Source organism: Microbacterium californiense, from assembly GCF_047246625.1.
In the GTDB taxonomy this organism is placed as follows: domain Bacteria; phylum Actinomycetota; class Actinomycetes; order Actinomycetales; family Microbacteriaceae; genus Microbacterium.
Genome location: NZ_JBFOKQ010000001.1, coordinates 2,290,465 through 2,341,771, shown reverse-complemented (window position 1 = coordinate 2,341,771; position 51,307 = coordinate 2,290,465). Strand labels below are relative to the sequence as shown.

The 51,307-nt window shown below is 70.5% G+C and carries 47 protein-coding genes, 2 tRNA genes and 1 other RNA gene (1 of these 50 cut by a window edge); 8 read left to right on the top strand and 42 right to left on the bottom strand.

The annotated features are described in order from the left end of the window. From AB3M82_RS11245 to ffs, 8 genes are all read right to left on the bottom strand, one after another. Positions 1-1,241: DNA polymerase III subunit gamma and tau (locus tag AB3M82_RS11245; protein ID WP_412957970.1), on the bottom strand; the 1,241-nt coding region annotated here is incomplete at its 3' end. A 70-nt stretch (positions 1,242-1,311) separates the two neighbouring features. After that, complete coding sequence (locus AB3M82_RS11240) at positions 1,312-3,816, bottom strand: glycoside hydrolase family 65 protein (protein ID WP_412957969.1); 2,505 nt, start codon at positions 3,814-3,816, stop codon at positions 1,312-1,314. Next, a complete protein-coding gene (locus AB3M82_RS11235; protein ID WP_412957968.1) occupies positions 3,813-4,574 on the bottom strand; it encodes an HAD family hydrolase in 762 nt (253 codons plus the stop codon). Before AB3M82_RS11235 ends, AB3M82_RS11240 begins: the two co-directional genes overlap by 4 nt. Before the next feature lie 103 nt (positions 4,575-4,677). Beyond that, complete coding sequence (locus tag AB3M82_RS11230; protein WP_412957967.1) at positions 4,678-5,898, bottom strand: acetate/propionate family kinase; 1,221 nt, start codon at positions 5,896-5,898, stop codon at positions 4,678-4,680. Beyond that, positions 5,895-8,012, bottom strand: coding sequence for a phosphate acetyltransferase (gene pta, locus AB3M82_RS11225; protein ID WP_412957966.1), 2,118 nt, complete (start codon positions 8,010-8,012; stop codon positions 5,895-5,897). The genes AB3M82_RS11230 and pta overlap by 4 nt, the downstream gene beginning before the upstream one ends. 39 nt (positions 8,013-8,051) lie before the next feature. Continuing rightward, the gene (locus AB3M82_RS11220) at positions 8,052-8,618 is read right to left on the bottom strand and encodes a hypothetical protein (protein ID WP_412957965.1); all 567 of its coding nucleotides are present in this window, start codon (positions 8,616-8,618) and stop codon (positions 8,052-8,054) included. Between the two features lie 113 nt (positions 8,619-8,731). Then, entirely contained in the window at positions 8,732-9,328 is a 597-nt protein-coding gene (locus AB3M82_RS11215) for a rhomboid family intramembrane serine protease (RefSeq protein ID WP_412957964.1), read from the bottom strand. A 39-nt stretch (positions 9,329-9,367) separates the two neighbouring features. After that, positions 9,368-9,464: signal recognition particle sRNA small type (gene ffs, locus AB3M82_RS11210), an RNA gene on the bottom strand. A 147-nt stretch (positions 9,465-9,611) separates the two neighbouring features. Between ffs and AB3M82_RS11205 the strand changes: the two genes are divergently transcribed. The 3 genes from AB3M82_RS11205 to AB3M82_RS11195 all read left to right on the top strand — a co-directional run bounded on the left by AB3M82_RS11205 (position 9,612) and on the right by AB3M82_RS11195 (position 14,047). Next, positions 9,612-10,589, top strand: coding sequence for an AAA family ATPase (locus AB3M82_RS11205; protein ID WP_412957963.1), 978 nt, complete (start codon positions 9,612-9,614; stop codon positions 10,587-10,589). A 13-nt stretch (positions 10,590-10,602) separates the two neighbouring features. Further along, positions 10,603-11,793, top strand: coding sequence for a DUF58 domain-containing protein (locus tag AB3M82_RS11200; RefSeq protein ID WP_412957962.1), 1,191 nt, complete (start codon positions 10,603-10,605; stop codon positions 11,791-11,793). A 70-nt stretch (positions 11,794-11,863) separates the two neighbouring features. Beyond that, positions 11,864-14,047, top strand: a complete 2,184-nt coding sequence (locus AB3M82_RS11195) for a transglutaminase TgpA family protein (RefSeq protein WP_412957961.1) — start codon at positions 11,864-11,866, stop codon at positions 14,045-14,047. Positions 14,048-14,056: 9 nt separating this feature from the next. On the opposite strand, the gene trhO is transcribed toward AB3M82_RS11195, so the two are convergent. Next, a complete protein-coding gene (gene trhO / locus AB3M82_RS11190; RefSeq protein WP_412957960.1) occupies positions 14,057-14,950 on the bottom strand; it encodes an oxygen-dependent tRNA uridine(34) hydroxylase TrhO in 894 nt (297 codons plus the stop codon). Between the two features lie 95 nt (positions 14,951-15,045). On the opposite strand from trhO, the gene AB3M82_RS11185 reads away from it, so the two are divergent. After that, positions 15,046-15,133, top strand: a tRNA-Ser gene (locus AB3M82_RS11185). A gap of 60 nt (positions 15,134-15,193) precedes the next feature. Here AB3M82_RS11185 and AB3M82_RS11180 read toward each other — a convergent pair. The 8 genes from AB3M82_RS11180 to AB3M82_RS11145 all read right to left on the bottom strand — a co-directional run bounded on the left by AB3M82_RS11180 (position 15,194) and on the right by AB3M82_RS11145 (position 24,383). After that, the gene (locus tag AB3M82_RS11180) at positions 15,194-15,796 is read right to left on the bottom strand and encodes a GNAT family N-acetyltransferase (RefSeq protein WP_412957959.1); all 603 of its coding nucleotides are present in this window, start codon (positions 15,794-15,796) and stop codon (positions 15,194-15,196) included. An 8-nt stretch (positions 15,797-15,804) separates the two neighbouring features. Next, entirely contained in the window at positions 15,805-16,452 is a 648-nt protein-coding gene (locus AB3M82_RS11175) for a phosphatase PAP2 family protein (protein ID WP_412957958.1), read from the bottom strand. Between the two features lie 31 nt (positions 16,453-16,483). Beyond that, positions 16,484-17,839 carry a multidrug effflux MFS transporter gene (locus AB3M82_RS11170; RefSeq protein WP_412957957.1) on the bottom strand — a complete coding sequence of 452 codons (1,356 nt, stop codon included), beginning with the start codon at positions 17,837-17,839 and terminating at the stop codon, positions 16,484-16,486. A 92-nt stretch (positions 17,840-17,931) separates the two neighbouring features. Beyond that, positions 17,932-19,086: a cystathionine gamma-synthase gene (locus AB3M82_RS11165; RefSeq protein ID WP_412957956.1), complete on the bottom strand. Its 1,155-nt coding sequence runs from the start codon at positions 19,084-19,086 to the stop codon at positions 17,932-17,934. A 78-nt stretch (positions 19,087-19,164) separates the two neighbouring features. Next, complete coding sequence (locus AB3M82_RS11160) at positions 19,165-20,538, bottom strand: cystathionine beta-synthase (protein WP_412957955.1); 1,374 nt, start codon at positions 20,536-20,538, stop codon at positions 19,165-19,167. Positions 20,539-20,636: 98 nt separating this feature from the next. Beyond that, the gene (locus AB3M82_RS11155) at positions 20,637-21,605 is read right to left on the bottom strand and encodes a carbohydrate ABC transporter permease (protein ID WP_412957954.1); all 969 of its coding nucleotides are present in this window, start codon (positions 21,603-21,605) and stop codon (positions 20,637-20,639) included. Further along, a complete protein-coding gene (locus AB3M82_RS11150) occupies positions 21,605-22,948 on the bottom strand; it encodes a carbohydrate ABC transporter permease (protein ID WP_412957953.1) in 1,344 nt (447 codons plus the stop codon). Before AB3M82_RS11150 ends, AB3M82_RS11155 begins: the two co-directional genes overlap by 1 nt. Before the next feature lie 109 nt (positions 22,949-23,057). Next, the gene (locus tag AB3M82_RS11145) at positions 23,058-24,383 is read right to left on the bottom strand and encodes an ABC transporter substrate-binding protein (RefSeq protein ID WP_412957952.1); all 1,326 of its coding nucleotides are present in this window, start codon (positions 24,381-24,383) and stop codon (positions 23,058-23,060) included. A 285-nt stretch (positions 24,384-24,668) separates the two neighbouring features. Between AB3M82_RS11145 and AB3M82_RS11140 the strand changes: the two genes are divergently transcribed. Beyond that, positions 24,669-25,673: a LacI family DNA-binding transcriptional regulator gene (locus tag AB3M82_RS11140; RefSeq protein WP_412957951.1), complete on the top strand. Its 1,005-nt coding sequence runs from the start codon at positions 24,669-24,671 to the stop codon at positions 25,671-25,673. A gap of 104 nt (positions 25,674-25,777) precedes the next feature. On the opposite strand, the gene rplL is transcribed toward AB3M82_RS11140, so the two are convergent. From rplL to AB3M82_RS11125, 3 genes are all read right to left on the bottom strand, one after another. Next, positions 25,778-26,161: a 50S ribosomal protein L7/L12 gene (rplL, locus tag AB3M82_RS11135; protein WP_412957950.1), complete on the bottom strand. Its 384-nt coding sequence runs from the start codon at positions 26,159-26,161 to the stop codon at positions 25,778-25,780. Between the two features lie 48 nt (positions 26,162-26,209). Further along, entirely contained in the window at positions 26,210-26,698 is a 489-nt protein-coding gene (rplJ, locus tag AB3M82_RS11130) for a 50S ribosomal protein L10 (RefSeq protein WP_412957949.1), read from the bottom strand. 313 nt (positions 26,699-27,011) lie between these two features. Next, positions 27,012-28,028, bottom strand: coding sequence for a hypothetical protein (locus tag AB3M82_RS11125; RefSeq protein ID WP_412957948.1), 1,017 nt, complete (start codon positions 28,026-28,028; stop codon positions 27,012-27,014). A gap of 255 nt (positions 28,029-28,283) precedes the next feature. Between AB3M82_RS11125 and AB3M82_RS11120 the strand changes: the two genes are divergently transcribed. Then, positions 28,284-28,964 (top strand): YqaJ viral recombinase family protein, encoded by a 681-nt coding sequence (locus AB3M82_RS11120; protein ID WP_412957947.1) that lies wholly within the window; start codon positions 28,284-28,286, stop codon positions 28,962-28,964. A 10-nt stretch (positions 28,965-28,974) separates the two neighbouring features. Here AB3M82_RS11120 and AB3M82_RS11115 read toward each other — a convergent pair whose 3' ends face one another. The 6 genes from AB3M82_RS11115 to AB3M82_RS11090 form a co-directional block, all read right to left on the bottom strand. After that, positions 28,975-29,466 (bottom strand): hypothetical protein, encoded by a 492-nt coding sequence (locus tag AB3M82_RS11115; RefSeq protein WP_412957946.1) that lies wholly within the window; start codon positions 29,464-29,466, stop codon positions 28,975-28,977. 77 nt (positions 29,467-29,543) lie between these two features. After that, complete coding sequence (locus AB3M82_RS11110) at positions 29,544-30,275, bottom strand: LPXTG cell wall anchor domain-containing protein (RefSeq protein WP_412957945.1); 732 nt, start codon at positions 30,273-30,275, stop codon at positions 29,544-29,546. Next, the gene (locus AB3M82_RS11105) at positions 30,272-30,874 is read right to left on the bottom strand and encodes a signal peptidase I (RefSeq protein WP_412957944.1); all 603 of its coding nucleotides are present in this window, start codon (positions 30,872-30,874) and stop codon (positions 30,272-30,274) included. The genes AB3M82_RS11110 and AB3M82_RS11105 overlap by 4 nt, the downstream gene beginning before the upstream one ends. Before the next feature lie 42 nt (positions 30,875-30,916). Continuing rightward, positions 30,917-31,537, bottom strand: a complete 621-nt coding sequence (locus AB3M82_RS11100; RefSeq protein ID WP_412957943.1) for a SipW-dependent-type signal peptide-containing protein — start codon at positions 31,535-31,537, stop codon at positions 30,917-30,919. 7 nt (positions 31,538-31,544) lie between these two features. Next, entirely contained in the window at positions 31,545-32,180 is a 636-nt protein-coding gene (locus AB3M82_RS11095) for a SipW-dependent-type signal peptide-containing protein (RefSeq protein WP_412957942.1), read from the bottom strand. A gap of 155 nt (positions 32,181-32,335) precedes the next feature. Beyond that, positions 32,336-33,214: a LysR family transcriptional regulator ArgP gene (locus AB3M82_RS11090; RefSeq protein WP_412957941.1), complete on the bottom strand. Its 879-nt coding sequence runs from the start codon at positions 33,212-33,214 to the stop codon at positions 32,336-32,338. Positions 33,215-33,284: 70 nt separating this feature from the next. Between AB3M82_RS11090 and lysE the strand changes: the two genes are divergently transcribed. Continuing rightward, positions 33,285-33,956, top strand: a complete 672-nt coding sequence (gene lysE, locus AB3M82_RS11085) for an L-lysine exporter (RefSeq protein WP_412957940.1) — start codon at positions 33,285-33,287, stop codon at positions 33,954-33,956. Between the two features lie 13 nt (positions 33,957-33,969). Here lysE and AB3M82_RS11080 read toward each other — a convergent pair whose 3' ends face one another. The 16 genes from AB3M82_RS11080 to gabT all read right to left on the bottom strand — a co-directional run bounded on the left by AB3M82_RS11080 (position 33,970) and on the right by gabT (position 50,702). Next, positions 33,970-34,773, bottom strand: coding sequence for an amino acid ABC transporter ATP-binding protein (locus AB3M82_RS11080; RefSeq protein ID WP_412957939.1), 804 nt, complete (start codon positions 34,771-34,773; stop codon positions 33,970-33,972). Further along, the gene (locus AB3M82_RS11075) at positions 34,760-35,425 is read right to left on the bottom strand and encodes an amino acid ABC transporter permease (protein WP_412957938.1); all 666 of its coding nucleotides are present in this window, start codon (positions 35,423-35,425) and stop codon (positions 34,760-34,762) included. Before AB3M82_RS11075 ends, AB3M82_RS11080 begins: the two co-directional genes overlap by 14 nt. Positions 35,426-35,428: 3 nt before the next feature. Further along, the gene (locus AB3M82_RS11070; protein ID WP_412957937.1) at positions 35,429-36,250 is read right to left on the bottom strand and encodes an amino acid ABC transporter substrate-binding protein; all 822 of its coding nucleotides are present in this window, start codon (positions 36,248-36,250) and stop codon (positions 35,429-35,431) included. A 189-nt stretch (positions 36,251-36,439) separates the two neighbouring features. Further along, positions 36,440-37,129: a 50S ribosomal protein L1 gene (rplA, locus tag AB3M82_RS11065; RefSeq protein WP_412957936.1), complete on the bottom strand. Its 690-nt coding sequence runs from the start codon at positions 37,127-37,129 to the stop codon at positions 36,440-36,442. Between the two features lie 11 nt (positions 37,130-37,140). Beyond that, positions 37,141-37,572 (bottom strand): 50S ribosomal protein L11, encoded by a 432-nt coding sequence (rplK, locus tag AB3M82_RS11060; protein WP_412957935.1) that lies wholly within the window; start codon positions 37,570-37,572, stop codon positions 37,141-37,143. Between the two features lie 356 nt (positions 37,573-37,928). Beyond that, a complete protein-coding gene (nusG, locus tag AB3M82_RS11055; RefSeq protein WP_412957934.1) occupies positions 37,929-38,948 on the bottom strand; it encodes a transcription termination/antitermination protein NusG in 1,020 nt (339 codons plus the stop codon). 44 nt (positions 38,949-38,992) lie between these two features. Then, positions 38,993-39,265, bottom strand: a complete 273-nt coding sequence (gene secE, locus AB3M82_RS11050) for a preprotein translocase subunit SecE (RefSeq protein ID WP_412957933.1) — start codon at positions 39,263-39,265, stop codon at positions 38,993-38,995. A 39-nt stretch (positions 39,266-39,304) separates the two neighbouring features. After that, positions 39,305-39,377 (bottom strand) — tRNA-Trp (locus tag AB3M82_RS11045). 152 nt (positions 39,378-39,529) lie between these two features. Beyond that, a complete protein-coding gene (poxB, locus tag AB3M82_RS11040; RefSeq protein WP_412957932.1) occupies positions 39,530-41,254 on the bottom strand; it encodes a ubiquinone-dependent pyruvate dehydrogenase in 1,725 nt (574 codons plus the stop codon). 130 nt (positions 41,255-41,384) lie between these two features. Beyond that, positions 41,385-42,200 carry an endonuclease domain-containing protein gene (locus AB3M82_RS11035; RefSeq protein ID WP_412957931.1) on the bottom strand — a complete coding sequence of 272 codons (816 nt, stop codon included), beginning with the start codon at positions 42,198-42,200 and terminating at the stop codon, positions 41,385-41,387. A gap of 361 nt (positions 42,201-42,561) precedes the next feature. Continuing rightward, positions 42,562-43,926 carry an NAD-dependent succinate-semialdehyde dehydrogenase gene (locus AB3M82_RS11030; protein ID WP_412957930.1) on the bottom strand — a complete coding sequence of 455 codons (1,365 nt, stop codon included), beginning with the start codon at positions 43,924-43,926 and terminating at the stop codon, positions 42,562-42,564. Positions 43,927-43,951: 25 nt separating this feature from the next. Next, positions 43,952-45,427 carry an NAD-dependent succinate-semialdehyde dehydrogenase gene (locus AB3M82_RS11025; RefSeq protein WP_412957929.1) on the bottom strand — a complete coding sequence of 492 codons (1,476 nt, stop codon included), beginning with the start codon at positions 45,425-45,427 and terminating at the stop codon, positions 43,952-43,954. Positions 45,428-45,451: 24 nt separating this feature from the next. Next, a complete protein-coding gene (locus tag AB3M82_RS11020; RefSeq protein WP_412957928.1) occupies positions 45,452-46,993 on the bottom strand; it encodes an APC family permease in 1,542 nt (513 codons plus the stop codon). Continuing rightward, on the bottom strand, positions 46,993-47,877 hold the full coding sequence (locus AB3M82_RS11015) for a universal stress protein (protein WP_412957927.1): 885 nt from the start codon (positions 47,875-47,877) through the stop codon (positions 46,993-46,995). Before AB3M82_RS11015 ends, AB3M82_RS11020 begins: the two co-directional genes overlap by 1 nt. Continuing rightward, positions 47,874-49,253 (bottom strand): flavin monoamine oxidase family protein, encoded by a 1,380-nt coding sequence (locus AB3M82_RS11010; RefSeq protein ID WP_412957926.1) that lies wholly within the window; start codon positions 49,251-49,253, stop codon positions 47,874-47,876. The genes AB3M82_RS11015 and AB3M82_RS11010 overlap by 4 nt, the downstream gene beginning before the upstream one ends. 87 nt (positions 49,254-49,340) lie before the next feature. After that, positions 49,341-50,702: a 4-aminobutyrate--2-oxoglutarate transaminase gene (gabT, locus tag AB3M82_RS11005; RefSeq protein WP_412957925.1), complete on the bottom strand. Its 1,362-nt coding sequence runs from the start codon at positions 50,700-50,702 to the stop codon at positions 49,341-49,343. 99 nt (positions 50,703-50,801) lie between these two features. On the opposite strand from gabT, the gene AB3M82_RS11000 reads away from it, so the two are divergent. Then, on the top strand, positions 50,802-51,307 hold the start of the coding sequence (locus AB3M82_RS11000) for a PucR family transcriptional regulator (RefSeq protein ID WP_412957924.1). The gene runs 1,006 nt beyond the window's last position; the window shows 506 of its 1,512 coding nt (coding positions 1-506); its start codon is at positions 50,802-50,804; its stop codon lies off the right edge, out of view.

Sequence of the window (51,307 nt, the reverse complement as noted above, 5' to 3'; positions counted from 1 at the left end):
GCGCCGGACTGCGCCGAGGCGGCGGCGGTCGCGCGCTGCACGTTCTGAGCGCGGTCGGCGGCCGACGCCGAGGCGCGGGGCTCGGAGGCGGCGACGGGCGCAGCGCCCGAGCCCGCGGCATCCGCTCCCCCGGCGAGCACGCGAGCCACCATGAGCTCGAGGTGCAGGCGCGGAGACGTGGCGCCCGTCATGTCGTCGAGCGCGGCGCTGACCACGTCGGCAGTGCGCGAGAGGCGGGCTGCGCCGAAGGCGGCGGCCTGGGTGCGCATGCGCTCGAGCTCGTCTTCGGCGATCCCGCGCAGCACCGCAGAGGCGCCGTTGCCGACGGCGGCGATCACGATCAGATCGCGCAGCCGTTCGAGCAGATCGTCGACGAAACGCCGCGGGTCCTGCCCGGTCTGCACGACGCGGTCGATGGCCGGGAAGGCGGTGGCGGCGTCGGCCACGGCGAGCGCGTCGACGATCTCGTCGAGGAGGGCCGCGTGGGTGTAGCCGAGCAGCGCGACCGCGCGCTCGTAGGCGACCGTGACGGTCTCGGAGCCCGCGGGCGAATCCGAGCCCGCGATCAGCTGGTCGAGCAGCGAGAGTGTGTCGCGCGGCGAGCCCCCGCCCGCGCGCACGACCAGCGGCAGCACGCCCTGCTCGACGACGACGCCCTCCTCGGCGCAGAGCTTCTCGACGTACTCGAGCATCGCGGCGGGCGGCACCAGCCGGAAGGGGTAGTGATGCGTGCGGCTGCGGATCGTGCCGAGCACCTTCTCGGGCTCGGTCGTCGCGAAGATGAACTTGACGTGCGGCGGCGGCTCCTCGACGAGCTTGAGCAGAGCGTTGAACCCCTGGGGCGTCACCATGTGCGCCTCGTCGAGGATGAAGATCTTGAACCGGTCGCGGCTCGGCGCGAAGGTCGCCCGCTCGCGCAGGTCGCGGGCGTCGTCGACGCCGTTGTGGCTGGCCGCGTCGATCTCGACGACGTCGAGCGAGCCGCCGCCGTTGCGCGACAGCTCGACGCAGCTCGGGCAGGTGCCGCACGGGACGTCGGTCGGACCCTCGGCGCAGTTGAGGCACCGGGCGAGGATGCGGGCCGAGGTGGTCTTGCCGCAGCCGCGCGGACCTGAGAAGAGGTACGCGTGGCCGACGCGGTCTCCGCGGAGCGCCGTCATCAGCGGGTCGGTCACCTGGGCCTGCCCGATCATCTCGCCGAAGGCCTCGGGTCGGTAGCGGCGGTAGAGGGCTGTGGTCACCAGAACAGCCTACGGCGTGCCACCGACGTTGCGGCAGGCGCACCCTCCCGGCGCACCTGCCGCTCGGTCGTCAGTCGATCCCCGTGATGACGGGGATCGACGTGGTGATCACGGGGACGGATGCCGAGAGGCGCGTGCCGTCCTCGCGGAGCGCGTCCGCGAACTGGCGCAGCGTCGGCCGTCCGGCGATCAGCGGCCCCTGGTCGGCGAGCGGCGCGAGGACCTCCTGGTCGCTCGTGGCGATGTAGGCCTCGCCGCGCACCGTGAACGGCACGGGGTCTCCCACGCGCACCTTCACCCGCAGCGCGTCCTTCGTGACCGTCACGGTGAGCGCCGAGTCCTTCCACAACAGCGGGAAGGTCAGCGAGGGCCAGGCGGCGGGCAGGCGCGGGTCGAAGCTGAGCTCTCCCTCGTAGTCGCGCATGCCGCCGAAGCCGTTGACGAGAGCCGTCCACACGCCGCCCGCGGAGGCGACGTGCACACCGTCCGCGGCGTTGTTGTGCAGGTCGTGCAGGTCGACGTAGATCGACTCCTCGAAGTACTGCAGCGCGAGGTCCTGGTACCCGACCTCGGCGGCGAGGATCGACTGCACGACCGCGGACAGCGTCGAGTCGCCCGTCGTCAGCGGGTCGTAATAGTCGAAGTCGGCGCGCTTCTCCTCGGGCGAGAAGTGGTTGCCCTGCAGGAACAGCGCCAGCACGACGTCGGCCTGCTTCAGCACCTGGAAGCGGTAGATCACGAGCGGGTGGAAGTGCAGCAGCAGCGGACGCTGCGATGCCGGCGTGTGCGCCAGGTCCCAGACCTCGCGCTCGAGGAACAGCGAGTCCTGCGGGTGGATGCCGAGGCTCTCGCTGTACGGGATGAACATCGCCTCCGCAGCGCGCTCCCACGCGTCGGCCTCGCCCTCGGACAGGCCGGTCCGCTCGACCAGCCGGGCGTAGTCCTCGGGGAACTGCTCGCGGATCTCCCGCACCACCGCGGCGGCGAACCGCAGGTTGTAGCGCGCCATCACGTTCGTGTAGAGGTTGTCGTTCACGACGGTCGTGTACTCGTCGGGACCGGTGACGCCGTGGATGTGGAAGGTCTGGATGCCGTCGGCATCCGCCGTGTCCTCCACCACCCGGGTGGACCGCCAGAAGCCGAGCGTCGCCCACAGGCGCGCGGTCTCGACCGCGACGTCGGCGCCCTCGCGGCGCAGGAACTCCTCGTCACCGGTCGCGCGCACGTACTTGCCGAGTGCGAAGCTCACGTCTGCGTTGATGTGGTACTGCGCGGTGCCGGCGGCGTAGTACGCCGAGGCCTCCTCGCCGTTGATCGTGCGCCACGGGAACAGCGCCCCGGCCTCGTTGAGCTGGCCCGCGCGTCGGCGGGCGGCCGGCAGCATGAGCACACGCGCGCGCAGCGCGTTGCGGGCCCACTGCGGCGAGGTGTAGGTGAGGAACGGGAGCACGTAGATCTCGGTGTCCCAGAAGTAGTGGCCGCTGTAGCCCGACCCCGAGACGCCCTTCGCGGGGACGCCCGTGCCGTCGGCCCGCGCCGACGCCTGCGCGAGCTGGAACAGGCACCAGCGGGTGGCCTGCTGCAGGTCGTCGTGCTCCCCGATCTGCACGTCGCTGCGCTCCCAGAACGCGGCGAGCCAGTCGCGCTGACGGCGGAACTGCGTCTCGACACCCTCCACCGCGACGCGGTCGAGGGAGCGGCGGCAGCGGTCGACGAGCTCCCGCGGGGGCACGCCGCGCGACGTGTGGTAGCTGACGAGCTTGGTGACCGTGATCGGCACCCCGGCCTTGGCCTGCACGCGGAAGACGTTCTTGGCGATGTCGGACTCGATCAGCGAGCGCGCGCTGTAGTCGTTCTCGGTCTCGACCACGTGGTCGGCGACCACGGCGACCGTCATCCCCGACTCGGCGACGCGGTACGACAGGGCGGAGCGCAGTCCGTCCTGCCAGTGCTCCCCGGGCTGGAGCACCCGCTCGGCGATCTTCTCGGCCTTGCGCGGGTCGAACGCCTTCTGGGCCGCCGCGGGAGTGCCGGCGTAGACGCCCGCTCCGTCCTGACGGTTCAGCATCTGGCAGCTGATGGTGACCGGCGCGTCGGAGTTCTCGACCACGACCTCGAGCCGCAGGATCGCGAGGTGCCGCTCCTCGAAGCTCACCAGGCGCTCGTCGCGCATGCGCACCCGCTTGCCCGACGGCGTCTCCCAGACGACCAGCCGCTCGAGCACGCCGGTGCGCATGTCGAGCGTGCGACGGTACTCGCGCACGTCGGCCTCGTCGAACGAGATGGGCTCGTCGTCGACGTACACGCGCATGACCTTGGCGTCGGGCGCGTTGACGATCGTCTGGCCGACCTCGGCGAAGCCGTACGCCTGCTCGGCGTGACGGATGGGCCACGTCTCGTGGAGGCCGTTGATGAAGGTGCCGTGCTCGTGTGCGCCGCGCCCCTCGATGTGGTTGCCCCGCAGGCCGAGATAGCCGTTGCCGACCGAGAAGAGGGTCTCGCCGACGCCTTCCTCGGAGTAGCGCGTCTCGATGAGGCGCCAGGGGTCGACGGGGAAGCGGTCGCGATCGATCATGCGGTCTCCGGTGCAGCGGTGTTCGGGTTCTCGGGAAGGAAGCGGGAGAGGTCGTCGACGACCACGGTGGCGCCCGCGGCACGCAGGGCATCGGCGCCCGTGCCCCGGTCGACGCCGACGACGTGCGCGTAGCCCGCCGCGGCCGCGGAGGCGGCACCCGACGTCGCGTCCTCGATCGCGACGCTGAGCGCCGGGTCGACGCCGAGCGCGACGGCGCCGGCGCGGAACATGTCGGGGGCGGGCTTGGAGGCGAGGTGCTCGCGCTCGGCGACCACCCCGTCGACGACGATACGGAAGAAGGAGCGGATGCCGGCGGCGCCGAGCACCTCCTCGGCGTTCTTGGAGCTCGACACCACGCCCATCGGCACGCCGGCGGCGCTCAGCCGTTCGACGAGCGCGAGCGAGCCCGGGTACGGCGCGATGCCCTCGCGGCGCAGCTCGGCGGCGAAGGCGGTGTTCTTGCGGTTGCCGATGCCGCAGATGGTCTCGGCCTCGGGCGGGTCGTCGACCGCTCCCCACGGCACCTCCGCATTCCGGCTGCGCAGCAGGCTCGCGACCCCGTCGTAGCGCTTCTTGCCGTCGACGTAGTCGAAGTAGTCGGCGTCGGTGTATGCGGGCGTGATCCCCCAGCGCGCGAAGACGTCGTCGAAGACGGCCTTCCAGGCGCGCATATGGACTTCGGCCGTCGGAGTGAGCACTCCGTCGAGGTCGAAGAGCACCCCTTCTGCGGCGAGCAGATCGGGCAGGTTTTCCGGCACAGAGACCTCCAGGAGAAGGACGAGGGTTTCGGCACTCCTCCGTGCCACCATGACAGCGTAGTGCCGGGAACCGGGAAAGCAAGCCTCGCTGGGGACGGCTGCGTCAGAGCATCTCGGCGGTCTGCCGGGCGATCTGCAGCTCCTCGTTCGTGGGCACCACGAGCACGGTCACGGCGGAGGCGTCGGAGGAGATCCGGCGGATGCCGCGACCCGGTGCCGTGTTGCGCTCGGGGTCGATCTCGACGCCCGCGAATCCGAGGGTCGCCAGAGCCTCGGCCCGCACCCGGGCGGCGTTCTCGCCGACCCCGGCCGTGAACGAGATGACGTCGACGCCGCCCAGCTGGGCGATGTAGGCGCCGGCATAGGCGCGGAGGCGGTGGATGTAGACGTCGAACGCGAGCATGGCCGCCTCGTCCCCGGCATCCACCCCGGCCAGGATGTCGCGCATGTCGCTGCGTCCGGCCAGGCCCTTGAGTCCGCTGCGGGTGTTGAGCAGCGCGTCGAGCTCGTTGATCGACAGGCCGGCCCGCCGCGACAGGTGCACGAGCGCGGCCGGATCGATGTCGCCCGAGCGGGTGCCCATCACGAGGCCCTCGAGGGGCGTGAGGCCCATCGAGGTCTCGACCGAGCGTCCGCCCTCGATCGCGGTGACCGAGGCGCCGTTGCCGAGGTGGAAGACGAGCTGGCGGAGTTCGCCGAGATCTCGCCCGAGGTGCGCGGCGGCGGCCTCGCTCACGAACTGGTGGCTGGTGCCGTGGAACCCGTAGCGGCGCACCCGGTGCTGCGCCGCGAGCTCCGCGTCGATCGCGTAGGTGTACGCGGCCGGCGGCAGGGTCTGGTGGAAGGCGGTGTCGAAGACGGCCACATGGGGGATGCCGCGGAACACGGTCCGGGCGGCGAGGATGCCCGCGAGGTTGGCCGGGTTGTGCAGCGGCGCGAGGACGGAGAGCTCCTCGATCTGCCGGTCGACGTCGTCGTCGATGAGGGTCGGCGCGAAGAACCGGGCCCCGCCGTGGACCACGCGGTGCCCGACCGCGACCGGCGCGTGCTCGTCGAGCGACGGCCCGTGCGCGGCGAACTGCTCGAGCATGACGGCGAACGCCTCGTGGTGATCGGCGATCGGCCGCTCGTCGCGGTACGTCGCGTCGAGCATCGTGGCCACGGCATCCGCCTGCGTGTCGGGGCGCACCGTGTGCGAGGCGACGGCGGACTCCTGCCCGATGCGCTCGATGAGGCCCGAGGCGAGCTCGTCCTCGCGTTCGATGTCGAGCAGGCTGTACTTCAGCGACGAGGATCCGCTGTTGATGACGAGGATCGCGCTCACGCCGCCCCTCCCTGCGCCTGGATCGCGGTGATGGCCACGGTGTTCACGATGTCCTCCACGAGCGCGCCGCGCGACAGGTCGTTGATCGGCTTGTTCAGGCCCTGCAGCACGGGGCCGATCGCGACCGCGCCCGCCGAGCGCTGCACGGCCTTGTAGGTGTTGTTGCCGGTGTTGAGATCGGGGAAGACGAACACGGTCGCCCGGCCGGCCACGGCGGACTCGGGCAGCTTCGCCTTCGCGACCGCGGCGTCGGCGGCGGCGTCGTACTGGATCGGGCCCTCCACCAGCAGCTCCGGCGCGCGCTCGCGCACGAGCGCGGTCGCCTCGCGCACCTTCTCGACGTCGGCCCCCGAGCCGGACTCGCCGGTCGAGTACGACAGCATCGCCACGCGCGGCTCGATCCCGAACTGCCGGGCGGTCGCCGCCGACGAGATCGCGATGTCGGCGAGCTGGGCGCTGGTCGGATCGGGGATCACCGCGCAGTCGCCGTAGACGAGCACCCGGTCGGCCAGCGCCATGAGGAACACGCTCGACACGACGTCCACCCCGGGCTTGGTCTTGATGATCTCGAAGGACGGCCGGATGGTGTGCGCGGTCGTGTGCGCCGCGCCGGACACCATGCCGTCGGCGAGGCCGAGGTGCACCATCATCGTGCCGAAGTACGAGACGTCGGTCACGGTGTCGGCGGCCTGCGCCCGGGTGATGCCCTTGTGGGCGCGCAGCCGGGCGTACTCCTCGGAGAACCGCTCGACGTGCTCGGGGTCGGTCGGGCTGATGATCTGCGCCCCGTCGATGTCGACGCCCAGTTCGACGGCGCGGGCGCGGATGCCGGCCTCGTCGCCGAGGATCGTGAGGTCGGCGACCTCGCGGGCCAGCAGGGTCGCGGCCGCGCGGAGGATGCGGTCGTCGTCGCCCTCGGGCAGCACGATGCGCCGGCGATCGGCGCGCGCCCGTTCGATGAGGCCGTACTCGAACATGAGCGGCGTGACGACGCGGGACTCGACGAGGCCGAGCTGCGTGCTGAGCTCGGCGACGTCGACGTGGTTCTGGAACAGGCCCAGGGCCCGGTCGTAGCGACGGCGCGAGTCGACGGCGATGCGCCCGCGGGTGCCCATGACCCGCACCGCGGTGTCGTAGGTGCCGAGGTCGGTCGCGATGATCGGCACGGTCGAGGAGAACCCGTCGAGGAGCTGCACGATCGGCTCGGGCAGCGGGAAGGGCCCGTTGAGGATGATGCCGCTGACGCGCGGGAAGGTGCCCGAGGCGTCGGCGAGCAGCGTGGCGAGCAGCACCTCCGTGCGGTCGGCCGGGATGACCACGACCGACTCCTCCGTGATGCGCGGCAGGACGTTGACCATCGACATGCCCGCCACGACGATCGACAGCGCCTCGCGCGCGAGCCTGCCCTCGTCGCCCTTGATGAGGCGGCCGTCGACGGCGGCGAGGATGCCGCGGATGGAGGGGGCCACGAGCGTGCGGTCCTCGGGGATCGCCCAGATCGGCGGAGTGCGGTCCGGCCGCACCGCGCGGACCGCGTCCACGATGCCCTCGAGGTCGGCGGGGTCGGCGCGGTTGACGATGATCGCGAACAGCGCGGCGCGCTCCTGGTCGAGCTCGGAGAGCGACAGGGCGGCGATCTGCCCGACCGCGGCCGGGGTGCGCGCCGTCGTGGTGCCCAGCTGCTCCGCCTGGCGCTGCTGGTCGCGCCCGCTGAGCACGAGCAGGACCGGTGCGCCGAGGTTGGCCGCGATTCGCGCGTTGACGCCGAGCTCGGCGGGACTCGCGACGTCGGTGTAGTCGCTGCCGACGATCACCACGGCGTCGCACTGTGCCTCGACCGCCTTGAACCGGGCGACGATCGTCGACAGCGCCCGCTCGGGGTCGTGGCGCACGTCGTCGTAGGTGACGCCGATGCAGTCCTCGTAGTCGAGCTGCACCCCGTCGTGGGCGAGCAGGAGCTCGAGGATCTCGTCGCGCTCGGAGACGGAGCGCGAGATCGGGCGGAACACCCCCACGCGCGGGGAGACCCGCATCAACGCGTCGAGCACGCCCAGCGCGATCGTCGACTTGCCGGTATGACCTTCGGCCGATGTGATGTAGATGCTCTGCGCCACGTCCCCAGCCTAGGCGCACGACACTGTGGCGTGCCTGGGTCAGCAGCCGGAGGAGAGCACGTCGACGACGGATGCCGCGTCCGCGGCGTACCGGGAGTAGTAGGCCGGATCCGTATTGATCTGCACGCGGTGGATGGCGAGCGACGGATCGAGCGCCGGCCAGTCCGGGATGCGGGCGAGCCGCTCGTAGAAGAGCGAGGCGGCGGTGGCGGGATCCATCCGCTGCTCGACGCTCCCCCACCACTCCTGCTGCTGGAACAGCCCGATGCTCGTGGTCCGGGAGCCGTCGGGGTTCGTGAAGCCGGTCGTCTCCCAGTCGCCGTAGTCGATGTTGCGAAGACTGCTCTCGCCCATCGCGGTCATCACGCCGAGGACCTGTCCCTCGCGACCGAACCCGAGCGCGGAGGCGGTGCGAATGATCGTCGCGGCGTTCTCGAGCTGCTCGCCGCGCCAGCCGTCGATCCCGGCCTCGGGGAACGTCCTCGGATCGTCGACGCAGATCGATGCCTCGGTCTCCCGCCCGAGACCGAGCGGAACGAGCACCGCCACCCCCACCACGACCGCGACGACGGCGGCGGTGATCGAGAACCGCCGCAACAGCAGCATCCGCCGCTTCCGTCGCGCGGCGCGCGCCCGCACGCCGAGGCGACGGCGGCGCGCCGCGGGGCGCCGTCTTCTCTCGCGCCTCTTCGCCGACGCGGTGCGCGACCGCGGGGCGCTCACGCTCGTGCGCCCCGGCGCCGGCCGACGACGGCGGCGAGCGCCCCGCCGACCGCGCCGAACAGGTGCGCCTGCCACGAGACGCCCTCGCCCGCGCCGAAGACGCCGACGAGCATGGTGCCCCCGTAGAGGAAGATCACGAGCAGCGCGATCACGGCGTAGAGCACGCGATGCGCGACGCGGCCGGGAGCGAAGACCCGCATCACCACGTAGCCGAAGTACCCGAACACCAGTCCGGAGGCGCCGATGGTGAGCGTGCCCGGTGTGTTGATCAGCCACGTGCCGATCCCGCCGATCACGGCGGCCATCGCGGTGACCGCCCAGAACCGACGGGTGCCCTCGACGGCGACCAGGCAGCCGAGCACGAGCAGCGGCACCGAGTTGGCGATCAGGTGCGACCACCCGGCGTGCAGGAACGGCCCGAGCAGGATGCCGGTGAGCCCCTCGGGGTCCCACGAGCGCAGACCGAACACCCAGAAGGTGCCCGGGAGCACGGCATCCGCGAGCTGGACCACCCACATGTCCGCCACGAGGAGCACCGGCGACGCGAATCGACCGAGAGTGCGCGCGCGCTGCGAGGGGGCGGGAGTGGTCACGACACGATCCTGGCAGGGCAGCCCCGGAGGAGCCTGAAAAGAAAAGACCCTCCGCGCACCCAGCAGAGCCCGGTTACCCTTGCTGCGTTTCCGCCCTGGGGGAATTGGCCTGGATGCCGCCACGCGGAGAGCCGTGGATCAGTCTAGCCGATCCTCGAGCCGTGCTCGTGACCGGGATCGTCGGACCGCGAGGCTGATGTTCACGCTTCTGTCAGCCCCGCCCCGCCTGGGCAGGGTTACGATCGAGGAACGCGCACTGCAGCGCCGACGCGAGAGGGATCGCATGACACACCACTCCCCCCGGATCACGGCCGAGCAGTTCGCCGCGCAGACCGATGCGATCCTCGGTTCGGTCGGCCAGGTCATCGACGGCAAGCCCGACGCCGTGCGCAGCGCCCTGATCTGCCTACTCGCCGAGGGGCATCTCCTCATCGAGGACGTGCCGGGGGTCGGCAAGACCATGCTGGCGCGGGCGCTCGCCGCGAGCGTCGACGCCACGGTGCGGCGCATCCAGTTCACCCCGGATCTGCTCCCCGGCGACGTCACGGGCGTGTCGGTGTACAACCCCGTCGAGCGGGAGTTCGAGTTCAAGCGCGGGGCGATCTTCGCGCAGATCGTGATCGCCGACGAGATCAACCGCTCCTCGCCCAAGACGCAGTCGGCGTTGCTCGAGGCGATGGAGGAGCGCCAGGTCACGGTCGACGGCTCGACGCATCCGCTCCCCGACCCCTTCCTGGTCGTCGCGACGCAGAACCCGCTCGAGATGGAGGGCACCTACGCCCTGCCCGAGGCGCAGCGCGACCGCTTCATGATGCGCATCTCGATGGGCTATCCGGATGCCGCGGCGGAGGCGCTCATGATCCGCCAGCGCGACGTCGTCAACCCGCTCGCCGCGGTCGCCGCGGTGGCGGACGCGAGCTCGATCCGTCACCTGATCGCCTGGGCTCGGAACGTCCACGTCGCGCCCGCGATCGAGGAATACGCGGTGGCGCTCGCCCAGGCGACGCGGAACGACCCGAACCTGCACCTCGGGGCGAGTCCTCGCGCCACGCTGCAGCTCGTCCGCGCCGCGAAGGTGCGCGCCGCGCTCGACGGCCGGGACTTCGTGATCCCGGACGACCTCACCGCGCTCCTGCTGCCCGTGCTCGCCCATCGCCTGCTCCCGGCGCGGGGTGCGCACCGCGCGGGCGCCCAGCCCGTCGAGGCCGCGCTCGCGCAGATCGTGGAGCGGGTGCGGGTGCCCGTCGCGACGCGGGTCTGAGGACCGGTCCATCATGCGACGCCGCCGATCCCTCACCCCGCGGGGCGTAGGCGCGCTCGTCGCGGCGCTGTGCTGCGTGATCGGCGCGAACCTCGCCGCGGCGCCGATCCTGCTGTACGCCGGTCTGCTGCTGGCGTTCCTCACGCTCCTGTCGTGCCTCTCGGTGTGGCTCCCCCGGAGGTCGGGAACCGTCAGCCGCCAGATCTCGACCGACCTCCTGACGGTGTCGCAGACCTCGCGGGTCACCGTGCGGTTCGCGCTGCGTTCGCTGCGCGTGCCGCACGCCCTCTGGCACGACGTCCTGCCTCCGGCGGTCACGGGCGACGCGGCCGGGGAGTACCCGCCCGAGAGCGGACGCCTGGAGTACCGCATCACGGGCGTGCGACGCGGCGTGTGGCCCGTCGGCCCGCTGCTGCTGCGCACGGTCGACCCGTTCGGCCTCGCGCAGCGCGTGCAGGAGTTCGGCGACACCCGCACCGTGACCGTCGTGCCCGAGGTCGTCGCCCTCGCACCGCTCGCCGTGCGGGTGGGAGCGGCCGGGGGGACGGCGCACACCTCGTCGAGCAGGCTGGGTCAGGGTGCCGACAACCTGTCTCCGCGCGCATATCTGCCCGGCGACTCGATGCGCCGCATCCACTGGCGGGCGACCGCGCACCGCGGTCAGCTGATGGTGCGTCAGGAGGAGGAGGAGTCGAGTCCGGACGCCCTCGTCATCCTCGACCGGAGCCGCAGCCGATGGACCCCCGACGATCCGGACGCCGAGGCGGCGTTCGAGGCGGCGGTGTCGCTGTGCGCCTCCGCGGCCATCCACCTCGCCGACGAGGGGTACGGCGTGGACGTGATCGACAGCTCCGGGGCGGTGCTCGGCATCCTGCGCGGGCACGAGGACGACCGCGACAGCCTGCTGGTGGCGCTGGCGCTCCTGTCACCGCGCGGCGAGGGCCGCGACGTCGCGACGCTGGTGGGCGGGTCCGCCCCCGGCCCGCTGATCTACATCACCGGGCGGATCGACGAGGACGACGCGTTGCGCCTGCGCACGGCGGGCGCGGCGGTGGCGATGCTGTTCGCCTCGGATGCGCAGCCCGGCGCCGAGGCCGCGGCCGTGCGCGGCGGGTGGTCGTTCGCGACGCTGGGCGCCGACCCGGGCGAGGCCTGGGCGGATGCCGTCCCGGAGCACCTCGGAGGACCCGATGTTCCGCGCTGAGCGCCTGCCGGCCCGGACGGACGTCCCGAGGACGACGCAAATCCCCTGGCACCGCGAGGACGAGAGGCCGATGCCCATCGCCGCTCCGGCCGCCGTGGCCGCCGCCGCCGGACTGGTCGCGATGTGGCCGTTCACCTCGGTCATCGAGCCGGGCGGCTGGTCGGTGGCGGTCGTCGGCGTGATCGTCGCCACCGCGCTCGGCGGTATGGCGACGCGGGCTCTGCTGCGACACCGGTCGGCTCTGCTCCGCGACGCCGCGACGCTGGCGGTGCAGCTGCTCCTCGCGGTGGCGCTCCTCACCCAGACCGTGTCCGGCAACACCGCGTTCTTCGGCATCCTCCCCACGCCCACGACGATCGAGGTGTTCCGCGACCGTCTGGCCGCGGCCTGGCAGGAGGTCGCCCAGGGGTCGGCGCCCCTGGCCGCCACCCCGGGGCTCACAGCGGCACTCGGGCTCGGCTTCGCTGTGGTGGCCGTCCTGCTCGACCAGGGCATCGCGCACCGCTCGGCCGTGCTCCCCTCCCTGCTCGTCGCCGTGATCGGCGCTGTGCCGATGATCGCCACCCAGGGCGACGCCAACGTGCCGTGGTTCGTGCTGCTGGCCGCCACGGTCCTGCTGATCTTCCGCTACACCGCCCGACGGCATCCGCTCGTCCCGGCCCGCTCGTCCTCCTCGCTCGCCGCAGGTGTCGGGATCGCGGCCGTCGTGGCCACGCTGGTCGTCGTCCCCGGCCTCCCGGTGGCTTCGGGCATCGCCGGCACGGGCACCGGCATCACGGTGGACGCGTCACTGCGGCTGGGCGACGACCTGCGCCAGCCGAATCCCGTCGAGGTGCTCACGGTGACGACGGCCGCCGACACCGCCCCGTACCTCCGGCTCACCACCCTGTCGGACTTCGACGGGCGCGTCTGGCAGCCGGACCGCGGCGACCTGCAATCGCAGACCGAGGGGTTCGGCGACCCCGAGTGGGGCGAGGACGTCGCGGTCGTCGAGGCGGCCACCTCCATCCGCGTGCTGCGGATGTCGAGCGCCTGGCTCCCCGTGCCCTACCCCGCGACGGGCATCCAAGGCGTCGCGGCGTCGTGGCGGGTCATGCCCGAGAACCGGACGGTCGTCGCGCGCGGCACGGATGCCGTGGGCGCCGACTACACCGTCGCGTCCCTGCGGATCATCCCGACGCTGGAGCAGATCCGTGCGGTGGAGGCCGCTCCCCCCGAGTTCGACCGCGATGCCGGCGACGCCGAGATCCCGGCGATCGTCGGACAGCTGGCACGCGAGGTCACCGACGGGCAGGACACCGACTACGACCGGCTCCTGACGCTGCAGGACTGGTTCCGCGCGGAGTTCACGTACTCGCTCGACACCCCGGTCGAGGAGGGCTTCGACGGCACGGGCGCCGAAGCGGTGGAGCGCTTCCTCGACATCCGCTCGGGCTACTGCGTGCACTTCGCCGGCGCGTTCGCCCTCATGGCCGAGAGCCTCGGCATGCAGACGCGGATCGTGGTCGGCTACCTCCCGGGCTCCCGCACCACCGAGAGACGCGGCGAGGAGACCGTCTTCTCGGTCACCAGCGACCGCCTGCACTCCTGGCCCGAGGTGCTGTTCCCCGGCATCGGCTGGGTGCCCTTCGAGCCCACCGCGTCGTTGGGCGTACCGACCGAATTCCGGGCGGCGACGGGCAGCGACGGCGGCTCGGGCGATCCGTCGGCGCCCACCCAGACGACCGGTCCCGAGAGCGAGCAGACGACCGCGCCGGAGCTGGAACGGGAGGATGCCGGCGACAACAGCGCCTCGTCGGCCGACCTGCGCCGCTTCGATCCCACCCCGCTCACCCTCGTGATCCTCGGGGCGCTCGTGGTGCTGCTGCTGCCAGCCATCCTCCGCCGGATCGTGCGCGCCCGACGCGTCGCCCGGGCGCGGAAGGGCGACGCCGGCGCGGCCTGGACCGAGCTCCGCGACACCCTGGTCGACCTCCGGCTGCCGGTGTCGGATGCCGACACGCCCCGGGTGCGCGCCGCCGATCTCGTGCGCGAGCGAGGGGTCGACGCCCAGGCCGTCGACCGGCTGACGGCTGCCGTCGAGCGCGCCAGCTATGCGCGGCCGGGGTCGGGCGAGGACGACCTGTCCGCGCCGCTCAGGGTCGTGCTCGCCGGGCTGGGGCGCAGCCTCGACCCGCCGCAGCGCCTGCACGCGCTGCTCCTCCCCCGCTCGCTGTTCGCGGCACGCGGGGCGGATGCCGCGGCGCCGCTGTAGTGCGCCGGGTCAGGCGGCGGCGTGCATCGGACAGCGGACCGTGTCGCACGTCTCGCACACCACGTCCTGTGTGCGGCAGGAGAGGTCGGGGCAGTTGGCGGTGCGATTGGTCGGCTGCCCGCATCCGACGCACTCGCCGATGACGGCCGCGTGGTCGGAGAAGTCGACGGACCCGCGCTTGTCGAACACGTAGAGGGAGCCGTCCCACAGGCCGTCGTCGCCGTACTTCTCGCCGTAGCGGACGATGCCGCCCTCGAGCTGGTAGACCTCGCCGAAGCCGCGAGCGGTCATCAGGCTCGACAGCACCTCGCAGCGGATGCCGCCCGTGCAGTAGGTCACGACGGGCTTGCCCTTGAGGTCGTCGTAGGCGCCCGAGTCGAGCAGGCCGACGAAGTCGCGCGTGGTCTCGACGTCGGGCACGATCGCGCCGCGAAACCGGCCGATCTGCGCCTCGAGCGCGTTGCGGCCGTCGAAGAACACGACGTCGTCGCCGCGCTCGGCGACCAGCGCGTGAAGCTCTTCCGGGCTCAGTCGGGTGCCGCCGCCGACCACACCGTTCTCGTCGACCCGCAGCTCGCCGGGGGCGCCGAACGACACGATCTCGTCGCGCACCTTCACGCTGAGCTTCGGGAAGTCCAGGCTCCGGCCGTCGTCATCGAGTCCGGTCCCCTCGCTCCATTTGATGTCCACGTCACGGAACGGCGTGTACGAGCGGAAGGAACGCACCCACGTCTTCAGGGCAGGGAGGTCTCCGCCGAGCGTGCCGTTGATGCCGTCCCCGGAGATGATGAGGCGACCGCGGAGTCCGAGCGCCTCGCCGAGGTCGCGCTGCCACACCCGGATCGCCTCGGGGTCGGCGAGCGGCGTGAAGGCGTAGAACAGGACGATCTTCGGGGTTGCCACCCCAGGATTCTAGTCGCGGCGCGGCACGCTCCTCCGGCGGCCGCTCGCGTCACCGACCGTTCCGCGGATCGGATAGGATGGTCAGGTTGTTCCCTGGTGACGTGTCCGAGCGGCCGAAGGAGCACGCTTGGAAAGCGTGTGTTGTGCAAGCAACCGCGGGTTCGAATCCCGCCGTCACCGCCACATGACGGAATCCCCCGATGAGCGCGAGCTCGCCGGGGGATTCTTTCTTCCCCCGATCCGTCAGTCGCCGAAGCGCACGCCGTAGCTCTTGCCGCCGGGCGCCGTCGGCAGCGACGTCATCCCGAGGCGCTCGTAGAACGCGGCGGCGCCGGTGTTGGCGGGATCCATCCCGAGGTGAAGGCCTCGCACGCCGCGGCGGGCGAGCTCATCGAAGAGGGTGCGGATGAGCTCCCGGCCGAGCCCCTGCCCCTGGGTCTCGGGGAGCAGGTCGATGTGCAGGTGCGCGGGGTACTCCGCCGCGTTCGGCTCGAGACCCGGCCCGCGCGTGTAGCCGTACTCGACCATGCGCTCCTCCCGCGTCTCCGCCACCGCCGGACGCGGATAGCGCTCGGCCAGCGCGGGCCACCACTCGTCGCGGAACCAGGTGAAGAACGCATCCGTGTCGTCGGTGGCCACGACGTAGCCGATCACGCGTCCGTCCTCCGCCTCGACGACCCAGGCGAGATCCGGATGCCGTTCGGCGTACGGCACCGCGAACAGGAAGCCCCAGAGCTCGTCGTCCGAGAACAGGCCGGTCGCGTCGGCTCCGGCATCCGCGGTCCGGACGCAGACGTCGAACAGCGCGGCACGATCGGACGGACGGTACGGGCGGATGCGCGACACGGGACTCCTCAGGCGATCGGATCGCCGCTCAGCCTATCGCCCGCGGTCACGGTGACGCGCTTGTGCACCCACGGGAGCATCCACGCCGCGAGGAGCAGCACGACCCCGGCGCCCAGCAGCGCTCCGCCCAGGGTGTCGGTCGCCCAGTGGACAGACAGGAACGTGCGCGACAGCCCCATCAAGACGATCCAGATCGCTCCGGCGATCGCCGTCCAGACGCGGGGAAACAGCACCCACACCACGAGGGCGATGGTGGCCGCGTTGGCCGTGTGCCCCGAGGGGAAGGAGCCGTAATCGCTCGCGACCAGCATGTCCTCGGGGCGGGCCCGCCCGAAGATGTTCTTCAGCAGCTGCACGGCCCCGGCGCTGACGACGAAGCAGACGGCGGCGAAGACGGCCGAGCGCCATCGGCGGGCGAGCACGAAGGCCAGGACCACCAGGACAGGGATCAGGTAGACCGCGACCCATCCGCCTCCGATCGCGTCGAGCACGAAGGAGAAGGCGACCAGCCCCTCCGAGCGGAATCCCGTCACCAGCTCGTTCCACCACGAGTCGAACGAGAACGGGTGCGCGAAGCCGATCGTCAGCAGCGCACCGAGCCCGAAGGCCAGCGCGACGCAACCGGCACCGCACCACAGCAGCATTCGCCTGTCCATCGACCCATTCTGGCGGACGCCGGCTGGGAACTCAGGGATTCAGCAGCCCGACGGTCCGGGGGCGCACGACGAACCAGAGGGAGAGGATGCCGATCACGGAGCAGCCGACCATGACTGAGGCCATCGTCGTGGCGGTGATGCCGGCGTCGTGAGAGATCCATCCGACCACCGGGGAGATGAGCCCGGCGACGCCGAAGTTCGTGGCGCCGATGATCGACGCCGCCGTGCCCGCGGCCTTGCCGTGCCGGTCGAGCGCCAGCACCTGCACGTTCGGCATGGTGAAGCCGCACGCGGTCATGAAGACGAACAGCGGGATCACCGTGCCCCACAGCCCGAGGCCGAGCTGGTCGGTGACGACGATCGCCACCGCCGAGACCAGGAGCACGGCGGTGGAGTACGCCATGACCCACTGCGGCCCGAAGCGCGCGGCGAGACGCGACGCCGTCTGGACCCCCGCGACCACTCCGAGGGAGTTCACGGCGAACAGCAGTCCGTACTGCTGGGCGTCCAGCCCGTGGGTCTGCTGGAACAGGAACGACGACGCGGAGAGGTACGAGAACAGCCCCGAGAACGTCATGCCACCGATCACGAGCACCCCGAGGAACACGCGGTCGGTGAGCACGGACCGGTAGCGCTGCAGCACCGTCGCGCCGCCGCGCTCCTGGCGCCGCGCGGCCGGCAGGGTCTCCGGGATCAGCACCACGGTCGAGACGAGCATGACGACCCCATAGGCCGCGAGCATGAGGAAGATGCCCTGCCACGGCATGAAGGTGAGAAGCCAGGAGCCGATGAGCGGCGCGACCACCGGGGCGACGCCCGAGACGAGCGCCAGCCGCGAGAGCATCACGACGAGACGGCGTCCGCCGAAGAGGTCGCGCACGATCGCCATCGCGACCACACCGCCGGCCGCGGCGCCCATGCCCATGAGCACGCGGGCGACGCCGAGCAGCTCCAGGCTCGGCGCGAAGGCCGCTGCGGCGCTCGCGAGGACGTGCAGGGCGGTGACCACGATCAGCGGGAGACGGCGGCCGATCTTGTCGCTGAGCGGTCCGACCAGCAGCTGCCCGACCGCGAAGCCGATCATCGTGCCCGTGAGCGTCAGCTGGATCGCCGCCGCGGTGGTCTGGAAGTCCTCTTCGAGTACCGGGAACGCAGGCAGGTACAGGTCGATCGTGAACGGCCCGAGCGCGGTGAGCGCGCCCAGCAGCACGATGTAGAGCACCCGTCGACGGTTCGAGATCGAGTCGCCCGGGTGCAGCATGATCGGCGCGGTCGCCGGGTTCGCGCCGAGGGTGCGGATCGCGCCCGTCGGGGAGGAGGTGCGGATGCTGCCGGTCGAGGTGCGCTCGACGGTCGGGACGGTGTCGGTGCGGGGCGCGTCGGTCACGCGAGCCTTTCAGTGTCAGGTGGCGGAGTCGGGCTCGAATCGTTTCGAGACAACGAACCATCCTAACGGCCGTCGGGTCGGAGCGGATGCGCTCAGGCGCTCACGCGACGCAGCGCCTGCTCCAGGTCGGCGATGAGGTCGCGGACGTCCTCGATCCCGACCGACAGCCGCACCACGTTCTCGGGCACCGCGAGGGCCGTGCCGCGCACCGAGGCGTGGGTCATCTCCGGCGGGTAGCCGATCAGCGACTCCACGCCCCCGAGGGACTCCGCGAGCTGGAAGATCTCGGTCGACTCCGCGAAGGCCTTGGCCGCACCGGGACCCGCGGTCAGGGCGAGCGACAGCATCCCCCCGAATCCGCTCATCTGCCGTGCGGCGATGTCGTGGCCCGGGTGCGAGGCGAGACCGGGATAGAGCACGCGCTCGAACTCCGGTCGACCCTGGGCCCATTCGGCGATGGCCTGCGCGTTCTCGGAGTGCTGGCGCACCCGCACCGCGAGCGTCTTGATGCCTCGCGTCGTGAGCCAGGCGTCCAGCGGCGCCGACACGGCCCCGACCGCGAACTGCTGGAACTTCACCGGCTCCACGAAGCGATCGTCGCCGAACACCACGGCTCCCCCGAGCACGTCCGAGTGCCCGCCGAGGTACTTGGTCGTCGAGTGCACCACGAGGTCGGCGCCGAGCGCGAGCGGCTGCTGCAGCGCCGGAGACGCGAACGTGTTGTCGACCACGACGATCGCCCCGGCCGCGTGGGCGATCTCGGCGGTCCGCGCGATGTCGACGATCTTCAGCAGCGGATTGCTCGGCGTCTCGAGCCACACGATCTTCGTCTCCGGCCGGATCGCCGCACGCACCGCGTCGACGTCGCCGAGCTCGACCGTCGTCGTCTCGATCCCCCACGGCGCGAGCACCCGCGTGAGCAGCCGGTAGGTGCCGCCGTAGACGTCGTTGCCGAGCAGCACGTGGTCGCCCGGCTTCAGGATGCCGCGGAGCAGTGCGTCCTCGGCGGCGAGGCCGGAGGCGAACGACAGTGCCGCGGTGCCGCCCTCGAGGGCCGCGAGCTGGGTCTCCAGCGACGAACGGGTCGGGTTGCCCGCGCGGTTGTACTCGTAGCCCTCGCGGAAACCGCCGATGCCGTCCTGCACGTGCGTGGACGACTGGTAGATCGGCGGGATGATCGCGCCCGTCCGGGGGTCGGGCTCTTGGCCGGCGTGGATGGCTCGGGTGGCGAAGGAGTGCTCGGACATGCCTTTCAGCCTACGTCCGCCGGCGCCGCGGCATCCGGTCCTGTTACGCCCCGGGTCTCCGCGCTGCCGGTCCGGCGCTCAGCGCGACAGGTAGGCGAGCAGATCCTGGCGGGTGAGCACCGTGTGCGGCTTGCCGTCCTCCGTCACGAGCAGGGCGTCGGCCTCGGCGAGCGCGGCGCGCGCCTGCGCGACGGACGCGTGGATGCCGATGAGCGGCAGCCGCTCCCCCACGTGCTCTCCCACGGCATCCGCCGGCTGCGCCTCGCCCCGGAACAGCAGGTCGAGCAGGCGCTTCTCGTCGACGGAGCCCACGACCTCGCCCATCATGACGGGCGGTTCCGCGCTCAGCACCACGAGCTGCGACACCTCGTACTCCGTCATCATGCCGATGACCTCGAGCACCGTATCGGTCGGGTGCGCGTGCACGAGCGCGGGCATGCCGCCTCCCTGCCCGGAACGGGCGGCCAGCACGTCGGCGACGGTGTCGCCCTCCTCGACCTCGCTGAAGCCGTAGGAGCGCATCCAGCCGTCGTTGAAGATCTTGCCCAGGTACCCGCGGCCGCCGTCGGGCAGGAGCACCACCATCACGGCATCCGCGGGGAGGTCGCGCGCGACGCGCAGTGCCCCCACCACGGCCATGCCGCTCGATCCACCGACCAGGATGCCCTCCTCACGGGCGAGCCGCCGCGTCATGGCGAACGCCTCGGCGTCGCCGACGGCGACGATCTCGTGCGGCACGCTGGGGTCGTAGGCGCCGGGCCAGATGTCCTCGCCCACCCCCTCGACGAGGTACGGACGACCCGTGCCGCCGCTGTACACGCTGCCCTCGGGATCCACTCCCACGATGCGCACCCGGTCGTCGGAGACCTCGCGCAGATACCGGCCTGTGCCGGTGATCGTGCCACCCGTCCCGACCCCCGCGACGAAGTGCGTGACGGTGCCGTCGGTGTCGCGCCAGATCTCCGGCCCGGTCGTCTCGTAGTGGCTGCGCGGGCCGTTCGGGTTCTCGTACTGGTTCGGCTTGAACGCCCCCGGGATCTCCCGGGCGAGGCGGTCGCTCACGCTGTAGTACGACTCGGGGCTGTCGGGGGCGACGGAGGTGGGGGTGACGACCACCTCGGCGCCGTACGCGCGCAGGACGTCCATCTTGTCCTCGCCGACCTTGTCGGGCAGCACGAAGACGCACCGGTAGCCGCGCTGCTGCGCGACCAGCGCGAGCCCGACGCCGGTGTTCCCGCTCGTCGGCTCCACGATCGTCCCGCCGGGCTTCAGGTCGCCGGACGCCTCGGCGGCGTCGATGATGCGGGCGGCGATCCGGTCCTTCGCCGACCCGCCCGGGTTCAGGTACTCGAGCTTGACGAGAACCGTGCACGCGACGCCCTCAGTCACGCGCTGCAGCTTGACGAGGGGCGTGTCGCCGACGAGGTCGACGATGGATTCTGCGTACTTCATGCCCTCAGCGTAGAACGACGGATGCCGTGACGCTGATGTGTTGCGTCACGGCATCCGTCCTTCCGCCCCTGGGCGCGGCCCCCGCGCGAACCGGGGCGTCAGCCCTTGGTGGCGCCGGCCATCAGACCGCGCACGAAGAAGCGCTGCAGGGCGAAGAACACGATCAACGGGACGATGATCGAGATGAACGTTCCCGCGGACTGCAGGAACCACTTGTTGCCCCAGGTGCCCGACAGCGAGTTGAGCGCCTGGGTGATGGGCAGGGCGCCGGGCGAGGCGAAGATCGTCGCGACGAGCAGGTCGTTCCAGACCCAGAGGAACTGGAAGATGCCGAACGAGGCGATGGCCGGAGCCGCCAGCGGGAGGATGATCCGGAAGAACACCTGCCCGTGTCCGGCGCCGTCGACCCGCGCCGCCTCGATGATCTCGCCCGGGATCTCGGAGATGAAGTTGTGCAGCATGAACGTCGCCAGCGGGAGCGCGAAGATCGCATGGGCGATCCACACGCGGGCGAAGCTGTACTCCACCTCGTTCAGCCCGAAGCCCGGGAAGATCGGCACGTCGTTGATCGTCAGCCCGTCCGAGAACAGGCTCAGCAGCGGCACGAGCGCCATCTGCAGCGGCACGATCTGCAGCGCGAACACGAAGATGAACAGCATGCTGCGACCCTTGAAGTCGATCCACGCGAACGCGTACGCCGCGAGCGACGCCATCACGATCGGGAACACCGTCGCCGGGATGGTGATCGCGAGCGAGTTGACGAACGCCGAGGCGAGCGTGGTCGAGGTGCCGCCCGAGCTCAGCGCCTGCGCGTAGTTCTCGAGCGTGAACTCCGGGTCGACGAAGACGGTCCACCACCCGGACGTCTGCGTGTCGACGCCGGGGCGGAACGACGTCACGAAGAGGCCGAACGTCGGGATCGTCCAGAAGAGCGCGATGACCGCGGCCGCGATGGTCGCACCCTTCGATGTCAGCTTCTTGTGGGCGATCGCCTCGTTCTTGCGCGTGTCGCGCGCGACCTGGCGCTTGGTGCGGTTGTCGGCGACGATGGCCTGCGTAGCACTCATCAGCGGATCTCCCTCTGCTTGGCCATCGATCGGGCGTTGTAGACGATCAGCGGCAGCACGAACAGGAACAGCACCACGGCGAGAGCCGAGGAGTGCCCGTAGCTCTGGAACCGCTGCTGCTGGTTGACCATCTCGAAGCCGAGCACGCTGGTCTCGTCGCGACCGCCGGTCATGACGGCGACGATGTCGTAGACCTTGAGCGAGGCGATCGTGATGGTCGTGAGCACGACGATCAGCGAGGAGCGGATGCCGGGCACCGTGACGTTGCGGAACCGCTGCCACGCGTTCGTGCCGTCCAGCTCGGCCGCCTCCATCTGCTCCACCGGGACCGCCTTGATGGCCGCCGAGAGGATCACCATCGCGAAGCCCGTCTGGGTCCAGATGAAAACGATCAGCAGCATCAGCGTGTTGAGGATGGGCTTGATCGCCAGCCACTGGACCGGGTCGCCGCCGAACGCGGTGACGATCGCGTTCAACAGGCCGATCTGGTCGCCCTGCCGCGCGTCGTACATGAACTTCCAGATGATGCCGGCACCGACGAACGAGATCGCGACGGGCATGAACACGAGCAGCTTGAGGAACTTCTCACCCCGCGCGCGGTCGATGAACACGGCGTACGCGAGTCCGATCACGACCGAGATGGTGGGTGCGAGGAGCGCCCAGATCAGGGTGTTGATGACGGAGGACGCTCCGACCGGGTTGGTGAAGACCCAGATGTAGTTCTCGAGACCGACGAACTCGTCGCCGGTCTTGTTGAAGAACGACTTGAAGATCGTCGAGATCGCCGGGTAGATGAGCCCGAGGATCAGCATGATCGAGGCCGGCGCCATGAACAGCACCAGCTGGAACAGATAGCCGGCGCCCTGCCGTGCCCGGAAGTCGGCGAAGAACAGGAGCCCGCCGACGAGCAGGGCGATCGCGACGACGTAGAGAACGGCGTTCGCGTAGGGGCGCAGCAGCAGGAACGCCAGCACCGGGATGACCAGGCAGGCGACCAGTCGCATGACGAAGTACCCGCGCCCGGGGCGGGGCGCGTACTCGATGAGGACGAGGATGATGCCCACCACCACGCCGAACACCAGCAGGATGACCGGGATCTGCACGAGCGGATGCATCGCGCCGAGCCACAGGAAGAAGCTGTTGAGCGAGAACCCGATGGTGATGCGGGACGACTCCTCGGTCGACGTCGTGAAGACGAGGAGGAGCGCGAGGGCCACGAGCACGACGAAGCCGACCGCGAGGACGATGCGGGTGACCGCTCGACCCTTCGGGTCGGCGCCGTGTCTGGTCACAGGTGGAGGAGCGTCGACCTTGACGGGATCCTCGACGGTCGCTTGCGACATGGTTTCCCCTTCTGAGTACTGCTGCGTACTCGAGCGGTGCGAATGGGAGGAACGGGGCCGGGCTCGAGAGCCCGGCCCCGTTCAGCTCACGCTGATCGTAGCGAATCGATCAGTTCTCGTAGCCGGCCTGGATGTCGGAGAGCACCGTGTCGGTGTCCTTGCCGTCGATCCAGTCGACCATGCCCTTCCAGAACGAGCCCGAGCCGACCGTCGACGGCATCAGGTCCGACGCGTCGAAGCGGAACGTGGTGGACTCGTCCTGCATGATCTCCATGGCCTCCCGGAGGAACTCGCTCGAGGCGAGGCTCGGGTCGGCGTTGCGGTTGGCGGAGATCACGCCGCCGAGCTCGACACGGGCGTCGGCGAACTCCGGCGATGCCATGAACTCGAGCACCTGCTGGGTCGACTCGTCGTCGGAGAAGGCTGCGACGAACTCGCCGCCACCCTCGACCTGCAGCTCGCCCGCGGTCTCGCCCGGCATCAGGAACGCGTAGACGTCGCCGTCGGGTGCGACGACCGGGGTCTCACCCGCCGCGGTCTGCGTGTCGAGGAAGTTGGCCGACAGGAACGAGGCCTGGTGCGTCAGAGCGCAGTCACCCGTCGCCACGGCCGCCGCGACATCGCCGAACGCGGTGGAGTTGATGCTCTTGACGTCGCCGTAGCCGGCGTTGACGTACTCCGGGTTGAGCAGGATCTCGCCGACGGCGTCGAACGCCTCCTTGATCTCGGGGTCGGTGAACTTCACGTCGCCGGCCACCCACTGGTCGTAGACCTCGGGGCCGGACTGACGGAGCACGAGGTCCTCGATCCAGTCGGTGCCCGGCCAGCCGGACGCCGCCTCGGAGGAGAAGCCGGCGCACCAGGCGGGGCCGCCCGTCTTCTCGACGATCGTGTCGGTGAGGGCGATCATGTCGTCCCACGTCTCGGGAACCTCGACGCCCCACTCCGCGAAGCTCTTGGGCGAGTACCAGACGTAGCCCTTGAGGTTGGCGAGCATGGGAGCCGCGTAGAACACGTCGTCGAAGGTGCCGTACTTCTTCCAGTCCTCGGACCAGTTCTCGTCGACGGCCGTCTCGACCGCCTCCGGCGCCTCCATGACCTTGCCGGTCTCGACGAGGGTCTTGAGCAGACCGGGCTGCGGGACGATGGCGATGTCGGGGGCGTCGCCACCGGTGACCTTGGTCACGATGTTGCCCTCGAAGCCCTTGTCTCCGGTGTACTCGACGGTGATCCCGGTGTCTTCGGTGAACTGCTCGAACGACTTGTTCAGGTCGTCGGCCTCGACGCCGGTGATGCCGCCGGAGATGCGGACGGTCTTCTTCGTGTCGCCGCCGCCCTCGCTGCCGCCGCCCTCGGCGCAGCCGGCGAGTGCCAGGGAGGCGACCCCGACGATCGCGATGGGCGCAAGAAGGCGGTATCGCTGTGACAAAGCCATGTACTTCTCCTCTTCAGGTGGATAATCCGTCCGCCCAAGAGGAGCAATCGCCGCAACCATTGGGGAACCGATTCCAGGTAAACCTACTTGCCGCGAAGCCCGCGGCACAACGCACGAAGGTCACAAGATCGCAACCTTTGTCGATATATCAGGATGCATGATGGGAGCGCTCTCATTTCAATCGTGTGGAACCGGTTCCCTACGCGCCCCGGAACCACTACGCTGTCATCGGCGTGTGCCGGAGACGGCGCCGCGAAGAGGAGTTCGTCGAGGAGGACCGGACCCATGAGCAAGATCGCGGACGTCGCCGCCCGCGCCGGGGTCTCGAAGGCCACCGCGAGCCGGGCGCTGACCGGCCGGGGCTATGTGTCGGAGAAGACCCGCGTGCGCGTCGCCGAGGCGGCGCGGGAGCTGTCGTACGTCGCGCACTCCTCCGCGACCAGCCTGGCCACCGGGCGCACCCAGACCGTCGGCGTGGTCATGCCGCCCGTCGACCGCTGGTTCTTCGCCGAACTGCTCTCCGGCATCCAGGAGTCGCTGTTCGCCCTCGACTACGACCTCTCGCTCTACGGGGTCCCCGAGCGCTCGCAGACGCGCGAGCGCCTGTTCGAGAGCATCCTCCCCCGCCGCCGCTTCGACGGCATCATCGCCGTGGGGATCCAGCCGAGCGCGCACGAGATCGAGCGCCTGCAGCGCCCGGGCCGCCCGCTGGTCAGCGTCGGGCCGTACAGCGCCGGGTCGTCGGCCGTGTCGATCGACGACGTCGCCGCCGCCCGCATCGCGACCGAGCACCTCATCGACCTCGGTCACACCGCCATCGCGTTCGTGGGAGGGACGACGGATGCCGGCGCCCTGGGCTACGGCGACGAACGGCGCATCGACGGCTACCTCGCCGCGCTCGGCACGGCGGGTCTGGCGGGCAGCGCGCGGATCGCCGACGCCGCCCCCACCATGTCCGCCGGGTACGAGGCGGCCGTGGGGCTGCTCGGCGACCGGCGGCACCGTCCCACCGCCATCGTGGCGGTCTGCGACGAGGCCGCCATCGGGGCCGTCATCGCCGCGCGACGACTCGGCATCGCGGTCCCGACCGAGCTGAGCGTGGTGGGCATCGACGACCACCAGCACGCGGAGCTGTTCGCCCTCACGACCATCCGTCAGTCGCCGCGCGATCAGGGGCACGACGCGGTGCGGCTCCTGACCGACCGCATGGAGGATCCGGATGCTCCGGCGGAGCTGGTCGCCGCGGCATCCTCCCTCGTCGTTCGGGGATCGACCGCCGTCCTGCGCTGAGCCGCTGCTTCCGTGCGGCGCGCGCCCCGCCGGGAAGGGCATTCGGGGACACGACGAAGGCCCCGGGAGAACCCGGGGCCTTCGCACAGCGTGAGACGCGGTGATTACTTGAGGGTAACCGTGGCGCCTGCCTCTTCGAGGGCAGCCTTCGCCTTCTCGGCGGTCTCCTTGTTCGCGCCCTCGAGCACGGCCTTGGGAGCACCGTCGACGACGGCCTTGGCCTCGCCGAGGCCCAGCGAGGTGAGCTCGCGGACCGTCTTGATGACCTGGATCTTCTTGTCGCCGGCAGCCTCGAGGATGACGTCGAACGAGTCCTTCTCCTCCTCGGCCTCGGCAGCGCCACCCGCGCCACCGGCGCCGGCGACGGCGACGGGGGCAGCAGCGGTGACGTCGAACTTCTCCTCGAACGCCTTCACGAACTCGCTGAGCTCGACAAGGGTCAGGCCGGCAAACTGCTCGAGCAGCTCCTCAGTGGTGAGCTTCGCCATGATGTATCTCCTAATAGATGGGGTTTGTGTGACGAGATCGCGGGTCGCTCACGCGGCCTCGGCGGTCTCCAGCTTTTCGCGAAGCGCGTCGATGGTGGCGGCAGCCTTGCCCATCGTCGCCTTCATCATGCCCGCAGCCTTCGCCAGCAGAACCTCGCGGCTCTCGAGGGAGGCGTACTTGTTGACCTCGTCGGCGGTGAGGGCGTTGCCCTCGAAGATGCCGGCCTTGATCACGAGAAGCGGGTTGGCCTTGGCGAAGTCACGCAGAGCCTTGGCAGTGGCGACGAAGTCACCGTGCACGAACGCGACGGCCGACGGACCCTTGAGGTCGTCGTCCAGCGCCGTGATCCCCGCGTTGTTCGCGGCGATCTTGGTCAGCGTGTTCTTCACCACGGCGTACTCAGCGTCCTGACGGATGCTGTTGCGCAGCTCCTTGAGCTGGGCAACCGTCAGACCGCGGTACTCGGTCAGCAGGACGGCGGACGAGTTCTCGAATGACTTCGTGAGCTCGGCGACCGATGCATCCTTCTGCGCCATGGTCACTCCTTGGTGTGTACGAGGCGCCGCACGGTGGTGGGGCGCCGACCTCGGACCCCCTGCAACAGAGAAGAGCTCCGGCGCAAGCGCACGGAGCTCTGAGAAGTTCGTGACACCTGCGCGGGCCCCTGCGATGCAGAGCTTCGATCGCCTCGCGCTCACGCGCACGACGATGACCAGCGGTCTTCGGTTGGTACAACTGTACCCCACGGCATCCCCCCTCCCAAATCCACCGCCACCTCGTGCCTGCCGAACCACCCCTCTCAGGCCGAGCCACCCCCTTGCATCCCGCAATCACGGGGGTGGCTGGACCTCAAGGGGGTGGCTCGGCGAGTCGATCGGGACGCTCAGGCGAACCCGGGAGAAGACCGAAGGCGCGGAAACGCGCCGCGGCCGACTCGGCGGTGCGCATGTCGTCGCTCCCGACCCTCACGATCCGCCATCCCGTCGTACCGCGTATCCAGTCCTCGCGGGACTTCTCGTCGAACAGAACCTGCTCCATCGATCGCCTCCCGCGCAAGGCCGGGTCTGTGTATTTCTCCTTCCCGTCGCACTCGACGAACGTGCGCGCGTCATCGATCGCGATGTCCAGCCAGTAGAGTCCGCCATCGGGACGAGCCACGGACCTCTGCAGAGTCATCCGGGAGAAGCCCTGTTGATGCAGCCGATAACGCGTCACACTCTCGAGAGGCAGCTGGGCCCGCCCGTCCATGAGGTCGGCGATGCGTCGAGCCGCCACGATCCCTCGCGCGCCGGGCAGCCGCAACCGTGCGTGGAGGCTCGCCGTCCACGCCGCTGCGGCGTCGTCGTCGAACGCCCACGGATCGCCGCCGATCCGCGCCAGCGCGGCGTCCCCGGCGACGAGCGCAGCCTCCGCCCTCACCGTGCGGATCACGTCGTAGACCGTGCGCGACAGATTCGTGCAGCGTATCCCGTCGATCACGGCGACATCGTCATCCGGGAGCACCCCCTCATGCCGCAGGATGCCGGGCACGCTATGGCGATGATGCCTCCTGTCGACCATCACGTGCACCCGCCGCGGTTGCATGCGCCAGAGCGGGAGGTCCCACAACACCGCGGCCGAGAGGTGGGAGAAGACCGGTTCGGTCGTCGTGGCCGACAGAGCAGTGGCGAGCACTTCTGCACGGTGCCGGGACTCGGGCCACAACAGTGCCCACTCGTCGGCCGGCACGAACCATCCGCGTCGTACGACGTGCAGGCGACCTGAGTCGATCGCGACACGGATGGAGCGCGAGGTGTGGCCGTCGCCCTCGAGGCGCCGTCTGTCGATCAGGAGCGTACGGAGTTCGGGCAGAGTCGCGTGTCGCATCCGGCGAGTGTCGCCCCGTCCGGCCTCTCCCCGAAGCCCTTCGCCGTAATCGGGACGAATCCCCCGTCTGTCGCCGTTGTGCAGAACGAGTCGCGTGCCTGTCGCCACCTCGAAACACCCCCTTTCGTGCGACCCACCCCCTCGCGAACGGCACGCAAAGGGGCCGTTCGGACGGAAAGGGGTGGTTCGGCGTCCGTACCGGGGTGGCGGCGTGTGCGATCGGCGGAGGTCGGATGCCGGGGTTAGGGTTTTCAGGTGACCCCCGAACTCGCCGCACGCATCGTCGCGGACTCCCGCGACCGTGTCGCGTGGATGCGGGCACGGTCACGCGGGATCACGGCCACCGACGTCGCGGGACTCACGAGCGAGCGCTCGATCAGTCGCGCCGCCGACGCCAAGCTCGGAGGCGGACCGCGCTTCGGGGGCAACGCCTACACCGACCACGGCCGCCGCCGCGAACCCGAGATCGCCGCGTGGGTCGCGGCGACCCACGGCATCCTCCCGTCGTCCGCGCTGTTCCGCGCCGAGGTCGAGCACCGCCACCTCGCAACCCCCGACGGCATCGCGGTCGACACCGCCGGCCGCGTGGAGCTCGCCGAGATCAAGACGACGAACAAGGCGTTCCGCGGCATCCCCCGCACCTACCTCCGCCAGGTGTGGTGGCAGCAGCACGTGCTCGGCGCCGAGCGCACGCTGTTCGTCTGGGAGGAGCACGTCGACTTCGCCCCGGTGCACGACGAGCCGCGCTGCGTGTGGATCGACCGCGACGAGCGCGAGATCGCGAAGCTCGTCGGGCTCGCCACCGACCTGATCGACGAGCTGTACCGCCGGACCACCGGCCAGCGTCCTCCGGCGCGGACGACGGATGCCGTGGCCAGCCGTCGCGAGCAGCTGCGTGAGCGCGACGCCTTCCGCGCTCTCGCCCTGGCCGACTGACACCGCCCGACTACACGGTGCAGGTCGAGTTCAGACCCAGCGCCCCGATCGTGAGCCGCCTCGACACGGCGGGCGACACCCACGACGACCCGGGGTGCACATTCGTCACGGCGAGCGTCGTCGTGCCGCCGAGCAGGTTCGCGAGCAGGGCGCCGAGCGTCGTGATCGACAGCGTCGCGGTGTAGGAGTAGAGTCCGCCGACCGGACCGGAGGACGAGATGTTCGCCGCCGGGACGACGGCAGACGTCGCACCCTGGGTCAGCGTCAGGCGGACCCACGCCGGCGGGTGGGGGGAGGTCCACGAGAGTGTGACGCTCTGGAATCCGCCCAGACCGTTGTTCTGCACGGTGCACCCGGTGATCGTCGAGGTGGCGAGACGGAGCGCGGTGAACGTCGACGACGTCGTGTGCTCGGCGTCGGTGAACCGTGCCTCGGTCGCCGGTACCCCCGCGGCACCGAGCGCGCCGACGAGGACCGAGAGTCCGACAGCGCCCGCCACCATGCGCGTGCGAGCCGGTCGCCGTGCGCGGGGGCGGGTGCGGGGCGCCGGGGGTCGCGACGACTCCATGCCCGGCCCGGTCACTCGACCCTCCAGCGCACCTCGACGTCGCGTTTCCCGCGGCGGCGGGACAGCACGACCCCGAGGGCGGCGAGCACGATGCCCACGAAAACGACGATGGGCGCCGTGGATCCGCCCGTGGTCGGAAGCGCGCCGGCCGGCGACGGCGCACCGAGCGCCGGGGTCTCCGGGGCGACGCTGACCGAGTCCCCGACCCCGTGGGCGTGCACGCGCATGCGCGTCACGCCGCCGGCATCCTCAGCGAGGGCCACGCGCAGCCGGAGATGCGCGTCCTCGGTCGCGGAGAACCGGGCGAGCGAGATCTGCGCGCCGTCGCGAGGGATCGACCACCGCGATCGCAGCGTCTCGGCTCCCCCGGGGCAGGCGCCCGCTCGCCACGCGGTCGGGCACAGCTCCGCATCGACGAGCAAGGGCGCGTCGCCGATCGCGCTGACGCCGAGGGTGATGGTGCCCGGTTCGGCCGTCTCCGCGCTCACCGCGACGTCCCAGCGCACCGGTCGTCCCGGCAGCAGGCTCGCTGCGTCGTCCCAGTCGGCCATCGACACCAGCCGCAGCACCCGACCCTGGATCACCTCGACCTCGGGGCCGGGGACGCCGCCGACACTCGCGGTGATGCGAGCGGATGCCGGGGACGGGAGGGATGCTGCCGCGGCGGTGGCGGCCGGCGCCGCGACGAGCAGCCCCACCATCGCGAGCACCGCTGCCCTCCACACCCCGAGACGGCGGCTCATGTGTCGTCCGCCTTCCGCGGCACGGCCTCCCCCGCGGCATCCGTCGCCCGCGAACCGCGCGCGGGCCGCGGCCAGAAGGCCCAGACCACGAGCGCCGAGGCGGCGAGGGTGATGCCGCCGAGCACGACGGGGTCGCCGAGGGCGACGATCACCGATGCGACGCCCGGCACGGCGAAGAGCACGCGCCGCACCGAGGAGACGGGATACGGGAAGGGGTCGTCGGCGGCGTTCGCGTCGCCGCGCATCGTGATCACGCGGTCGTCGGCGCCGGCCCCCGCCGCGACGGAGGTCACGCGGTGGGTCACGGGCAGCTCGCCGGGGCGGTCGACGGTCACGACGTCGCCGACGCGGACCTCGGAGGCCGGCACGCGCTGCACCGCCGCGACGGAGCCCGCCGGGATCGTCGGCGACATCGACCCGGTGGAGAACATGATCAGCGTGATCTGAGCGGTCAGGGCGAGCACGACCAGCAGCATGCACAGGACTCCGCCGAGCGCCGCGACCCAGAGCACGACGTCTGCCAGCATCCGTCCGAATCCGCCCCCGCGCCGCGGGAGCGCTCCGGCGTGCGCCTGCTCACGGAGATCGCGTCTCGTCATCGTCGTGCTCATCACACCCCCTCTGATCGGCTCGGGTCGCGTCTACGACGACGTCCCGACCACCTGCCACACCTGCGTCATCGTCAGCCCCTGGGCGGTGTTGGATGCCGTGGTCGGCAGGGTCACGGCCAGGCAGTAGTTGACCTGGGACGCCCCATTGGCGGCTACCGCCTGGGTGCCGGTGGCACCGACCGTGAGGGCGGACCCGTCGGGGACGACGACCGTCCCCGTGCCGTACGTCGTCGCCGTGCAGGAGGTCGAGGCGCCGATCGTGCGCGCGCCGTAGGTCAGGTGGGCGGCGAGCCCGGTGCCGGTCGGCGTGCCGGCGGTCAGCTGCAGCGTGCCCGCGATCGACGGGTTCGCCGTGCGGACGCTGAAGAGCGCGTACGTGGTCGTGCCGGGCGCCAGCGCCGTGGGCGCGACGGCGAAGCTCAGCGCGGACGGCGCTCCCGGCGAGGGATGGCTGCTGAACGACACGCCGTCGGGCGCCCCCACGATGTCGAACCGCCCGGCGGTGAACGAGGCACCCGCATTCTCCGAGTCGGTCCACGCGGCGAGGGTCATCGCCGCGCCCACGCCGAAGACGAGCCCGCCCGCGAGGGCGGCTCGGATCCGGCGGGAGCGCAGGCGCTTCGCCTCCCGTTCGGCTCTGCGGGTCCGCATCGCCGACTCAGTCCGTCGAGGTCGCCGTGAACTGCCAGGTCGCGGTCGTGGTGAGGCCCTGCTCGAGGTCGGCCCCCGCGGTGACCGCGAAGCACAGTTGGACCGCGGGACCTGCGGTTGCGGCATCCGCTCCCGTCGCGAGCGCGACCGGCGAGACGGCCGTCTGCGCATCGAGGGTGGCCCCGGTCGCGACCGTCGTGCCGGTCGCCGTCGTGGCATCGCAGGTCGCGTCCGGCGCGAGGGCGTAGACGGCGTACGACAGCTGGTCGGAGTTGGAGGTGGCCGCCGGGTCGGCGGTCGTGCCCTCGGCGACGAGGGTCGCCGCGCTCGTGGTGCCCGGTGCGAGGCGCACCCAGAAGCCGGAGTACACGGAGTCCCCGGGCGACAGGTCGCCGACCAGATCGGCCGGCAGCTCGAAGGCGAGGGTCGCGGCGGCGTCGCCGTCGTCGACGTTGTGGTCGGTGTAGCTCGCGTCGACATCACCGGCCGTGGAGCCCTGCAGGTTGAAGGTGCCCGAGGTGAAGATGCCGGTGGCGAACTCGGAGTCGCTCCAGGCGGCCAGGGTCACGGCGGCTCCCACACCGAGCACGACACCCCCTGCCAGGACGGCGAGCACCTTGCGCTGTCTGTTCTTGTCGGCCATGTCGTCTTTTCCCCCTCCGGATGCTGCGGCTGGCGCTTGAGCCGTCGAGCGCCGGGACGATTCGTCGTTGCCCTCCTGACATGTTCTCTCCAGAATCGAATAATCGCGGTCGGACTTTCGCCTCCTGTGCCGCACCTCTTCGCGTGAGCGACCACTCAGGCGCGGAGCACGACCTGCGCCTCGGCCGCGACCTCGCCGGCGATGGCGTCGAGCAGGACCGACCTCAGATTCCACTGCTGCCAGTACAACGGCACCCGCAGCGCGGGTCCGCCGAGCGCAACGAGTCCCGGCACCTGCTGCGCGCGCGGCACCATCCCCCAGCCGAGTCCGAGGTGCACGGCGAGCGCGTAGTCGTGCGAGGCGGGGACGTAGTGGCGTGGCACCCCCTGGTGCGCGACACCCTGCGCCTGCAGCCACTCGTGCTGCAGCGCATCCCGACGGTCGAAGTCGACGAAGGGCGCCGCGCGCAGGGACTCGGTGGTGGCTCCGTCGCGGAACCAGCGGTCGGCGAACGCCGGCGCAGCCATCGCCCGGTACTCGAGCACCCCCAGCGGCGTCACCGAGCATCCGGCGACCGCCGTCTCCTCGCTCGTCACCGCCGCCATGACGGCGCCGGATTCGAGGAGGCGGGCCGTGAAGTTCTGATCGTCGCGATGAAGGTCGAAGTCGACACCGAGGCGGTCGGAGAGGCGGGCGAGCGGAGCGAGGAACCAGGTGGCCATCGAATCGGCGTTCACGGCGAGGGGGATCACCGGGCGCCGGGTGGGATCGCGGTCGTCGGCTCCGAGTCCCTGCAGCGCGTCCTGCTCGAGCAGGGCGACCTGACGCGCCAGCCGCACGACCGACTCCCCCGCCGCAGTGAGGCGCACCGGCTTCGAGCGCACCAGGAGGATCCTCCCCAGCTGCTGCTCGAGCGCCTTGAGGCGCTGGCTCACCGCAGAGGGCGTGATGCGCAGGCGCCGGGACGCGGCATCCAGCGTCCCCTCGTCTGCGACGGCGGCGAGAGTGGCGGCCAACTCGGGATCGATTCTCACATGAGCGATGCTAATGGTGCGCAAGGAATCTTCGCTGGTGCTGCATGCGTACGCTTCCTACGCTGAAGGCATGCTCTCCGTTCTCTCCGGCCTCGGCCTCGGCCTGTCCCTCATCGTCGCGATCGGCGCCCAGAACGTCTTCGTGCTGCGCCAGGGCATCCGTCGAGAGCACGTCCTCGTGGTGGTCGTGATCTGCGCGCTCTCCGACGCCGTGCTGATCGTCGCCGGGGTGGCGGGCCTGGGCATCCTCGTCGCCGCCGCACCGTGGCTCATCGTCGTCGCGCGCTGGGCCGGGGCGCTGTTCCTGCTGGGCTACGGTCTGCTGGCGGCGCGGCGCGCGTGGCGGGGCGGCGGGGAGGCGCTGCGCGTCGACGAGGAGCCGGCCCCGCGATCCGAGACCGGGGCAGGGGCTCCCGTCCGCACGGCGACCCTCGCCCGCACGCGGACCGCCCTCGCGCCGGTCGTCCTCACGACCCTGGCGCTGACCTGGCTCAACCCGCACGTCTATCTCGACACCGTGCTCATGCTGGGGTCGATCGCGGCCACCCACGGCCCGGAGAGGTGGCTGTTCGCGGCCGGAGCCGTCACGGCCAGCGTGCTGTGGTTCACGGCTCTGGGATTCGGCGCCCGCTATCTCGGACGCTGGCTGCGGACCCCGCGATCGTGGCGGATGCTGGATGCCGTCATCGCCGTGATCATGGTGTCGCTCGCGGTCAGCCTCGTGCTGCCCGTCCTCGGCTGACCGCCGGCCTGCGTCAGGCGCCGTCCATCGGCCGGAGGATGCGGGTCAGGAAGCGCTGCGTGCGCTCGTGCTGAGGCGCGGTGAACAGCTGCGCCGGGGCCCCCTGCTCGACGATCACTCCCCCGTCGAGGAACAGCACATGGTCGGCCGCCTCGCGCGCGAACTGCAGCTCGTGCGTCACCACGGCCATGGTCCAGCCCTCGTCCGCGAGCTCCTTGATGACGAGCAGCACCTCGCCCACCAGCTCCGGATCCAACGCGCTCGTGGGCTCGTCGAACAGCAGCAGGTCCGGCTTCAGCGCCAGCGCGCGCACGATGCCCACGCGCTGCTGCTGCCCACCGGACAGCTGATGCGGACGGGCATCCGCCTTGTCGCTCAGTCCGACACGGTCGAGGAGCACGCGCGCCTCGGCCACCACCTCCGCCTTCGACCGGCGCTGCACCCGCCACGGACCCTCGATGACGTTCTCCAGCACCGTGAGGTGCGGGAAGAGATTGTGGTGCTGGAACACCATGGCGGAGCGGTCGCGCAGGGCGAACCGCTGCTGCTTGCGAACGCGCGCGGGGAGGCGTGCCCCTGAGTCGAAGTCGATCTCGGGACCGCCGTCGACCACGATGGTCCCGGCATCCGGCGTCTCGAGTCCGTTGAGCGAGCGGAGCACCGTCGTCTTCCCGGAGCCGCTCGGACCGATCAGCACCACCACCTCGCCGCGGTGCAGGGTGAGGTCGATGCCCTGGAGCACCTCGTTGTCGCCGAAGCGCTTGTGCAGCCCCCGGGCGGTCAGCAGGGGTTCGGTGTGGCGATCAGTGCGCGACACGGCTGTCGAGCCTCCTCTCGAGGGCGCTCTGCCCGAACGACAGGACGAGGCAGAACACCCAGTAGACGAGTGCCGCCGCGAGGTACAGCACCATGAACTCCAACGTGGTCGACGCGATCTGCTGGGCCACCTTGAACAGCTCCGTCACGAGGATCAGTGAGGCGAGGGAGGTGTCCTTCACCAGCGAGATGAACGTGTTCGACAGCGGCGGCACCGACACGCGGGCCGCCTGCGGCAGGATGATGCGCGTCAGCGTGCGCGTGCGGTTCATGCCGACCGTGTACGCGGCCTCCCACTGCCCCTTCGGCACCGAGAGGATCGCCGCCCGCACGACCTCGGCGCCGTACCCTCCGACGTTCAGCGAGAGCGCGATGATCGCACTCGGCCACGGGTCGAGCGTGACCCCGACCGACGGGAGCCCGTAGAAGATCACGAACAGCTGCACCAGCATCGGCGTGCCGCGGATCACGGAGATGTAGAACCGGGCGATCGACGAGACGATCGGGTTCACCGAGATCCGCATCAGGGCGACGCCGACCGCGAGCAGGAGCCCCAGCGCGAACGACGCCAGCGCCAGGGGCACGGTCGCCGTCAGACCCGCCAGGGCGATGGGCCCGAGCGAATCGAAGAACAGCTGCCAGGGGCTCTCCATCGGCTACTGCGTGACGTCTTCGCCGAAGTACTTGTCGCTGATCTCGGCGAGCGTCCCGTCGGCGCGGAGCTCCTCGAGCGCGGCGTCGACGGCCTCGACGAGCGCTTCCTTGTCCTTGGTGAAGACGAACGCCTGCTCGCCGGCCTCATCGGTCTCCGCGGCGATCTTCAGACCCGACGGGCTGTTGGTCGTCTCGTAGTCGAGGAACGTGAGCTTGTCGTTGACGGTCGCGTCGACGCGGCCCTGGCGCAGCAGCTCGACCGCCTGCGCCCAGCCCTCGACGGCCTCCACGTTCGCGCCGGCCTCGGTGGCGAGGTCGTACCAGTTGCTGGTGAGGGACTGCGCCGTGGTCTTGCCGGCGAGGTCGTCGAAGGAGGAGATCGAGTCGTCGTCCTCGGCCACCACGATCACGCCGGGCGAGACCGTGTACGCCTCGCTGAAGAGGTACTTCTCCTCGCGCTCGTCGTTGATCGACACCTGGTTGGCGATGACGTCGAAGCGGCCCGCGTCGAGTCCGGCGAAGATCGCGTCCCACTGCGTCTCCTGGAACTGCACCTCGAGGCCGAGCTTGTCGGCCACGGCCTGGATGATCTCGACGTCGAAGCCGGTCAGCTCCCCCGAGCCTCCCTCGCCGTGGAAGCTGAAGGGGCGGTACGTGCCCTCGGTCGCGACCGTGAGGGTTCCGTCCTGCACGAGCCCGTACTCGGATCCTGCCGATCCCGCGGTGCCGTCGGACGCATTCTCCGGGGCGGAGCCGCCGCTGCAGGCGCTGAGCGCGACGGCGGCGACGGCCAGAGTGGCGACGGCGAGGAGACGACGAGACATGGTGGACCCTCCTGGGGTGAAGCGGGGCGATGCGATTTTACGCGTCCGAGCCGGGAACCTCTCACAGTACGCGGGACGCCGCGAGACGCCGCATCCGATGTCCTTCCGTGACCCGCCGATATGCCGAGCCCGCTCGCCAGGACACAGAAACGCCCCCGGGCGGACCCGGGGGCGTTCGGTGACTCAGACTCAGATGGCGTTGACGTCCAGCGGGATGCCGGGGCCGAACGTGGTCGACACCGCACCCTTCTGGATGTAACGGCCCTTCGAGCTCGACGGCTTGAGGCGCACGATCTCCTCGAGTGCTGCGTCGATGTTCTCGTTCAGCTGCTCGGCGGTGAAGGAGGCCTTGCCGACGACGAAGTGCACGTTGGCGTGCTTGTCGACGCGGAACTCGATCTTTCCGCCCTTGATGTCCTCGACCGCCTTCGCGACGTTCGGGGTCACGGTGCCGGTCTTCGGGTTGGGCATGAGGCCACGCGGACCCAGCACCTTGCCGAGACGACCGACCTGGCCCATGAGCTCGGGCGTGGAGACGGCCGAGTCGAACGCGGTCCAGCCGCCGGCGACCTTCTCGATGAGCTCGGCGCCGCCGACCTCATCGGCACCCGCAGCGATCGCAGCCTCAGCCGCAGCGCCCGTGGCGAACACGATGACGCGAGCGGTCTTGCCGGTGCCGTGGGGCAGGATGACGGTGCCGCGCACCATCTGGTCCGCCTTGCGCGGGTCGACGGCGAGCTTCAGCGCGACCTCGACGGTCGCGTCGAACTTCGCGGAGCCGGTCTCCTTGGCCAGGGCGACGGCCTCGGCGGGAGTGTAGAAACGGTCTGCCTCGATCTTCTCGGCGGCAGCCTTGTAAGCCTTGGACTTGGTAGCCATGATTATTCTCCTCAGCCCTCGACCGTGATGCCCATGGAGCGGGCGGTGCCGGCGATGATCTTCGAGGCGGCCTCGAGGTCGTTCGCGTTCAGGTCGGCCTGCTTGGTCTCGGCGATCTGACGGACCTGGTCCTTGGTGATCTTGCCGACCTTGACGGTGTGCGGGGTGGCCGAGGCCTTCTGCACGCCGGCGGCCTTCTTGATGAGCTCCGCCGCGGGCGGGGTCTTCAGGACGAAGGTGAAGCTGCGGTCCTCGTAGACGGTGATCTCGACGGGGATGACGTTGCCGCGCTGCGACTCGGTCGCGGCGTTGTACGCCTTGCAGAACTCCATGATGTTGACGCCATGCTGACCGAGCGCGGGGCCGATCGGCGGCGCCGGGTTGGCTGCACCGGCGTTGATCTGAAGCTTGATCAGGCCGGTCACCTTCTTCTTCGGTGCCATTCTCTTTCCTTTCATCGAGCGGATGCCGGATGCCCTTCGTCTCGGCGCTTCGCGCCTCGATCAGGACGAGCATCCGCTCTCCCACAGATCCGGCCTCTCCGGAGCGTGGTCGTCTGCGCACGCCGAAGCGGCACGCAAACCATAAGAGTCTACCCGATGCTGCGCACCCTCGCACGCCCGGCCCTGCGCTCGCGCGCTCAACCCGCGAGGAGTCAGGAAACGCCGCGTTCACGGCATCCGATACGGCGTGTCTTGACCCCTCGCCCGGGGGCGGATCGCCTCGCCGGGGGTGAACGCCTCACGCAGAACGCCCCGCCGGACGGACCGGCGGGGCGTTCTGCGAGTGAGGGTCTGCGTCAGATCATCTTGGTGACCTGGTCGAACGACAGCTCGACCGGGGTCTCGCGCTCGAAGAGCGAGACGAGGACCGTGAGCTTGCCGCTCTCGGGCTTGATCTCGCTGATCGAGCCCGGAAGACCCGCGAACGAGCCCTCCTTGATCGTGATGGTCTCGCCGACCTCGAAGTCGACCTCGGCCGGGAGCGGACGGGCCACGGCCACGCCGCCCTTCGACGCGATGTTCTTCGCGGTGGGGACGTCCTTGACCTCGACGAGCGACTTCAGCATGTTGAAGGCCTCTTCGAAGCGCAGCGGCGTCGGGTTGTGGGCGTTGCCCACGAAGCCGGTGACGCCCGGCGTGTGACGCACGACCGACCAGGTGTCTTCCGTGAGCTCCATGCGCACGAGCACGTAGCCGGGGATGCGCACGCGGGTGACCATCTTGCGCTGGCCGTTCTTGATCTCGACGACGTCCTCCATGGGGACCTCGACCTGGTAGATCTCGTCCTCGACCTCGAGCGTCGACTTGCGCTGCTCGATGTTCGCCTTGACCTTGCGCTCGAAGCCGGCGTACGAGTGGATCACGTACCACTTGCCCGGCAGCATCCGCAGGTCGGCGCGGAAGGTCTCGTAGGGGTCCTCGTCCGAGGCGTCCTCATCGGAGGAGACCTCGTCGTCGTCGCCGTTCACGTCGGGACCGTCGTAAGGGGTGACCTCGTCGGCGGCGGCCGCCTCGCGGTCGGCCTCCTCCTCGGCCACAGCGTCGTTCAGGACCTCGGCGGCGGCTTCGGACTCCGCTGCCTCGTCCAGGTTGAGAGCGTCGTTCACGATCGCGTCCGCCTCCGGGTCTTCGATTTCGATGTCGTCATCCGTGTCTTCTGCGCCGTCCTCATCCTCGATGTGCACGGCGACGTGCTCCGCAGACGTCGAGGAGCGCTCCTCCTGAGCGAGGACGTTGCCCTCCTGGGACTCGTCTTCCTCGCTCGACTGCTCGGCTGCGGGTGCCCAGTCGGCATCATCGGAATATCGTTCAGACACGTTGTTTCTTTCCAATCGCTGCGGCGCGAGCCGCGGGGAAGTCGTCAGTCAGGGATTCCGAACACCCAGTGCGTCACGAACGCGAACAGGGTGTCCAAGCCGTAGACGATGCCCATGACGATCAGAACGAAGACGAGCACCACGGCGGTGAACTTGACCAGCTCCTTGCGGGTCGGGGTGACGACCTTGCGCAGCTCGGAGATGACCTGGCGGATGAACAGGGCGATGCCCCCGAAGAACCGGGAGAAGGGGTTGCCCTTCTTCTCGCGGGTGGCGCCTGCCGTGATGACCTCGCCGCGCGGTTCGTCCTGTTCCATCCTGAATGTACCTTTCGTGTGTCAGCGTGCGCTGACGCGCAGGGCGGACAGGAATCGAACCTGCAACCTGCGGTTTTGGAGACCGCTGCTCTGCCAATTGAGCTACCGCCCTAGAGATCCGGAGATCTCGGGGTGTCCTCCCATCCTGCCATCCGAAACCCGAGGAGCACCCGGGGCACGGCGAAAGAATGCAGAGAACAGACTGCTCCCCCAGTGTACGGCATCCTCCGCGGGCTGCCGAACCGGGGGCATGGGCCGGGCGCGTCAGAAGAGCTGGCGCCAGTTCGCCCGGGCGAGGTCGAGCAGTTCGTCGCCGCGGCCCGACATGACGGTACGGATCGCGTAGAGCGCGAAGCCTCCGACCTGTTCCGCCTTGACCGCCGGCGGCATCGACAGCTCCTGACGCTCGGTCACCACGTCGAGCAGGGCGGGCCCGTCGTGGGCCAGCACCTCGCGCACGGCATCCGGGAGGTCCTCGCTGTTCTCCACGCGCCGCGCGAAGATGCCCATCGCCTCGGCGACGGCCGCGAAGCTCGGATTCGTGAGGCCCGTGCCGAAGTTCACGAACCCGGCCGCCTTCATCTCGAGCTCGACGAAGTTCAGCGAGGAGTTGTTCACCACGATCGTCTTCAGCGGGAGATCGTGCTGCACGAGGGTCAGCAGCTCGCCGAGCATCATGGCGAGGCCGCCGTCGCCGGCCAGCGCCACGACCTGGCGGTCGCGATGCGAGATCTGCGCCCCGATGCCGTGCATGAGCGCGTTCGCCATCGACCCGTGGGTGAACGAGCCGATCAGCCGACGCTTCTCGGTCATGTGGAGGTACCGAGCGGCCCACACCGTCGGCGAGCCGACATCGGCGGTGAAGATCGCGTCGTCGGCCGCGTGCTCGTCGAGCAGCCGGGCCAGGTACTGCGGGTGGATGGGGCGACCCGGCTTCGTCGGCACGGCGAGGTCATCGAGCTTCGCGCGGGTCTTGCGGTAGTGCGCGAGCGCGTCGTCGAGGTGGCCCCGGTCGTCCTGTCGGGCGAGGCGCGGAAGCAGGGCGTCGACGGTCGCGCGGACGTCGCCGACGAGACCCAGATCGAGCGGATGCCGGCGGCCCAGCTGCGACCCGCGGATGTCGACCTGGATCGTGGTCGCCTTCTCCGGATAGAACTGCTCGTAAGGGAAGTCGCTGCCGAGCACGAGGAGGGCATCGGCCGCCTCCATCGCCCGGTAGCCGGACGCGAAGCCCAGCAGCCCCGTCATCCCGACGTCGAACGGATTGTCGTATTCGATGAACTCCTTGCCGCGCAGCGCGTGCACGATGGGCGCTCCGAGGCGGTCGGCGAGGGCCACGACCTCGTCGTGCGCTCCCTCCGCCCCCGCGCCGGCCAGGATCGTCACCTTCTTGGCCGCGTTGAGCAGGGTCGCGGCACGCTCGAGCTCGTCGCCGCGGGGGACGACGACCGGGTGCGAGCGCTCGATCACGACGGCCCGGTCGTCCGCGATGTCCTGCAGCGCCACGTCGCCCGGGATCACGAGGACCGCGACCCCGCGCTGCTCGATCGCCGCGCGCATCGCGATCTCGAGGAGCCGGGGCATCTGCCGCGGATCGGCGACGTACTCGACGTACACGCTGCAGTCGCGGAACAGCTCCTGGGGACGGGTCTCCTGGAAGTAGCCGGTGCCGATCTCGGTCGTGGGGATGTGGGCGGCGATCGCCAGCACCGGGACCCTCGACCGGTTCGCGTCGTACAGCCCGTTGATGAGATGCAGGTTCCCGGGCCCGCACGACCCCGCCACGACGGCGAGCTCGCCGGTGAGGGCGGCCTCGGCGGCTGCGGCGAAGGCCGCCGCCTCCTCGTGCCGCGTCTGCACCCAGGCGATCGTGCCGTCCTTGCGGAGCGCATCCGTGAATCCGTTGAGGGAGTCCCCCGGGATGCCGTAGACCCGCTCGACGCCGTTGGCGCGCAGTGACGTGACGATGTTCTCAGCGACGTTGGCCATGATTCGACCCTACGCCCGCCCTCCCGGCGTGGGGCCGGTCGAGGGTCGAGGATGCGTGAGGGGTCAAGAAACGCCCCCTGAACCGTCGCGAACGGGCGTTTCTCGACCTCTCGCGGTCGACCGGATGCCGTCACGCGGCGAGGAGTCGGCGGATGCGCCGCACGAGCGCCGCCGGGTCGTCGAAGTCCCGGCGGGTCACGACGGTCACCCGATAGCCGAGCGCTTCGAGCTCCGCCCGGCGGATCTGATCACGGCTCCACTGATCCGGGTCGCGGTGATGATCACCGTCGTATTCGATGACGAGACGTCGGAGGCGATACAGCATGTCGACCCGGGCCACGAAGCGGTCGCCGTCCCAGATCTCGACGTTGCACTCCGGCGCCGGGAGGCCGGCCTCGACGAGGATCAGCCGTACCATCGATTCCCGCGGCGACTCGGCACGCCCGTCCGCCAGCTCGTGCACCCGCCCCCGCTTCTTCGCTCCGCGCCGACCGGCGAACCTCCGCTGCGCCGAAGCGAGCTCGTCCATCGTCGCCAGTGGATGCCGGACACTGAGGAGCGCATCGGTGAGAGCGAGGAGCGAGGGCAGCGCGAGCACCGCGGAGACGTCGATCCACAGTCGCGTGGGACGGAGGGTTCGCATCCCCTCCACCACGACGATGTCGTCATCCGAGACCTCGAGACGGTGACCGCTCACGCCCGCGCGCCGGATCCGCGTCGCATCCCGCGGGACACCGATGTGCGGACGGCTCCGCGCATCCTCTTCCACATGCATGGGCAACGGCAGCCCCCAGAGCAGCGCGGCCGATGCGCCGCACGCGAAAGCGTGGTCCGGGAGCGCGTCGAGAAGGAGGGCCAGGCGCTGCAGGTGGGTGAGCCCGATGCGGGATCGGGTGCCGTGGAACGGGCGCTCGAGGTCCGTGGCGCGCAGACGCTTCTCGGACACTCCGAGGGAGCGGGCCGTCGCAACGGTGAACGCTTCAGGTGTTTCGGGAGGCAGAGGCAGCGGACGCATCCGGCCATCGTCGACGATCGCCCCCGGACATCCACTCTGATGTCCGGGGGCCCGTCGAACGCAGTGCAGAACGCGAGGAAATCGCCAGCAGTGGAGGAACGGTCGTGATCACGGCATCCCGTCGCGAGGGGTCAAGACACGCCCGCTCCCCGCACTCGCGCACGGCGTGTCTTGACCCCTCGGCAACCCGGGTCGCCCTGGGACGCGTGAGAGGTCGGAAAACGCCGCCCCGACCGAGTCGAAGCGGCGTTTTCTGGCCTCTCGCGAGGGCGCGCGAGTGGGCGGGACGGGGCTAGCCGATGCGGATGAGCTTCTTGTTGACGAACTCGTCGGCGGCGAGGTGCCCGAGCTCGCGGGCCGTGCCGCTGCGCTTCACGCCGCCGAAGGGCAGCTCGGGGCTGTCGGCGAGCACGAGGTTGACGTAGACCATGCCCGCCTCGATCCGATCGGCCACGCGCTCGGCCTGCTCCGGGTCGGTCGTGAAGACGTACGAGCCGAGGCCGAAGGTCGTGTCGTTGGCGAGCTCGATCGCGGCGTCCTCGTCGGCCACGCGGTAGACGACCGCGGCGGGTCCGAAGAGCTCCTCGCGGTACACGTCCATCTCGGGCGTGACGTCGGCGAGCACGGTGGGGGCGAAGAACGCGCCTTCGCGGGTCCCGCCCGTGAGGAGGGTCGCCCCCTGCTCGACGGCCGTGTCGATCTGCTTCTGCAGGTTCTCGGCCGCCGCCTCGGACGAGACCGGTCCGAGGATCGTGTCGTCGCGCGTCGGGTCGGTCGCCTCGACCGCCGCCATCGCCGCGGTGAACTTCTCGACGAACGCGTCGTACAGCTCGTCCACGATGATGAAGCGTTTGGCCCCGTTGCAGGCCTGGCCGTTGTTGTCGAGACGCGCATCGACGCCGGCCTGGACGGTCGCGTCGAGGTCGTCGGTGGACAGCACGATGAACGGGTCGGAGCCGCCCAGCTCGAGCGCGACCTTCTTGAGGTTGCGTCCGGCGACCTCGGCCACCGCCGCACCGGCCCGCTCGGAGCCGGTCAACGAGACCCCCTGCACGCGCGGGTCGGCGATCATCGCGGCGATCTGCTCGTTGGTCGCGAGCACGTTCTGGTAGGCGCCCTGCGGGAACCCGGCGTCATGGTAGATCGCCTCGATCGCGGTCGACGACTCGGGGCACTGCGGCGCCGGCTTCAGCAGGATCGTGTTGCCCACCAGGAGGTTCGGCGCCGCGAACCGGGCGATCTGGTATGCCGGGAAGTTCCAGGGCATGATGCCCACCAGCGGGCCCAGCGAGGACCGGCGGATGACGGCCGAGCCGTCGCCGAGGATCTTGATCGGCTGATCGGCCATGATGTCGTCGGCCTGGTCGGCGTAGTACTCGACGATGTCGGCGGCGAAGTCGACCTCTCCGAGCGCCGCCTCGCGCGGCTTGCCCATCTCACGCACGAACACGTCGGCCAGCTCCTCGCGCCGTTCCCGGTGCAGCTCGGCGACTCGGCGCAGCAGGGCCGCGCGGTCGGCGACGGTGGTCGACCGCGACCACTCGCGGTGCGCGGCGTCCGCAGCGGCGACCGCCTCCTCGATCTGAGCGTCGGTGAAGGTGTCGAAGGACGCCAGCGTCTCTCCGGTGGCGGGGTTGATGACGGCGTAGTCGGTCATGATGTTCGTCCTCTCAGCCGGTCGGTCAGGAGACCGGGATCAGCGTGTACTTGGTGGACAGGTATTCGTGGATGCCCTCGAAGCCGCCCTCGCGGCCGACGCCGGACTGCTTGACGCCGCCGAACGGGGCCGCGGCGTTCGAGACGACGCCCACGTTCAGACCCATCATGCCGGTCTCGAGGCCGTCGATCATGCGCTGGCCGCGCTGAAGGTTCTCGGTGAACACGTACGACACCAGGCCGTACTCGGTGTCGTTGGCGAGGCGCACCGCGTCTTCCTCGGTCGAGAAGGTCGAGATCGCCAGCACCGGGCCGAAGATCTCCTCGCGCAGGATCGCGCTGCCGGGCACGACATCCGTGAGGACGGTCGGCTCGTAGTACGTGCCCGTGCCCTCGATCGCCTTGCCGCCGGCGAGCAGCCTCGCACCGCGGTCGACGGCGTCGCCGACCAGCTCCTGCGCCTTGGAGACGGCGTCCTCGTCGATGAGCGGTCCGATCGCGACGCCCTCCTCCGTGCCACGGCCGACCTTCATGCCGTTGACCCGCTCGGTGACGCGACGGGCGAACTCCTCGGCGACGTCCTCGTGCACGATGAAGCGGTTCGCGGCGGTGCACGCCTGGCCGATGTTGCGGAACTTCGCCAGCAGCGCGCCCTCCACCGCCTTGTCGAGGTCGGCGTCGTCGAACACGACGAACGGAGCGTTGCCGCCCAGCTCCATCGAGACCCGGAGCACGCCCTCGGCAGCCTGCGCGATGAGCTTGCGGCCCACCTCGGTCGACCCGGTGAACGACAGCTTGCGCAGCCGCGGGTCGGCGATGATGGGCGCCGACAGGGCGCTCGACTTCGAGGTCTGCACGACGTTGACGACGCCCTTCGGCAGTCCCGCCTCTTCGAGCAGCTTCGTGAAGCAGAGGGTGGTGAGCGGCGTGAGCGCCGGGGGCTTGATGACGACGGTGCAGCCGGCGGCCAGCGCGGGCGCGATCTTGCGCGTCGCCATCGCGAACGGGAAGTTCCACGGCGTCACGAAGAACGACGGACCCACGGGGCGCTGAGACACGACCATGTGGCCGGTGCCCTCGGGGTTGATGCCGTAGCGGCCGCTGATGCGCACGGCCTCCTCGCTGAACCAGCGCAGGAACTCGCCGCCGTAGACGACCTCGCCGCGCGCCTCGGCGAGCGGCTTGCCCATCTCGAGCGTCATGAGCAGCGCGAGGTCCTCCTTGTGCTCCTGCACGAGGTCGAACGCCCGGCGCAGGATCTCGCTGCGCACGCGCGGCGCGGTGGCCGCCCACTCGTCCTGCGCGGCCACGGCCGCATCGAGGGCGCGGATGCCGTCCTCCGGCGTCGCGTCGGCGATGGAGCGGATGACGTCACCGGTCGAAGGGTCCTTCACGTCGAAGGTCGCGCCGGATGAGGCATCCGTCCATTCGCCGCCGATGAAGAGGCCGGTGGGGATGCTGTCGAGGAGCGTCTGCTCGGCGGAGGCGGTCTGCGTGGTCATGTTTCTCCTTCGTGGGGATGCGGGTCAGCGGCGGCGGAGGCTGGCAGGGGCGTCCATGCCGAGCGTCTCGCCGCGGAAGAACGCGGGGCGGCGGATGGCGTTCCAGATCATCACGGCGATGCCGACGACGATGATGAGGATGCCGAGGATGAAGACGATCCCGACCCCGCCGATCTCGGCGCCGGAGCCGTAGGCCGGGTCCATCGAGTCGATGAGCGTGGTCACGAACAGCACCGCGAGGATGATGCCGCCCACGAGCGGGAACAGGAACGTGAAGAAGACGTTGCGCACCGAGTCGAACCACTGGCGGCGGAAGTACCAGACGCATGCGAACGCCGTGATGCCGTAGTAGAAGCAGATCATCATGCCGAGCGTGAGGATCGTGTCCCACAGGGTGTTCTCGCTGACGACGCGCATGATCGCGTAGAACGCCGACGCGACGATCGCCGAGACGATGGTGGCGTAGCCCGGGGTGAAGAAGCGCGGGCTGACCTTCGCGAACGATCCGGGAAGCGCGCCGTAGTGCCCCATCGCGAGCAGCGTGCGGGCCGGGCCGACGAAGGTCGACTGCAGCGACGACGCCGAGCTGGTGAGCACGGCGAGCGAGACGAGGAACGCGAGCGGTCCGAGGATCGGGCCGGAGAGGTGGAAGAACACGTTCTCCTGGATGTCCTCGTTGCCGAGACCGAGTTCGCCCGTCCCGATGCCGGCGAACATGATCATCGCGACGGCGAGCAGCAGGTAGAGGGTCACGATCGTGAGCACCGTGGCGGTCGCGGCGCGACCCGGGGTCTTCTCGGGGTCCTTGGTCTCCTCGTTCATGGTGAGGGTGACGTCCCACCCCCAGAAGATGAAGATCGAGAGCGAGAGGCCGGCGGCCACGGCGCTGAAGGTGGGGATGGCGAACGGGTTGAACCAGTTGAGGTCGAACGGCTGGTAGTCGAACCCGTTGCCGCTCACCGCCTGCACGATCGCGGCACCTGCGAAGAACACCAGCACGAGCACCTGGAAGCCGACCAGCCAGTACTGCAGCTTCTGGGTGGTCTGCATGTCGCGGTACGACACCCACGTCGCCCCGAGCATGAACAGCAGGCACACGGCGATGTTGATCCATGTGACGCTCGCGAGGTCGGCGATGGCGGGGTTGTTCGTGATCTGCGAGATCAGCAGGAAGAGGAAGTCGACGGCGATGCCGGCCAGGTTCGACAGCACCAGGATGGTCGCGACGACGAGTCCCCATCCGGCCATCCAGCCGATCCACGGGCCGAAGGCGCGGGTGGCCCAGGTGAACGACGTGCCCGAGTCGGGCATGCGGTTGTTCAGCTCGCGGTATCCGAACGCCACGAGCAGCATCGGGATGAAGCCGACGAGGATGATCGCGGGGATCTGCGCGCCGACGGTGGAGGCGGTCGGGCCGACCGCGGCGGTGAACGTGTACGCGGGGGCGATGCACGAGATGCCGATCACGATGGCGCCGAGCAGACCGACGGTCCCGGCGCTGAGGCCCTTGCTCGAGATGCCGGTCGTGACGGCGGCGGGCTCCGTCGCCCGGGGGGTGCTGCTCATCAGCGGTCTCCTGCCTCCCCGCGGGTGCGCGGGACGACGATCATGGGAACGGGGAGCTCGTGCAGCATCTTCGCCGCCGTCGAGCCGAGGAAGAGTCGGCGGGGCTGGGCCAGCCGACTGGAGCCGACGAGGACGATCTCGCCGGGGAGCCACGAGAGGTTCGCGACCGCGTCTTCGACCGAGTCGCCGGGGGCCTCTTCGACCGCGACGTTGCTGCCGTCAGGGAGCAGCTCCTCGGCGATCGCGCGCACGTGGTCGGCGTGCTCGTCGCCGACCACGCGGATGGCGCCGGTGTCGAGACCCGGAGGCACGTCGAAGGGCACGAGCGACACGAGGCGCAGGTCGACGCGGCCGGCGGCGGCGAGGGCGGATGCCTCGTCGAGCAGCACGTCGGCGCCCGGGCGGTTGCCGACCGCGGCTGTGACCCGGGGCAGCGCGTGGTCGTCTTCGGTGGCCGTGCCGGCCGGCGCGAGGGCGACGGGGATGGTCGAGGAGTGCAGCAGCTCGGAGGCGACGGTGCCGAGACGGTGGCGGCCGAGGATGCTCCCGCCCGCCGCGCCGATCACGATCAGCCGTGCGCCGAACTCCTCGCCCGCGGCGATGAGCCCCTCGGCGAACGACTCGGCGATGCGCACGTGGCCGACGGCCGCGACGTCGCGCGGGAGTCGCACGATCGCGCCCTGCAGCCACTGCCGCGCCTGGGCGCGGATGTGATCCTCGTAGGCGCGCTCCTTGGGCACGACGGCGCTCCGCGTCCCCTCGGCGGGCAGCACCGTCACCAGGTGCAGTTCGGCCCCGGTGCTGCGCGCGAGGCGCGCACCGAGCGCCGCGGCATCCGCTCCGGCATCCGTCGCCGTGTACCCGACGACGATCGCGGCGGTCATCCCTCGCTCGCAGCCGCGCCCGTGCGGGCGGTCTCGAGGATGCGGGAGGCGACGAGCTGACCCATGCGGATCGCGCCGTCGACGTGCTGGTACCCGGCGCCCGCCATGTCGCTGCACGCGAAGTGGATCGGGCCGACGGGCGTACGAAGGTCGGCGCCGTAGCGGTGAAGGCCGCCCATGTCGAAGCTCGCGGCGTAGGCGCCGCGGGTCCACTCCTCGGTGCCCCAGTCGCTCTCGTAATAGACGACCGGGTCCTTGGCCTCGGGGCCGTAGTAGTGCGAGAGGGATTCGAGGATGCGCTCCTTTCGCTCCTCCGCCGACAGCGTGAACAGGTCGTCGGCGTTCTGGTCGGACACGAAGCCGACGAGGGTGCCGCGCTCGTCGCCGTGGTTGGAGTTGTCGTAGGCCTCGTGCGACAGCTCGTACGGGCTGAAGGCGGTGCCGCTGAGGCCCTTGTCGCGCCAGAACGGCCGGTCGTAGACCGCGTGCACCTTGATGACGAAGCCCATCGAGAGGTGCTGGTGCATCTGGTGCTGGCGGCGCGGCAGCGGCGGCGTGAACGAGATGCGCGTGTAGAGGATCGGGGCGTGGGCGAGCACGGCGAACCGGGCGCGCACGGTGAGCTCGTCGGTCGTGGCGGTGACCCCGGCGTCGCCCCATTCGAGCGAACGCACCGGCTGGTTGAGGAGCACGTCGTCACCGAGACGCTCGGCGAGCCGGATCGGCACCTGCTGCAGGCCGCCGACGACCCGCTTGTCGAGGATGAAGTCGGCGTCGACGAGGTTCGAGTACGACCCGGCCGACGCGGCCATCAGCAGCGACTGCAGCAGCGAGAAGGAGTGCGTCGGCTTGGTGAGCATCGCCGACCCCGTGGCGAACGCGAGGTTGCGCACCGCCTCGTCGTCGTCGGTCTGTCGGCGCAGCCAGGCATCCCACGTGATCGTGTCCCACTCGGCGGCGTTCGGATGCTCCCACGGACGGTCCGGGTCGATCTCGGCGACCATCGCGTCGAGCCGCTCGGTGATCTCGGCGATCACGCGCTCGGTCTCGGCCGACACCGGGAACATCTCGCCGGTGAAGCGCGAGACGGTGCCGTCGGGCCCGACGTACACGCTGTCGCCCTCGCGGTAGCGGCTGTACGTCTCGAGTCCCAGCTCGTCGAGCGTGTCGATCAGGGCGTGCTGATCGGGCGAGACCCACTGGCCGCCGAGTTCGAGCATCGCCCCCTCGATCACGTCGGTCCACAGACGTCCGCCGACCCGGTCGCGCGCTTCGAGCACGGCGACCGAGAGTCCCGCCTTGCGCAGGTCGTTCGCCGCGGTGAGGCCGGCGGCGCCCGCTCCGATGATGAGCACGTCGCGCGTGATCTCGGCCATGGGTGCAACTCCTTCGTCGTGGATGCCAGGGGAGGATTGCCGGTCGCGACCCCCAATCCCCCGATCGGGGTCGCGACCGGACGAGGGTCAGGCGGAGGCGAGCGCCGCCTGCACGATGTCGAGACCTTCGTTCAGCAGATCGTCGCCGATCGACAGCGGCGGCAGGAAGCGGATGACGTTGCCGTAGGTGCCGCAGGTGAGAACGATGACGCCCTGGGCGATCGCGGCCTTGGCGACGGCGGCCGTGAGGGCGGCGTCTGGAGCCTTCGTCTCGGGGTCGACGAACTCCGCCGCCACCATGGCACCGTGGCCGCGCACGTCGCCGACGCGCGGGTCGCTGGTCTGCATCGCGGTGAGGCGCGAGACGAGCAGCTCGCCGATCTCGCGTGCGCGCTCGATCACGCCGTCGTTCTCGAAGACGTCGATCGCGGCGAGCGCGGCGGCGCAGGCGATCGGGTTGCCGCCGTAGGTGCCGCCGAGGCCGCCCGCGTGCGAGGCGTCCATGATCTCGGCGCGCCCGGTGACCGCGGCGAGCGGCAGGCCGCCCGCGATGCCCTTCGCGGTGGTGATGAGGTCGGGCTCGATGCCGAAGATCTCGCTGGCGAACATGTGGCCGGTGCGGGCGAAGCCGGTCTGCACCTCGTCGGCGATGAAGACGACGCCGTTCGCGCGGCTCCACTCCTGCAGAGCGGGCAGGAACCCCTCGGCGGGGACGATGAAGCCGCCCTCGCCCTGGATGGGCTCGATGATGATCGCGGCGAGGTTGTCGGTGCCGATCTGCTTCTCGAGCTGCAGGATCGCCCGTGCCGCGGCGTCGGCGCCCGAGAGTCCGTCACGGAAGGGGTACGACATCGGGGCGCGGTACACCTCGGGCGCGAAGGGGCCGAAGCCGCTCTTGTACGGCATCGACTTGGCCGTGAGCGCCATGGTGAGGTTGGTGCGGCCGTGGTAGCCGTGGTCGAAGGCGACGACGGCCTGACGACCGGTGTGCTTGCGGGCGATCTTGATCGCGTTCTCGACGGCCTCGGCGCCCGAGTTGAAGAGGGCGCTCTTCTTGGCGAAGTCGCCGGGGGTGACGCGGTTGAGCGCCTCGGCGACGGCGACGTACGACTCGTACGGCGAGATCATGAAGCAGGTGTGGGTGAACTGCGCGGCCTGCGCGGCGACGGCCGCGGCGACCTTGGGGTGCGCGTTGCCCACGGTGGTCACGGCGATGCCGGAGCCGAGGTCGATGAGCGAGTTGCCGTCGGCGTCGACGACCACGCCGCCACCCGCGGCGACGGCGGCGATCGGCACGGTGTGTCCCACGCCGGCAGGCACGGCCTCGGCCTTGCGCGCCAGCAGTTCCGCCGAGCGGGGCCCGGGGAGTTCGGTGACGAGGCGGCGCTCCTGCGGGAGCTCCGGTCCTCCGAGGGGGACGGCGGTGGGTGCGGTGTCGACGAGTGCCATGTCGCGAGCGTACGACCGGTATTCCTACGGATGCATTCGCCGAGCTGTACAATCTCACGCAGCACTTCGCCCGTCCGTACAACCTTGGCAGGAGCATCCGTGGCCGCCTCCCCGCCCGCGCAGCCGACGCTGCGCGCCCTGCTGCGACGACGCGACCTCGGGCTCCGGCTGATCTCCGACGAGCCGCGGCTGCCGGACGATGCGCTCGATCGCCCGCTGCGGTGGGTGCACAGCTCGGATCTGGCGGACCCCACGCCCTTCCTCGCCGAGGACCTCGTGCTGCTCACCACCGGCACCCAGTTCGACGACCCCGCGGGCATCGACGCCTACGTCGGCCGACTCGCCGACCGGGGCGTGCGCGGTCTCGGGTTCGGCACCGACGTGCACCGCCACGGCGTGCCGAACGAGCTCGTCGACGCGTGCGCGGCGCGCGGCATGCCGCTGTTCGAAGTGCCGTACCGCACCCCCTTCATCGCCGTGGCGCGGGCGCACTCCGAGGCGATCGCCGCCCAAGCGTACGCGCGGCGCTCCTGGGCGCTCGACGCCCAGCGCGGCCTCGCCCTCGCCGCGCTCCGCCCCCGCGGCCTCGACGCGATCCTCGCCGA

Excerpts from the sequence above, each read along its gene's own strand:
- AB3M82_RS11070 (WP_412957937.1), bottom strand. The coding sequence starts at position 36,250 with ATGTCTCGTCGTCTCCTCGCCGTCGCCACTCTGGCCGTCGCCGCCGTC.
- AB3M82_RS11015 (WP_412957927.1), bottom strand. The coding sequence starts at position 47,877 with ATGACCGCCGCGATCGTCGTCGGGTACACGGCGACGGATGCCGGAGCG.
- AB3M82_RS11140 (WP_412957951.1), top strand. The coding sequence starts at position 24,669 with ATGAGCAAGATCGCGGACGTCGCCGCCCGCGCCGGGGTCTCGAAGGCC.
- AB3M82_RS11095 (WP_412957942.1), bottom strand. The coding sequence starts at position 32,180 with ATGGCCGACAAGAACAGACAGCGCAAGGTGCTCGCCGTCCTGGCAGGG.
- AB3M82_RS11205 (WP_412957963.1), top strand. The coding sequence starts at position 9,612 with ATGACACACCACTCCCCCCGGATCACGGCCGAGCAGTTCGCCGCGCAG.
- AB3M82_RS11110 (WP_412957945.1), bottom strand. The coding sequence starts at position 30,275 with ATGAGCCGCCGTCTCGGGGTGTGGAGGGCAGCGGTGCTCGCGATGGTG.
- AB3M82_RS11150 (WP_412957953.1), bottom strand. The coding sequence starts at position 22,948 with ATGTCGCAAGCGACCGTCGAGGATCCCGTCAAGGTCGACGCTCCTCCA.
- AB3M82_RS11155 (WP_412957954.1), bottom strand. The coding sequence starts at position 21,605 with ATGAGTGCTACGCAGGCCATCGTCGCCGACAACCGCACCAAGCGCCAG.
- AB3M82_RS11115 (WP_412957946.1), bottom strand. The coding sequence starts at position 29,466 with ATGGTGGCGGGCGCTGTCGGACTCTCGGTCCTCGTCGGCGCGCTCGGT.
- AB3M82_RS11175 (WP_412957958.1), bottom strand. The coding sequence starts at position 16,452 with ATGGACAGGCGAATGCTGCTGTGGTGCGGTGCCGGTTGCGTCGCGCTG.
- secE (WP_412957933.1), bottom strand. The coding sequence starts at position 39,265 with ATGGAACAGGACGAACCGCGCGGCGAGGTCATCACGGCAGGCGCCACC.
- rplK (WP_412957935.1), bottom strand. The coding sequence starts at position 37,572 with ATGGCACCGAAGAAGAAGGTGACCGGCCTGATCAAGCTTCAGATCAAC.
- AB3M82_RS11195 (WP_412957961.1), top strand. The coding sequence starts at position 11,864 with ATGCCCATCGCCGCTCCGGCCGCCGTGGCCGCCGCCGCCGGACTGGTC.
- AB3M82_RS11220 (WP_412957965.1), bottom strand. The coding sequence starts at position 8,618 with ATGCTGCTGTTGCGGCGGTTCTCGATCACCGCCGCCGTCGTCGCGGTC.
- poxB (WP_412957932.1), bottom strand. The coding sequence starts at position 41,254 with ATGGCCAACGTCGCTGAGAACATCGTCACGTCACTGCGCGCCAACGGC.
- AB3M82_RS11165 (WP_412957956.1), bottom strand. The coding sequence starts at position 19,086 with ATGTCCGAGCACTCCTTCGCCACCCGAGCCATCCACGCCGGCCAAGAG.
- lysE (WP_412957940.1), top strand. The coding sequence starts at position 33,285 with ATGCTCTCCGTTCTCTCCGGCCTCGGCCTCGGCCTGTCCCTCATCGTC.
- AB3M82_RS11145 (WP_412957952.1), bottom strand. The coding sequence starts at position 24,383 with ATGGCTTTGTCACAGCGATACCGCCTTCTTGCGCCCATCGCGATCGTC.
- AB3M82_RS11010 (WP_412957926.1), bottom strand. The coding sequence starts at position 49,253 with ATGGCCGAGATCACGCGCGACGTGCTCATCATCGGAGCGGGCGCCGCC.
- AB3M82_RS11160 (WP_412957955.1), bottom strand. The coding sequence starts at position 20,538 with ATGAAGTACGCAGAATCCATCGTCGACCTCGTCGGCGACACGCCCCTC.
- AB3M82_RS11020 (WP_412957928.1), bottom strand. The coding sequence starts at position 46,993 with ATGAGCAGCACCCCCCGGGCGACGGAGCCCGCCGCCGTCACGACCGGC.
- AB3M82_RS11100 (WP_412957943.1), bottom strand. The coding sequence starts at position 31,537 with ATGCGGACCCGCAGAGCCGAACGGGAGGCGAAGCGCCTGCGCTCCCGC.
- AB3M82_RS11030 (WP_412957930.1), bottom strand. The coding sequence starts at position 43,926 with ATGACCGACTACGCCGTCATCAACCCCGCCACCGGAGAGACGCTGGCG.
- AB3M82_RS11200 (WP_412957962.1), top strand. The coding sequence starts at position 10,603 with ATGCGACGCCGCCGATCCCTCACCCCGCGGGGCGTAGGCGCGCTCGTC.
- AB3M82_RS11125 (WP_412957948.1), bottom strand. The coding sequence starts at position 28,028 with ATGCGACACGCGACTCTGCCCGAACTCCGTACGCTCCTGATCGACAGA.
- AB3M82_RS11025 (WP_412957929.1), bottom strand. The coding sequence starts at position 45,427 with ATGACCACGCAGACCGCCTCCGCCGAGCAGACGCTCCTCGACAGCATC.
- AB3M82_RS11240 (WP_412957969.1), bottom strand. The coding sequence starts at position 3,816 with ATGATCGATCGCGACCGCTTCCCCGTCGACCCCTGGCGCCTCATCGAG.
- rplA (WP_412957936.1), bottom strand. The coding sequence starts at position 37,129 with ATGGCTACCAAGTCCAAGGCTTACAAGGCTGCCGCCGAGAAGATCGAG.
- rplL (WP_412957950.1), bottom strand. The coding sequence starts at position 26,161 with ATGGCGAAGCTCACCACTGAGGAGCTGCTCGAGCAGTTTGCCGGCCTG.
- AB3M82_RS11075 (WP_412957938.1), bottom strand. The coding sequence starts at position 35,425 with ATGGAGAGCCCCTGGCAGCTGTTCTTCGATTCGCTCGGGCCCATCGCC.
- AB3M82_RS11105 (WP_412957944.1), bottom strand. The coding sequence starts at position 30,874 with ATGACGAGACGCGATCTCCGTGAGCAGGCGCACGCCGGAGCGCTCCCG.
- rplJ (WP_412957949.1), bottom strand. The coding sequence starts at position 26,698 with ATGGCGCAGAAGGATGCATCGGTCGCCGAGCTCACGAAGTCATTCGAG.
- gabT (WP_412957925.1), bottom strand. The coding sequence starts at position 50,702 with ATGGCACTCGTCGACACCGCACCCACCGCCGTCCCCCTCGGAGGACCG.